This window comes from Seohaeicola sp. 4SK31 (assembly GCF_028802875.1).
GTDB lineage: Bacteria > Pseudomonadota > Alphaproteobacteria > Rhodobacterales > Rhodobacteraceae > Seohaeicola.
Map to the genome: position 1 here is coordinate 1 of NZ_JARAMP010000028.1, position 42,174 is coordinate 42,174.

The window sequence follows — 42,174 nt, forward strand, 5'->3', positions numbered from 1 at the left end:
ACATGACGGCTGCTGCCTGCCACCGCATCAGTTTGCAGGTGCAGGGACAAGGCCCAGCAATCCGGCCCGGATACGGTCAAAGATGGCAACGCCGGTCGGGATCAGGGCATCGGGAAAATCATAGTCGGGATTGTGCAGCGAGGCGCAGCCCTCGCCCGCGCCCAGCAGGAACATGGCCGTTCCGGCATGATGGCCGAACTGGCCAAAGTCTTCAGATGCGCGCATCGGCAGGCCGGCGGTGTCCCGCGCGACCCCCAGATCGTCCAGCGCCTCGGTGATCGCCGCGGTCGCCTCGGGGTGGTTCGTGCAGGCGGCAAAGCGGTCGTGATGGGTGAACGCGACGGACAGGTGATACTGCTCGGCCAACTCTCGGGCCTTGGCCATCACCTCCTGGCGCAGCGCTTCCATATCCTCATCCACAAGGGTGCGCAGGGTCAGCCAAAGCTCCCCCTCGCCCGGTGTGATGCCGAAGGCCGGCTCTCCCATCCGGGCGTGACAGATACTGACCAGACGGAACCCGGGGCCGAGGTCGCCACCCGGACCGGCGGCCAGTGCGGCGGGCATCAGATGGGCCAGGGCCAGCGCGGGCGACAGGCCCTTTTCCGGCATCGAGGCATGGGATGTCTTGCCATGAAACACCACCCGCAGCCCTTCGGACGCACAGCTGGCCGGACCCGGCGCGATGATCACCCGGCCCAATCGGAAGCCCGGCATATTGTGCAACGCAAAGCCCAGATCGGGTTTGATCTGCTGAAACTTCGGGTCTGCCAGAACCGCCGCCGCACCTGATCCGTCCTCCTCGGCGGGTTGGAACATCAGCACGATCCGCCCGCGCAAGGGCGGATGGCGCGCCACCAGACGCGCCAGACCCAGCAGGATCGCCATATGCCCGTCATGGCCGCATAGATGCCCCTTGCCGGGGATGCGGGACCGATGCGCCGCGTCCGAGATTTCCGTGATGGGCAGCGCGTCGAGTTCGCAGCGGAACATCACGGTCGGACCCGGCTCCTGCCCATCCCAGACCGCCGCAACACCATGCCCGCCCAGCCCTGTGATCACCTGTGCCGGATGCAGCGCCCTGAGCGCGGCAACAACCTGCGCCGCCGTCCACTCCTCCTGCCCCGAGACTTCGGGATGCTGGTGCAGGTGCTGGCGGAACTCAGTCAGTTCAACCACGTCGGTGTTGGTCAGCATGATCTCTCCTTTGACCCTCAAGAGCATGGCGGGCCTCGTCAAGGACCGCGGGCAAAAAAGCCTGCCATCAGACCCTGTTTACAGTGACGGCATCGAACGCGGGCACATCGATTCCAAGCCCTGCGTTCATCGACAGGTGATGCGCTTGCTGGTGAATGACATCAGCAAGACGTTTTCCCGTTGGACGCGGCAGAGTAACGGAGGCGGCAAGGGCCGCTTCGACCATTTCCGCGCAACGGCGCATCTGTGGGCGGCTGAAGCCGCGTGCGCCAATGGACTGAAGGAACTGGTTCAGGTCAGAAGATGTCACATCGTCAGCCATTCTGGCAGCACCAATACGGAACGACATCTCATGTGTAACATTCTCCAGCAGCACAGGATCAATATCATAGGCCGGCGCAAGGACGGGGCGATGGCTTGTGTAAAGAAGCGCGTGGTTCTTCGCGTGATTGTCCGAGTTTCCGAGCAGGATATTGCCTATGGTGATCTCGAAGAAGGCGATGCGGGCCTTGCCCGGCACGCGCGTCTGAGCCAGCAGTCTGCCGATGGCCTCTGCTGAGAAGGCGCGCGGAGGAAGGCCACTGCGTTCGTATTTCAGGCGCTCTCCAAGCCCCAGCGCCTGACAGAAATCCTCCTGATGGATGCGCTGCACATGCTCACCATCAAGGCGGCGATCAAAGCGGGCGACAAGAAGACCCTGAAGCGGCCCCTCTCCCAGAACGCAGGTCTGTGAGACGGGATGCGTCTGGATCATGGACATCACCCGCGTCGCGAGATGTTCTTTCTGCACCGATCCCATGTGATCGGCCCGCGGCACCTTGAGGATATGCGTTGTCGGTGCCCCGCTGCCTGGCTTCGGCAGCGCAAGGCGGCCGTCGGCCAACCGGGTCAGTGCAATCTTTCCCTGCACACCCGCCAAGGGCGAGGGATCATTTGTATCAGAGGGAAGTCGCCTGTTGTCGCGCAGCGACGCCATGATGCGCGCAAGCTCTCCCGCAACAGCAAGGGGCTCCATGATGCCTGACAGATCCTCCGGGATGCGCGGCGACCCTTCCAGAGGGTCATAGTCGGTGGACAAAACACCGGGCTGCTTGCCGGGGCCATGGCCTTGGGGCACGCAACTGATCGAACCGGGGCAATCCGTCCCAAGGTGAAAGAGAAGTCCGACAATATCACGCTCCGAGAGACCATGACGCTGCATCACCTGATCGCGCATTTCATTCTCGAACAGAAGGTTTGAGAAAAACCCACGGGTGACGACATCCCCGTATGGCGCGTTACGCACTGGCAGCGATGCTGAAATCGGATGCGGCAGGTCATCCGCCACATATTGAAATGACATTTCACCATCCGAGCCTGACGTAAGCTTGCCAATCGGTTGCGCAACAGCCTCGAGATAGACATCCAGCACCGTCACGGCGTGATCACTCCCTCAGCCGAACTTAGCGTGAGTGTGAGCCCAAGATCGCGGCAGATTTGAAGGACAAGACCCAGATGCGCCGTTTGCTTGCCATGCTCAATCGCGCGGATCGTTGTGCGGGAAATGCCCGTTTGCAGGGATAGTTCCTCCTGCGTGATGCGCAGGGCCTTGCGGGCCTTGCGGATGGCCTGACCAAGGGAGGCCGGATCGTTCACAGTCACGCTGCTCATGACATGTCCTTGAATGGTTGCGATCGCGCGCATTTATAGTCCGTATAGATACCATTGATCAAAATGGCAACGATCGCGTTCATCAGCGCGCTGCGAGTTGATGCTTGCTCAAAATGAACACACCCCGGGCGTGACACATGTCCAGCGTGGCCCCCCCACCGCGACAGGTGCATTGCAGCTACATCGGATGGCGCAGCGTCTTTTTTGCTGAATTTCTTTCCGCCGCTCCAGCGCCAGACTTATTTACCCTCAAGAGGCACGACACAGAGCGACCAAGGGACGGACACAGTCCTTCGGCGCGAGACTACCATGCCATTACTTCAGCCTTTGCCGCCGTGCAGGCGGGCCGGGAGCACCGGCATCACCCCACCTTCTGATCACACAAGGAACATAAACACAGCGGCATCTGCGCCCGGCATTCTGAGAAAATGACCCAGCTGCAAAAACTTTCTTTGGCGCGCCGCAAGACGATCCGATCTCCCCTTTGAGCGCACTGCTCACCCGCACCCTCCGGTGAACGGAGGGCCCTTAACCATCGGCCCTTGAAGCCCATACAAGAAAGCGAACAACATGTTCCAACTACCCTCTCCGGCGCTTGCCGCCATCATCGCAACTCTCAATGAACCCACACCATCCGTCGAGACATTCGTCGTCAGTGATGGCGAGAACGAAGCCGTTCGGCTTGTACTTGGCCAAGGCACAGCTGAGGTCGCCATCGACGTTGACGTGCATTTCTCACCAGAAGGTGGCAGCGATTACTACCTCTCCCCGAGGCTTAGCTTCGACACATTCTGTGAACTGACATCACAAGGCCTGCTGCCAAAGAGCCGGCTTGACGCCATGGACCTTGCCTCACAGCTCGCCTCGGCACTCACCTTGGATCATAGCCAACTGATCGCCAAAACAGCCCGTGAGAGTTTTACCCACCCTCTGATCTGAAACGCCACATGTGGGGCGGGTTCACCTGCCCCATCTCCCCGCGATTATCCCTTGCTGCACCCACAGAGCGCAACCGTCGGCCTGTGGGAACACTGCATCTTTGTTCAATCCCAACAGAAAGGATCTCTGTTCATGTCCAAACCCGTTATTCGCCCCGCACTGGAATTTGAGTGGCCGAAACCCATGAGGCCGCTTATCAACGGCTTGTCCAAAGGGCTACACAGCCTTGCGCATGCTCATCAAGATGACCTGCTCGGCTTTTCTGTCGCTCACGGTGTCGGCCACAGATATATCGGTGGCGCGGTGTCAGAGTATGGCTGTGCTTTCGTTGCAACCGGAGACGGCCGCAGCTGTGATGGCACCATCTTCCGGCTGGCTCCTCAAGCCTCCTACAGTATTGAGGTAATGCAGCAGACTTTTCTCAAGGACGCCTATCCTGCACGCCTTTTCAACAGCGCTCTCGGCAACCCTGGGTGCGAGTTTGAAACGATCCATTTCGCCGATTTCACGGTCGTATTGATCTTTGACAAAGACGGCTTTGAGTGTGAGATCGACCAGATCAGGATCGTTGCCACACCTGCGCGGGACGCGCAACACGCTCATCGTCGTGTCACAGAGATCAAGGCACTCTTCGCATTTCTTGGGGAGTGGCATACTACCCTGAGAAAGTACCGCTTCGACCTCCCTACGCATGATCTGTTCCTACGCGCTGCCTAACTGATCTGTCGCATGATTGGTGCCGGTCCCTCGGCCGGCATCGCCTCAGCTTGAGTGCATTGCACGACAACTCGCCCCAATAACCCCCAACAGTGAGATCGAGGAAATGTACCTATCCTCCCGATTGCCCACCACTGACCTGGGTATGGCTATCTCGAGCCGTCAACACCTTCTGGTGGCTCCGCAGATCGACGTGCTTGCCCGTTCACCAGACGGGGTCATCGGTCTCTGTATGAACTGCGAATACGGATCCTAGATCGCCTTGACACCGCGCGTGCCTGCTTTTTTGAGGCAACACCCAATCTCAGGATCCTCGACCTTCACGTCTGGTCTGAACCGGTCTCTGTGCACTCAATGCGCCTCCAACCGTTTGAGCCAGTCGTAGGAGACGCAAAGGTCCGGTTCCTGATGCTCTGCTGCAATGGAGGCGCTTGAGGTTATCAAAGGACCACGGCGGATTTGCGACGGTCAGATCGAAACCGCCGTGCGGACGTAGATCTATGAACTGCTGTATGATGCTGGTCATACAGAGCCCGTTTAATTGATCAGTACCTTGCTGTGCTCAACATCACACCAATGCACACAGTGACAAGCACTATTGCGACGATCATCGCCCATGAAAAATATTGTTCGGCAGAATGATTTGTCTGCGTCTTGCGTAAATTCATCTCGTGCAGCAGGCGCTGCTGTTCCCGTTCGTTCACTATTCAGCTCTCCAGAAGTGCAGCCGAAGCTGCGGCCGGCTCGGCGTGCAATTACGTCGAGGCGCTCCCCAACTTCGAAGACGCAGCTTTCAGAGTAGGAAATACGCTGCGCATGGCGTATAGTGAAAACGTGGCGAATAATGGGCGCGCCGTTGTCTATCTTGGCACCTTGGGAGAGCCTGCAGTGATCGGTACAAAAGGAGAGGCAGTCCTTGTCTTTCTTGATGGCAGTAGGTGCGAGGGTGAAGCGCGACTTGTTCAGTCTGTCGGTGACCGAAAGTTTTGGACCGGCACATTTCGATGTGGAAGCGCACTGTTCCTTGCAGACTTGAACGAGGGGTTGTTTCTTGAATGCGATCAATCGAAATGGCTTGTGTGCATAATCAAGTCCAGTCTTGATGGCTTTGCCAACATTCAAACGGCTGGAAAGCCGCTGAACTGAAACATTGCCGCTCCGAGCTGTTGCTTGCACATCAAGGCTCATCTCGTGGCTGCTTACGTTTGTTCCATCTTGCCCAGGCCAGCGCCGTAGCGCGCTTAGTCGGTCCCTGTGCACCACAGCTGATACAATAGATTGCGCGAGTTCTTCGTGTCCGGTGGGCGTCAGTAACGAGCCATTTGCGCGGCAGAATGGGCAGGACTCGTTGTTGCTCATACCTTCGCGCCTTTCTTCGTTTCGCGCGCCTGATGCTCCAGCTTCGCCACCAGCAGGATCGTTGGCTTCACTTCCGGCGAAGCACCGTCATATACGAATTGCCCGCCTTGCCGTCATTGCCCGCGCCTCCCCTGATCCCGCACTCTTCCAGATCGACATATTTTCCGACAGAGTGAACTACTGCGGGCGGGATGAGTGTGGCCCATATCTGATCAGCGTCAACGCAGCATGATGGCTGTAAGATATCGCCTATAGCCAACCACCCGAAACTTCCGCGCCAAAGAAAAGTTCCCTGCGGCTGAGCGTCCGGCAGTTCCCTGCCGATATTCGGAGGCGCACGCAGAACTCTGCCTAAAACCATTACCGGGTGCCGCACTCGCAATGGAACAACGCAGGCTTCCGCGCGTCTATACCCTGCACGCCGTGACACCGCAGACGGTGGAAGCAGATGAACTGCTTCGCGGCAAGTGAGGAGAAAAGATATGAAACCGAAGTTTGCGAAAATCACGATGTTGTCTTCCCTGGCTCTGGCGGCTGTCCTGCCCATCGCGGCCTCGGCGATGGAGACCAGCGCCGTCACCGACCTGAACATCCGCAGCGGTCCCGCCAACAACTACACCATTGTGGGTGTGATCCCCGGCGGCGAGCGCGCAACGCTGGATGGATGCGTCGCAGATGGCAGCTGGTGCAAGGTGTCCTACAACGGCGTCTCAGGCTGGTCCTATGCCCCCTATCTGACGGTGAGCGCGGAAGACGAAGCCTACGTCGTCACCGAGCGCCCCTCGACCGTGGAACTGACCACCGTGACCTATGAGGACACTGGCGAGACTCTGAAAGATCAACGCGCAGGCGCAACCGCCGGTGTCGTGATTGGATCGCTCGCGGCCTATGCTGCCGGTGGCCCGGTGGGTGGTGTGATCGCAGGCGGCATCCTCGGCGGCGCGGCCGGTTCTGCCGCGGTCGAGCCAACGATGGAAACCGTCACCTATATCCAGAGCAATCCCGTCGAAACCGTCTATCTTGATGGCGAGGTCGCGGTGGGCGCAGGCGTGCCGCAGAACGTCACCCTTTATGAGATCCCGTCGCAGCCGGAGTATCGCTATGTCAGCATCAATGGCGAGACAGTGCTGGTGAACCCGGAAAACAACGCGATTGTGCGTGTTATCCGCTAAGATCGGCATCTGATCTAACAAGCAAAGGCCCGGCATCTGCCGGGCCCGCGCACCCTGCTATATTGCTGGCCTCGAACAGGATCCGTATTGAGTTTCGGCTCGATCGAGCGCAGCACCCTGCGTGATCCGTCTCTCATATCACAGCCCCGCATCCTCTAGCTGCTCCCTGTCAGGCAGATCGCGCAGGCTTTCGAGATCGAAGGCAACTAGGAACTGCCCGGTCGTGACGAAGGTATAGGGTGCCCCGCGCTGGGGTGACCGTGGCCCGGTCCCTATCAGGTCGCGCGCATGCAAGCGACCTATCAAGTCACGGCTGATCTCCTTGCCGAAGATGTCCTTCAGCCCATCTCGGGTGATCGGCTGGTGGTAAGCAATAGCCGCGAGGACGGCGACGTCGAATTCGCTTAGGTCAAGGAACTGGCCACCCACGTCTGCTGCGGCGCGAATGGCGGGCGCGTAGGCGGTCCGCGTCCGGAACATCCAGCCCCCAGCAACCTGGGCGATCTCGAACGACCTCCCTTCCAGATCGGCAGCGAGGTCCTCGACCAGAAGATCGACCGAGGCCCCCCGCCCCACTATGCGCGCCAGGTCTTCGCGCGGCACAGGGGAAGCAGAGGCAAAGAGGACCGCTTCTATCCGCCGCATCCATTCTCGCCAGCGCAGCTCCGGCGTCAGGTCCGCCAACTCGCGATCAAGTTCCGGCTCGGGCCTGTTCTTTGTCATCCTCAAAGCCCATAAAGCCGGAAGGTCTCGCGGCCGGTCAGCTCACGGATGGTGCCAAGATCAACCAGCCGATCGCAGAGTCGCCGCGCCGCGCGATCCGGCAGGGGGAGTGCCGTCGGCGCCACCACGTCGCGGGTCAAAAACATCTCAACGGCGTTCCCAGCCCCCTTGGCGCGCAGTTTCGGCGTCACGGCCTTCAGATGTGCAGTCCGGCGCGTGAGGTCGGCGGCCTGCCCCACGGCCTCGATCGCCGAAGAGATGAGCGCCCGATGACAGGCGAGGCGCAGATCTTCCCCGCGCTTGCGCAGATCCGCCCGCTTCAGGCCCGCAGCCAGCAGCGGCAGAAGATGATCCCAACCGAGGGCTTGGGCGAGGGCCGCATCAGCTAGGACGAGCCCCGGCACTTCCGCACGCGGCACCTCATTCAGCACAGCCTCGAGCACCCTTGCGGCGCGGCTGACTGGCGCGCCCTGCCCCGCATCGAGCCACATGGCAATCTGGCCCGGCTCAAGGGTCGGCAGAGCTCGGTCCAGAGCCTTGATCGACACCGGTCGCTCCACCGCGCGCCGCCAGGCGAAGTAGGTTTCGCCGGCCGGGCCGGGCAGATCGCCGGGACGCAACAGATGCACCGCGTCGCGCAGGTCCGCTGCGCGCTCCGGTCGACCAGAAAACGCCACACACGCCTCGGCGGCGCGCAGCGCGAGCCGCTCCCGCAACAAGGCGTGGGGGACATCATCACGGCTGAGCACAACATGTAGATGGCTCAGGGCTGCGCCTGACAAAAACGCCACATCTTCAAGGGTTTCAGCACGCGCGGAGGTGACCCAGGCGGGCATCCGGGGTAGCGTGTCACAGTTGTCGATATGGGTGTGCCGGGTGAATGTCATGCTTGAAGCTTACGTCATCACGGCGCTTTCTACCATCCAATATCGCTAAAACCGCCCCGCTTTGCAAGTCTCAGCTATGTCCAATAAGTTTGCATTATCGGACGCAAAAAGATATGCTCAACGACATGTCAGAAAACCACGAGAAATCGCGCTCAGAGGCGGCAAATGGGTCTTCGCTCAACGGGGATAGCGAGAAGAACGCATCGCACAACGAGGCGCTGACACTTCCCTCCCTTGTGGTTAGCTCCGGCACCCTCGACCGACTGGTCGGCACCGCCCGCGACTATGCCCGCGCCGCGGCCTCCGACAACACGCTGAAGGCCTATGCGAAGGACTGGGCCCATTTTGCCCGCTGGTGCCGAAAAAAAGGGACTGAGCCCCTGCCCCCCTCGCCCGAGATGATTGGCCTTTACCTGGCGGATCTGGCCGCCGGCTCACCCTCTTCCCCTGCCCTATCGGTCAGCACGATTGAGCGCCGTCTGGCCGGCCTTGGCTGGACCTACACGCAGCGTGGCTTCACCCTGGATCGCAAGAACCGTCACATTGCCACCGTGCTGGCCGGGATCAAGCGGCGGCATGCGCGCCCACCCGTGCAGAAAGAGGCAATCTTGGCCGAAGACATTCTGGCCATGGTCGCCACCCTGCCCTTCGATCTGCGCGGGCTACGAGATCGGGCGATCCTGCTCTTGGGCTATGCCGGGGGTCTGCGCCGCTCGGAGATCGTCAGTATCGACGTGCACAAGGATGATACGCCGGACAGCCGCGGCTGGATCGACATCATGGAGCAAGGGGCGCTGCTGACGCTGAATGCAAAGACTGGCTGGCGCGAAGTTGAGATTGGGCGCGGCTCCAAGCATCAGTCCTGCCCGGTGCACGCGCTGGAACAATGGCTGCGTTTCGCAAGGATCGATTTTGGCCCGGTCTTCGTAGGCACCTCGCGCGACGCCAAACGCGCGCTGGAGACGCGCCTGAACGACAAGCATGTCGCCCGCTTGATCAAGCGTACCGTTCTCGACGCCGGCATTCGGTCAGAGCTGCCCGAAAAGGACCGGCTGGCATTGTTCTCCGCTCACTCCCTGCGCGCTGGCCTTGCCAGCTCCGCCGAGGTCGACGAGCGCTACGTGCAGAAGCAGCTGGGACACGCCTCAGCCGAGATGACCCGCCGCTACCAGCGACGCCGCGACAGGTTCCGGGTGAACTTGACCAAGGCGGCGGGACTCTGACCCCCTTCCTCATCACGCCGTCTGTCCACTGAGCCTGCCATAGCAGCTTTGCTCGAGATGCAACTCCCCTGCCCCGGCTTTCTCGACCATGCCGCGCAGATATCCGCCCGGCGAGAAAACTTCGCCCGCGCAATGCTTCTCGAAGACAAGTGCAAACGCCGCCTTTGCCACCTGTTTGTCCGAGCACCAGACCTGGTTCGGACGATCCAAGCGCAGGCCTTTCAGCAGGTAGGGATAGGTCTTGTGACCCTTTTCTGGCCTGCTGGTGTTGGACTTTTGGTAGATAGCCATGAGTCCCATAAGACGCATCAGTCAGCGGATGTACTTCCCGTTCACGAGGTGCCCGTCCTCGAGCCAGCCGTCGTCACCGCCCTGGAAGAGGTCGCGCAGCACGCCGCCGCCTATTGCCTCACAGGCATCGACGCCCACAAAGACGGCGCGATGATCCGAGGCCTGATTCGAGGTCTCCGCGAGCATGGGCCGGATGGCGTCGGGCTCTTTGTTCCAGGAATTCATCACCGCATCCCAGACTTGCACCTGACGACCATGGTCGGGACTAACGGTGAAGGCCATGAGCGGTTCGAGCGTCATGCCATCCTTGGCATAGAACTTGAGCAGGGCAGGGGCCACGGAGGCGAGCTTCAGGCACCGCTTGACGATCTGCGGTGTCGCGACGAAGGCCGCCGCAACCGCTTCCTCGCCCTGGCCTTTTGCGTGCAGAGCGACGAACGCGCGGAACTGGTCGAGAGGGTGGCCGCTGCCCATCGCCGGATCGAACGGCAGCATTCCGATCGCCGGACACTGGCAGATCACCAAAACCAGGGTCAGATACCGTCGATCAGAATATCCAGTGCACGCTTCAGCGCATCACGATGCTCTGCAAGAGATCCGACACATTCACGTAGTTCCACGCCGGGCACGGCTGCAAGCTCCTGAACCCGGACGATCCACGTCACCCCGTCAAGGTCAACAGAAGGCGTCAGGCTTGGGAAAGCCGCGTATCGTCGAGAGTCGCGCAAAGGGGCCACGATTCGCGAGGCGTCGATACCGATAAGATCCGTTTGCAGATCGACGACAAGTTGCCCATCGGCAAGCCGGTAAAGATCAAACTGCGCCATCTGAGTGGTGCCCTAAAAACTTCTGAATCGCGCCAAGGGCAAACCGTCCCCCGCGACCTCGTCTGCATAGGTAGCAATCGCCGCCTGATTTTCCGCGCGCCACAGACGGTTGCGCTCGACCTTGGCGGCCGCGATGATCGCAGCTTCGGCAAGGCGAGACATGTTCAGGCCAAGCGCCCGCGCCGTTTCCACGACATCAGAGTCCAGCGTCAGATTCACCTTTACACGTCCCATCGCAACCTCATCTGCCATACGTGCACAAAAGGAGTATATTTCACCCTCATCCTCGCTGCAAGCAGATCCACAGCATTTGACGTGAGGTGAACAGGAAAGCCCCCTTCCCTCTTCACCTCGCGTGTGTCTACGAGAGCGACATCACCGGTTCAGCCTGCCTGAGCAGACCCTGTTCAACTTTCAACGGAAATTTCCGTGACATCCGGATCGACAACCTTGCACGCCGCCAGAACGCGGCTTGCAAGATGAGTTTGCACATAGGCTGCGTGAAACCGACTGGGGGCCTTAAGAACCAACCGTCCCCCTGCCCGGCCTGTGCGGGTCAAGGCACGCAACCATGCACCGTAGAGAGCCGGATCCTCACGGTGCAGCACGGATTGCGCCAGCGCCCACTCCGTGCCCTCGCACAGATTTGGGGCAGGCACATTCACACCGCGCAAAGGCAACGGCACGATCCGGTCATCGGTTTCTGGAAGACCACGCATCCGTTGATCGAAATCCGAGCCGACCTCGCCCCAGACCGTTTGGGTATCTGCCTCGATCTGGCTGAAATCGAGACTGTATTCCGTCACGCGCCCACGCGCGCCTTGGCGTCGCACAACCAGCCATCCCATCGCGCGCAACTGAGACATTTCGCGTTTGACCGTTCGTTCATCCACGAACCACATCCGCGCGATCTCTCGCTGCCCTACGGCCAACTCGTCGCGCTGCCAGTTGTAACGCGCCGTGATCAGCGTCATCAACCGCAAGACCCGCCGTTGCAACGCCTTGTCTTTCGACAAGCCAAAGACCCCCATCGCTGTCAGAAGGTCATACTTGCGCACGGCCGCAGACCGGCCGACGGGTTTGATCGAAACCATCGGGAAACCTCGCTCGTGAACCGGTCGTGCCGGAAACTGCCTCTGCCAGGATCTACGCCCTGGTTGTCATCGCTCTGGCCCAAGAATAGCGGAACCCGTCGCTTTTCGCCAGCTCTATCTGATTTGCGTCCGGTCCGTTGATTCTGTCAAGAAAAGACTTTTTCGGCTCTGTTTTCCTTCAATCCATGGATTGAGAAAAGGTAGATTTGGTAGTGGGGGACATGCTGTGTGTCCCTTAATACGTCGAAAATGTCCCTCATTCTGTGGGGTGGCGGCGGCACCTGTCCCCCTAAGTGATGTGCCCTATGCTCCGTCACGGGCCGTTTCATCGAATCATCGCGATCATTCCAAGCATATTCACAGCGTGGCGCGGCTGGGGCCACGCGGATAGCATGAATTACCAAATCTGATGATATTCGCTTTTGCCTTTTTGGCAAATCCGGCGTAAATCGGAAAGTGACAACAATTAGCGTCCCCGCAGGGACAGGAGCAGCGATGTTTACCCATGCCGACCTTGCGCGCCTGCAAGCCCAATCCCTCAAGATGCAGGGCTTCATTCGGCAGCAGACCTATTCTCCGCAGCGAGAAAAAACCTTGCGCCGATTTTCCAGCTGGGAAGTGGCCGAACTGATCTTCAAGGTCAACCAATCCACCCTGCGCGGCCGTCTGGCCAGTGATCCGGCCCTGCCCCAGGGCTTGGTCGAGGAGGATGGTCGCCAGCGCTGGTACACGCTGGATGAGATCAACGAGATGCGGCGCAAGCTGAAGGTCAACCGCAAGTCGCTGATGCCACGGCGTCCAATGGGCAAGCGGGCCTTCCGGGCGGCGATCGCAAACTTCAAAGGCGGTGCAGGCAAGTCGACCGTGGCGCTGCATTTTGCCCACGCTGCTGCATTGGACGGGTATCGCGTGCTCTGCGTCGATTTCGACCCGCAGGCGACACTGTCGCACTCCATGGGTCTGACCGATGTCACAGAAGAATATACAGTCTGGGGCATCATGGCCCGGGACCTGGCGCGAGAGACAACGCGGATGAATTCGGCGGCGCGCGGCGCGGAAAGCGGCACTACCCTGCCGCAACGCCGCCTGCCCGCTTCCATCACCGAACTTGGTCTGGCGGATCTGCGCTTGACCGACTTCATCAAGCAAACCAACTGGTCCACCATCGACATTGTGCCCAGCTGTGCCAATGCAGCCTTTGTGGAGTTCGCCAGTGCCCAGTATCGGCATATGAACCCGGAATGGTCTTTCTTCGCGGCTGTGTCTCGTTTTCTGGATCAGCTCCCGGCCGATGCCTATGATCTGGTTCTGTTCGATTGCCCGCCTGCAATCGGCTATCAGTCGATGAATGCGGTTTTTGCTGCCGACATGCTCTATATTCCATCCGGTCCGGGCTATTGGGAGTATGACAGCACGACATCTTTCATCGGGCAATTGGCTGAGGCGCTTGAGGATCTGTCGCGCTTCGTCGGACTTGTCCCTGCGGGGACAATGTCCCTGCCCAAGACTTTCTACGACATTCGCTTTCTGTTGACCCGGTTCGAGCCGAACAATGAATTGCACCGTGCCATGCAGCAGGCCTTCGGCAAGGTCTTTGGCGAACGGCTTTGCACCAACACGATCGAGATGACACGCGCCGTTGAACAGTCCGGGCGTTTTCTGTCCTCGATCTACGAGACAGACTATCGCGACATGACACGTGAGACATGGCGCCGCGCGCGCGGTTCGTTTGATACCGCCTATGAAGAGTTCAAGGGGAATGTGCTTGCCGCATGGGATCAGATGGAGGCCGAGTCATGAGCAAGAAAAGACGCGTTTTCGACATCGAGTTTGACGAGGCGGGGCTGGAGCCGGACGTTGGGGAGTCTGTCCCCACGGGGACAGAGGTCGACGCGCGGCGTGGGCCGATGGCCACGGCGATCGGTGAGAATGCCGCTGCACTTGCAGACCGTCAAATTGCCGAGGCGGCGATCCGGGCCGAGAACGATCGATTGGCGCATGCGTTTGTCGCGCTCAAGAAAAGCGGTTTGATTGTGGATCTGGTTCCGCTGGATCAGGTGAAGATGACCAAGCTGACGCGTGATCGTGTGGCCAAGCGGGACCCGGAACTGGACGAGTTGAAATCCTCGATTCAGGCGGTCGGTCTGTCGAACCCGATCCGCGTCGAGGAAGTGGCTGATGGTGAATATGAGCTGGTGCAGGGTTTCCGCCGCCTGTCCGCCTACAAGGAACTCTATGCTGAAACCGGCGATCCGACCTATGCGAATATCCCTGCTGGGCTGATGGCGCGCGGTGCGCGTCTGGCCAAGCTTTACCAACGGATGGTGGATGAAAACCTGATTCGCCGAGATATCTCTTTTGCGGAAATGGCTCAGCTTGCGTGGGCCTATGCGCGGGAGGAAACACAAGAGTCGCTTGATATTGGTGAGGCGGTTGATCGTCTCTATGCCTCGGCTGGAAGGCAGAAGCGAAGCTACATCAAGCATTTTGCCGAACTGATGCGCCTCTTGGGGCAGGATCTGGCCCATGCCGAAGCGATCCCACGGACGCTGGGGTTGCAACTTGTCAAGATGATGGACGAGGACGCGGGTCTCGTCGGGCGTATCCGGGCGGTTCTCGCCAACATGCCTGATCGGGACGCCGAGGCTGAATTGGCGCTGTTGCGCGACGTGACAAAGCCTGCAGAACCGGGCGCTGTGCAGGTCAGTGAGAAGACACCCCCCAAGGCACCTGCCGCCACGACCGCCAAGACGACGATCCGTCTGGCGCGGCCAGAGGGTCTTGCGAAATGCGTCGCGTCGGACGGCCGGGTCGAAGTGCAGTTTGCCCGTGACTTTTCCTCGCTCGACCGTCGCAAGCTTGAACAGGCGCTGCGGGTCTTTCTTGATAGTCTGGACGGTTGACTAGACTCTGATTTGCGTCAGAATCCCCTCTTCACGCAGAATATCCCTGACCAGCCCGCAGATCATCGCGGGCTTTTCTTCATGGGCCAGGTGACCTAATCCGGGCAACAGGAACACACGGGCATTTGGCATCCGGGTCGCGGCCCGTTCCGAAACGTCTGGTGGAACCGCCTTGTCGTTGGTTCCGGCGATCAGAATCGTGCGTGTTGTGATCTCTGGCAGATCCGCCAGCAAGCGATCCAGCTTCCACTGTGACATCATCGTCAAGGTGGCGTCGACATGGCTTTTGTCGCGGATCAATCTGTCATAGTAGCCCATCCCGACTGCGTCCAGTTCAGAGCCTGTTGAGCTGATTAGAGCCTGTATACGCCCCTGCCCCGACACTGATTTCACAAACAGGCCAGCCGTCAGCGGGTTCAGCGCCAGAACCTTTGCCAGAACCGGAAACAGCCAACCCGCCACACCTTTGAAATGACCCAGCGCGGCGTTCAATCCGATCACGACAGGCGCTTGTCCCCGCGGGGACAGCAGGCGCTGTGACAAGCGCAACGCAATGGCAGCCCCCGCAGAATGGCCTACGATTGCGTCAGGCTGCCAACCTTGCGCGGTGCAGAGGCTTGCGATGTCCTCGGCCATCGCCTCCAGCCCGCACCGCTGGCGGGCGCCGCTTTGAGTGAGCCCCTGCCCCGGCAGGTCCAGTGCGACCACGCGACAGCTGTCGGCCAGATCCGGTAGAACGTCACGCCAGCTATGTGTCGCGCCGCCTGCGCCATGGATCAACAGCACCGTCGGGCCGCTTCCGGCCTCTTGCACATGCCACCGGTGCGGCCGCTGCGCCACCATCCGCGAGTATGCCGCATTGGGCCAGTTCTTCAGGTCCCGGGTGTACTCCATGGCCTAGCCACCCAGCGCATTGGAAATTGCGTTGCTCAACCGTTTGGCATCGGCCCGCGGCAGCGGAACATAAGGCGCCCCCATCTGCGCCGCGAGGTCGCGCAACGCCTCTTGCGGCCGGTTCGACATGTCCAGAACGATCCCGGGGATGCCTTGTGCCCTGATCATGCGGGCCAGCGTCGTCGCATCCAGCCCGGCCCGCGTGCGATCAGCCTCGCCATCAAGCGCGATATTCGCACGCCCGTCTGTGAGCATGGCCAGTGTTGGGCTGAGGCCGCGCCCGCGCGCTTGCACGGCCAATTCACCAGCCGCCTTCAGCCCGGCAGCCAGTGGCGTTCCGCCACCCCCCGGCAATCCGGCCAGCCGGCGTTTGGTCTGCACCAACGAGCGGGTAGGGGGCAGCAGGATCTCGGCCGTTGTTCCGCGAAACGCGATCAGTGCGACATGATCCCGGCGGGCATAGGCTTCCGCCAGCAACAGCTCCACTGCGCCCTTGGCCTCGCCCAGACGGGACATGGCCGCAGATCCGGATGCGTCCACGACGAAAATCAACAAACGATCCGATGTTTCTTCATACCGTTTGAGCCTGATGTCAGATGGCCGGATCAGCAGTCCCGTGCGATCTGGCGAGGCGGTGCGCCGCATCGGTTGCCAAGGGGCTGCCGCCCGCAAGGTTGCCACAAGGTCGATCCGGGACGTGCCGTCCAGTCGGCCGGGTCGTGGGGGCAGGGGGCGGCCACGACGGTTGCCCTTGTGGCGCGCCCCGGCACCGCCTGATCCGGTGCCGCCACGCGCTGTCCCCGCGGGGACAAGTTGATCAAGGAGATGCGCCGGTAGCAATGCGCGCACGGCGTCAATCAGCATCTCATCCGGGATACCTGCGCCGGGTTCAGGGCTTTCACCTTCCTGAGGCTGATCCTCCGGGGCAGGGGGGTCTTGCTCGGGCGGGGGGGGCTCCTCCTCGGCTGGCAGCATAGTGGCGCGGGATGGGTAGACAAGGCTGGCCGCCAGCGCCAGGTCCTCGGCCGAGATCCTGTCCCGCAGGTGCAGCGCCGCATTGGCTCTTGCGGCGCGCAGTGCCAGAAGGGGTGCCCGCAGACTGTCGATCCCGAAGCGGGCGGCAAGGCTGACAAGGGCCGTCACCTCTTCTGTCCCCGCGGGGACAAGGCGCAGCATCCCGCGGGCTTTTTCAATGGCTGCTTGATCATGTCCTGCCGGGGCCAGTTCTCCTGCGCCGATCCCGTCCAGATCAACGTGAAAAGCCAGCCGTTCGATCAGGGTAGGGGGCGCATGCTCTCCGTCCTCTGCGCCTTCGTCCAGCAGGATCAGGCAGTGGCCCTTGTCCGCATCCAGAACCTGTCCCAGTTTCGCGGCCAGATCAGGACCTACGCGCTCTGCCATGGCCAGGACAAGTGCGCTTTCTCTATGCATAAGTCCATGATTAAAAACAATTTTGTTGCTGGACAAGGTTGCGGAAAGGTCGATGCCGCCGAACAGTTGCTCGTCCGAGAAGGTGGGGTGCAGTTTGCGAAGGCGCAACGGCAGAACCGGAAGCAAATCGACAAACGCTTGCCGCGCTGGACCAGAACGCGCCCTGACACAAAGTCCTTTCAGTCCGACGGGGTCGACGGCCAGCAGGTGCAAGGCCTGACAGGCTGCACGCCATCTGTCACCGCCCTCGCTCACCCCAGCACTTCCGTGACGGTGCGGGCCACGCGGGTGGCCGATCCCGCCTCATCAAGCGGATCACGCCGCAAGCGATGGCTTAGCGACGAAGGCGCGATGGCCCGCAGGTGATCGCGCGACAGAACCGCATTGCCCTCATAGGCGGCGAGGGCGCGCGCCGTGCGCAGCAGGGTCAATTCTCCGCGCAAGCCGTCCGAGCCCAAGGCTATGCACAATTTGGCACAATCCCGCAGAATAGAGTCTGGTGTAACGATCTTCGGCAATGCCTCGCGCGCCGCTAGGATGCGATTGCGGATCTTGGTATCGGCGCTGCGCCATCGCTTCATGAAAGCGGTGTTGTCCGTCTCAAAGGCATCGCGGCGCCGTATCACTTCGATCCGCTCTTCGATATCCGTGGGGGAGCGCACCTCGACTGACAGGCCGAACCGATCCAGCAACTGCGGGCGCAGTTCGCCTTCCTCGGGGTTGCCGGAACCGACCAGAACGAAACGCGCTGGGTGCCGGATCGACAAACCCTCGCGTTCCACGACATTTTCACCGGATTGGGCGACGTCCAGCAGCAGATCAACGATGTGATCTTCCAGCAGGTTGACCTCATCGATATAGAGATAGCCACGGTTGGCCCGCGCCAGCAGGCCGGGTTCAAAGGCTTTCTCGCCCCTTGTCAGGGCGCGTTCAATGTCCAGCGCGCCGACGACGCGATCTTCCGTCGCGCCCAAGGGCAAGTCGATCACCGGAGTCGGGCGAGACATCACCTTCTTTGACACTATTTCTGCCCAATCGGGGCAATCTTCCACTCTGGCGGAGTTCACGGGACAGCCCTCGACCGCCATGATCGGAGGCAGTAAGGCCGCTAATGCGCGCACGGCAGTGGACTTCCCGGTGCCGCGATCGCCGAACACCAGAACGCCGCCAATCCCGGGGTCGATCGCCGTCAGAATCATCGCCTGTTTCATCGCGGTTTGCCCCACGATGGCCGAGAAAGGGAAGGGAGAGGTCATGCAGGTCTGTCCAGTCTGTTGAGCGGGCTGCCGCCCTGCCAACTTCCCGCGTCGCCAAGGACACGGAAGCGGGCATAGAGTTCCTCACGGAACCAGTTTCCTTCGCGCACGGCCCGGATGGCTTGTGCGTGAGGGCCGTCCTTGCGGGCGAAATCGGCCATGCTGTCGGTGTTGGGCCAGATCGAAAAGGTCACCTGATGCAGCAGCGGCACTTCACCGATGCCGATCTTGAAGGCCACGTTGCGGTCCGATCCGATCATCGCGCTGATATCGGGCACCTTGCGCCAGAACTTCATCGCGATCGAGGGCTTTACCGTTGCGCGGGTCAATGCCGCCAAAGGGCCAGCGCAGGGGGCTTCGGTCACAGTGAAGGGTTCGACGCCAGACCACACCCCGCGCGCCGAGGTGGCGGTCAGGAACACGGTCCAGTCCTCCGCCGCGCGCCGCCGGTAGCGGCCGAAGATATCGGCTTCCGCGGTCTGGCGGCGCGCCGTCTCTTCATCCGGCCAGGTGGCAAGGATGGCATAGACCGCCGTGTTGGGCAGGGGTGTAAAACCTTCGCCCGTGCCAGAGCCGCAAAGTTTCCAGAACCCGATTCCCGGCACGCGCGGCAGGGCAAAACGCCCCGCGCCCATCATCGCCAGGGCCCAAAGGCGGTCCGTGACGCTGGCAAAGCGGAAAAAGCTGAGGCTGACGGTCTGCATGGCCCCTCGTTTGTGGCATGTGTCAATTTAGTCTGACACGATGCACTGCAATTGAAAAGATGCGAAGCTTCAGATTGTAAACTAAACTAGACATGTTACTGTTGACGAATGATGACACGAGTCGATCCCCGTCTAGCCGACGAAGCCGCCCGCGCTCTTGCGCCACATGCCGTTGTGATCGGTGCCGGTCTGGGCGGTCTTGCCTCTGCCATGCGATTGGGGGCGCGCGGATATCGTGTGACCGTGATTGACAAGTTGGACATGCCGGGTGGGCGTGGATCGTCCATCACGCAGGGCGGGTATCGCTTCGATCTTGGCCCGACCATTGTGACGGTGCCCCAGATTTTCAAGGAATTATGGGCTATCTGTGGTCGCGAATTCCACAAGGATGTGGACCTGCGCCCCATGGACCCTTTTTACGAGATCCGCTGGCCCGACGGGTCCGGTTTCACGGCGCGGCAGGACACCAATGCAATGCGCGCCGAGGTGGGGCGGCTCTCGCCCGGTGATCTGCCTGGCTATGACAAGTTCCTGAAAGACAGCGAAGACCGCTACTGGTTCGGGTTCGAGGATCTTGGTCGCCGGTCGATGCACAAATTTTCCGACCTGTTGAAAGTGCTGCCCACCTTCGTGAGGATGCGCGCCGACCGTTCCGTCTATGCCCATGCGGCAAAGCGGTTCAAGGACGAGCGGTTGCGAATGGCCTTCTCTTTCCATCCGCTGTTCATCGGTGGCGACCCGTTCAATGTGACCTCGATGTATATCCTTGTCAGCCATCTGGAAAAGGAGTTCGGGGTTCACTATGCGATGGGCGGTGTGGCGGCGATTGCCGAAGCGATGGCCCGCGTCATCGAAGAACAGCACGGTTTGCTGCGCTACAAGACCGAGGTGGACGAGATCCTGATCGAAAACGGTCGTGCCGTGGGCGTTCGTCTGGCCGGGGGGGAGCGGATCGACGCGGATATCGTCATTTCCAACGCCGATGCAGGGCATACCCATACGCGCCTGTTGCGCAACCACGCGGCAAAACGCTGGACCGACCAGAAGCTGAAGGCATCCCGATGGTCGATGGGCCTGTATGTCTGGTACTTCGGGACCAAGGGCACCAAGGCCAAATGGACAGATGTCGGCCACCACACGATCCTGAACGCGCCGCGCTACAAGGGTCTGGTGAATGATATCTTCATCAAGGGCAAGCTGGCCGATGACATGAGCCTTTATGTCCATCGCCCGAGTGTGACCGATCCCTCCGTCGCGCCCGAAGGCGATGACACGTTTTACGTCCTCAGTCCGGTGCCGCATCTGGGTCATGACAACCCGGTGGATTGGAAGGCGGAAAGCGCCGCTTACCGGGACAAAATGATCAAGGTGCTTGAGGATCAGCTGCTGCCCGGTCTGTCTGCGCATTTGACCGAAGAGTTGATCTTCACGCCCGAGGATTTTCGGGACCGTTACCTCAGCCCCTATGGGTCGGGATTCTCGATCGAGCCGCGTATCCTGCAAAGCGCATGGTTCCGGCCCCATAACGTGAGCGAGACAATTCCGGGCCTGTTCCTTGTGGGCGCAGGCACCCATCCCGGCGCGGGTCTGCCCGGAGTGGTGTCCAGTGCCGAAGTGCTGGATCAACTGGTGCCCGATCCTGAAACGATTCTGGCGGCGCGGAGATGATCGACCCCCGCGATATGGCGCATTGCGAAGAGGCGATCCGCCATGGCTCGCTGTCCTTCCACGCGGCCTCGCGTCTTTTGCCTTCGAAGGTCCGTGATCCTGCGTTGGCGCTCTATGCCTTTTGCCGTCTGGCGGATGACGCCGTCGACCTTCAGCCTGAAAAGGCGCAGGCCGTTCTGTCCCTGCGTGACCGACTGGACCTTGCCTATCAGGGACGTCCGCAAAATGCGCCCGCTGATCGGGCCTTTGCCGCAATGGTCGAGGATTTCCAGATGCCGCGCGCCTTGCCCGAGGCGCTCTTGGAAGGTCTGGCCTGGGATGCGATGGGCCGGCGCTATGCGACTCAATCCGAACTCTACGACTATTGCGCGCGTGTGGCAGCCGCTGTCGGTGCAATGATGTGCGTTCTGATGCGCGTGCGTTGCCCTGATGCGCTGGCGCGGGCCTGCGATCTGGGCGTGGCGATGCAGTTGACCAATATCGCCCGTGATGTGGGCGAGGACGCGATGGAGGGGCGGCTCTACCTGCCGACAGAATGGTTGGCAGAGGCGGGGCTGACACCAGAACAGTTTCTGGACAACCCGCGCCCGACCAAGGCGATCCGTCAGATGGTGCGTCGTCTTCTGGTGCAGGCTGACCGGCTTTATGCAAGGTCCGAGGCCGGTGTTGCCGGTCTTCCGCGCGCCGCGCGACCCGGGATCTTTGCGGCGCGTTTTATCTATGCCGGGATCGGCGCGCAGGTGCAGAAGGCCGGGTATGATTCGCTTACTACCCGGGCCCATACATCGAAGGCCCAGAAGATCGGCTGGCTCGGCCTGTCGATGCTCAGGGCAGGGGGCACGATGGTGATGCCGAAATCGGCGTTGCTATATGCGCAGCCGCTGGACGAGATCCGCTTTCTTGTCGATGCCGCCGCACGTCGTCCAGTCCAGGCGGCCAGCCGTTCTGATGCGCTGATCGGCGCATTGACGCAATTGGAGCATCACAGCCGATCACAACGTGCGGCCTTGATAACGGGGGCGGAAGGGACTAGCTGATCCGCATGGATTGGCTTTTGTTTCTTGTCTTCTTGGGGGCCTGCCTTGGTGCGGGTCTGACCGGCGGTCTGTTTCAGCCCGGCGAATGGTATCGCGCCCTGACCAAGCCAAGCTGGACTCCGCCTGACTGGGTATTTCCCGTAACATGGTTCGTGCTCTACGCCTGCATGGCGGCGGCTGGAGCGCGTGCGGCCGTTCTGCCGGATGCGGAATATGCCATGGCCTTTTGGGCCCTGCAGATCGCGCTGAACGGGCTGTGGACGCCTGTGTTCTTTGGCCTGAAGAAGATCAGACTGGGATTTGTGGTCGTGTCCTGCCTGTGGCTGGCCGTGCTTGGCGCGATGATCGCGCTTTGGCAGGTGGATTGGGTCGCCGGGGCCTTGTTCATTCCCTATCTGGTCTGGGTGACGATTGCCGCATCACTGAACGCTGCGATCTGGCGCCTGAATCCGGACGTGGCGCGCGCCGCCTGATCAATCCGCAAAGGTCCAGTTTGACCGGCGCGGAACCCGGCATGCCAGCATCGGTTTGAGCAAGGGGCTGCGGAACCGCACCAGATCCAGCGCCTCATGAACGCCTACCGTTTCCACGCCGTCCAGCTTGGTCCTGACCGCCGAGCGGGAATAGAACGGCGCATCCAGCATGTTCTTGACCTGCTTGGGCTGGTAGCCCGCATCGGCCCGCGTTTCCCGTGCCACGGCCCAAAGGCTGCGGCGCATCTGCGCCTTTGGGGGCAGGGGGATCATCCGCGCGGCCCCATCTGCGTCGAACTGGATGCCCGCGGCCAACTCGCTCCCATCCAGTCGTGTCGCATCATAAAAACAGGTGCTTCCTGATCCGGTTGGATAGCGACCCCATGTCCAATAGGCGAAATCATCTTCCAGCGCGCACGTTCCGAAATTGGCGTCGAAATAGCCATGTCCGTCCCACTGCCAGCCGGGACTGTTCAATGCGACGCTGATCGTCGATGTCGGCCCGAATGGGCGCCAGATATGTGCTCCATCGGGAGTGAGTGGCAGCTCGACCGCCGTGATCGCCGAGGGTGTCACGCGGATCTGTCCGCGCACGCGGCTGATGACGGGCGGGGCTGAAATCTCGTCGATGTCGATGATGAGCACGTCACCGTCCCATCGCATCATGGACGGGCCGACCTCCAGCCGCGAGGCCGTCTGGCGCAGGGCGGATCGTCCCCGGTCGGTCATCGTGAAACGGCCGCCGGGACCATAGGTGGCCACGTTGATGCAGCAATGATTGGCCGGATCACGCCGCCCGGACCAGCGATACCACGGCGAGAAAACCGACCCGATGAACCCGATCACGGAAACAGCACGCGTGCCATCATCGCTTATGCCGTCGACATACCACCACGCGTAGCCATTTGGCGGGACATCGAGGTTGAAGAAAGGTCGCTCAAGATCGCCGCGACCGCGTGCCGGGCGGAGAGCGTTGCCATCGGCACTCCAGCCCCCGGATGGGTTCCGCCCCCCGCGAGGTAAAGGCCCTTGATCTGCGTCCGCGCCGTGGGGCGCTGGAATGCCGCCATCATCCCGTGCGGGCTCTGCCCGTAGAGTGATCCTGTCGAGGCGGGAAACAGGCGGTTGAACCCTGTCGGAGTCGTCAGTGTCTCTGGTCCAGGAAGCCTGTCGAAGGTCAGGCCGAAACGGGCGAGAGTCTGGAACGTGAGCGTCTGACATGCAGAAAAATCCTCGGGCGTGATCGTTGGGGGCGATTCGGGTTCCATGACCGGCGGAGCGTTCGCGATGATCTCGAATCGTTCGATCGGGGGCAGGGGGGTGCCTTGTCCCCGGTCCTCGGCGCAGATGTAGAGCGTGGGGTCGCGCGGTTGCTTGCCCTGTTCCAGCGCTGCGAATTCCGCACGCGGGTCTGTGCTGAAAAAGACGTTGTGATGGGCCAGATCGGGACCTTTGGGTGCTGCGGCAAAACTCCAGACCTGTGCCGACAGGCTGCGTGCCGTTTGTCGGGTCTGGGTGGCGACTTCGGCAACGGCTCGTCCCAGTGTGCCCGTGGCAAGCGCTCTTGGATCGCCGTTGAACAGGATCGTGCCTGCCGCCAGACGTTCGCACCCTGTCAGGTGCACGGCGCTGACCTGTCCGCCCTGTGTTTCGATCCGCGTGACATCCGCATCATAGCGGAAGGTCACGCCGCGCGCCTGTGCGAGATTGGCAATTGCGACCGCAAGGCGATGCATGCCGCCCTTGACACACCAGACGCCCGCCGCTTCTGCCTGCCAGATCAGGGCCAGGATCGCCGGAGAGCGATAGGGAGAGCCGCCGACATATGTTGCATAACGCCCGAAAAGCTGTGCCAGGCGGCGGTCGGTGAATTGACGGTTCAGCAATTCGGCCAGACTGGACTGTGGTGCCATGGCCGGGATCAGCGACGGGTTTCGCATCACGTGTGACGTGAGCGATGTCAGACTTGGCTCGGCTGCCTGCATCATTGGCATATCGAAAGCGCTGAAAAGCTGCGCGGCGCGTTTGCTGAAGGCGTGAAACTCTCTCTCTGCTTTTGGGCCTGCAAAGGCGCGGATCGCGGCACTGTTTGCATCCTGATTGGCGTGCAGATCAAGGGTGCTGCCATCGGGCCACCAATGACGGGCCAGGATCGCTTGCGGGATCAAGGTGACATGATCCTCGAGCCGTTCTCCGGCCTGCCTGAACAGATCGTCAAACACGTGACGCATGGTCAGCACGGTCGGGCCTGCATCCACAGGCCCCGCCAGGGAAGACAGGGTGCGCATCTTGCCGCCGACTGAGGAATGACGTTCCAGCACAAGGATCTCACGGTCAGTTTCGCGTGCGTAACCAGACAAGCGCAGCGCAGCGGCAAGCCCGGCAATGCCGGCACCGATGATCACGATCCGGGTGGAGGGGTCAGAACTCTGTGGGCACATTTGGATAACCTCGTCTGTGAATTGTTGACTCGCCGAGGCAAACTGTCCAGTATGATTTACACATTGATGTCGGAAAATTCTGACAACTCGGGCGAAAGGGCCACTGGAATGGGTTTGCATTCGCGTATCGACGCCGCAGTTTCCAGAGCCATTGCCATAGGGCAGGGGGGCGTTGCCCCGGCTCAATTGTCGGCGGCCTTGGACTATGCCACGTCTCCGGGCGGTGCCCGGATCAGGCCGACCATCCTGATGTCCGTGGCGATGGCTTGCGGCGACGACAAGCCCGCGCTGTCCGATGCGGCAGCGGCCGCGTTGGAGTTGATCCATTGTGCCAGTCTCGTCCATGACGACCTTCCCTGTTTCGATGATGCCGACATGCGGCGCGGCAAACCTTCGGTCCATCGTGCCTTTTCGCAGCCACTGGCGGTTCTGACTGGCGACAGCCTGATCGTTCTGGCTTTCGAGGTGCTGGCCCGCGAGGCGCATCATCATCCGATGCGCTGTGCGGAACTGGTGCTGACGCTGGCGCGACGCACCGGCATGCCGAATGGAATCTGTGCAGGGCAGGGTTGGGAAAGCGAGCCACAGATTGATCTGTCCGCCTATCATCAATCCAAGACAGGCGCGTTGTTCATTGCCGCCACCCAGATGGGTGCGGTCGCCGCAGGGCAGGAGGCCGAGCCATGGTTCGAGCTGGGTGCCCGGATCGGCGAGGCGTTTCAGGTAGCTGATGACCTGCGGGATACACTCTATGATGCCGAAACACTGGGCAAGCCGGTGGGTCAGGATGGCCTGCATGGGCGCCCCAATGCGGTGTCCGCTCTGGGTGTGGATGGCGCGATACGGCGGCTCAAGGATATTCTGGGTGGGGCCATCGCCTCGATTCCGTCTTGCCCCGGCGAGGCGCAACTGGCCGAGATGGTGCGAAAGCAGGCCGAACGTCTGACCCCCGTCGCTCCGGTCCGCAGCGCAAGGTGAACTCATGACCGATGCGGCCACAGGCCATGGTGCGGCGCGTCCTAAGGGGCCGCGTCTGACAGGGTGGTTCCATCGACTGATTGCGAAACCGTCATTCCAGAGCTGGGCAAGCCGCTTCCCCCTGACCCGTGGTATCGCGCGGCGCGAAGGCGCCGAAATGTTCGATCTGGTCGCGGGATTCGTGCAGTCCCAAGTCCTGATGGCGGTTGTCGAGTTGCGTCTGTTGCACCGCTTGATGGACGCGCCCAGAACGCCGACCGGTCTGGCGCGCGAGGCGGGCATGACTTCGGACCGGATGGAGATCCTGCTACAGGCTGCCGCAGCGCTTGGTCTGGCCCGCCGTCGCAAGGATGGGCGTTTCACGCTGGCGCGCAAGGGCGCAGCCCTTCTGGGCGTGCCGGGGCTTGAGGCCATGATCTTGCATCACCGGGCATTCTATCGTGACATGGAAGATCCCGTTGCCCTGTTGCGGGGCGAAGTGGATACCGAGCTTGCGAATTTCTGGCCCTATGTCTTTGGCGCGCGAGGGGATGTTGATCCAGCGGTGACGCGGACCTATTCCGATCTGATGGCTGACAGCCAGGGGCTGGTGGCGCAGGATACTTTGCGCATGGTCGATCTTTCGGATGTGAAATTCCTTCTCGATCTGGGGGGCGGATCTGGCGCCTTCGCACTTGCCGTCGCGCAGGCCTATCCGGGGCTTGGTCTGATGCTGTTCGATTTGCCTGATGTCGTGCCGGCGGCCAAGACCAGGTTCGAAGCGGCGGGGCTTGGCGCGCGGCTTGAGGTGCATGGCGGCTCTTTCCGAAGCGATTCGCTGCCGTATGGTGCGGATGCGATTTCTCTGATCCGGGTGCTTTATGATCACTCGGATGACACTGTGCGAAGCCTGCTGTCAAAAATATATGACAGTTTACCGCCCGGTGGGCGGCTGATCATTTCCGAACCGATGTCTGGCGGGGCCACTCCCGAGCGTGCGGGAGATGTCTATTTTGCCTTCTACACGATGGCGATGCGGACCGGAAAAACGCGATCTGCCGAGAAAATAGGCAGGCTTTGCTCGGATGCGGGGTTTGGAAAAATTTCGGCACCGCCTGCGCGCCGGCCGTTTGTCACCTCTGTCGTCACATGTGTGAAGCCAGATTGACAAGGATCGCCGAAAACTGTCCATTTATATTGACAGTTAGTTCTGTAACATTAAACTGACAGATAATGACACCACTCGATCCGAGTCTTTCCCGCCCGGATCCCGAAACGACAGGAGGGGATGATGCAGACACACGCAGTCCTTCTGAATGGTCCCCGCGACCTGTCGGTGGAATGTCTGGACCTGACGGATCCTTCCGCAGGCGACCTGGTGGTCGAGATCGCTCATTCGGGCATCTCTACCGGTACCGAGAAACTCTTCTGGTCGGGGCAGATGCCGCCGTTCCCCGGTATGGGGTATCCGCTCGTGCCGGGCTATGAGGCCGCGGGCGAGGTTGTCGAGGCTGGGGTCGATACCGGTTACAGAGTCGGTGATCATGTCTTCGTGCCGGGTGCCAGCTGCTACCGTGATGCGTTCGGTCTGTTCGGCGGCGCTGCGCGGCGCATCGTGACCTCTGCGGACCGTGTTACACGAATCGATGCTGGCCTTGGGGCCGAAGGGGCTTTGCTGGCGCTGGCCGCAACCGCCCGTCATGCCATGGCTGGTCTGGACAAGGCGGTGCCGGATCTGATCGTAGGTCACGGTGTTCTGGGTCGCTTGCTGGCGCGTCTGACGATTGCCGCCGGTGCGCCTGCACCGACGGTGTGGGAGGTGAATGCCGACCGCCGCACTGGTGCCGAAGGATATCAGGTCATCTCGCCCGAGGAAGATACGCGGCGCGACTATGGTGCGGTCTATGATGCCTCTGGTAACGGCGCGCTGCTGAATGAACTGGTCACCCGTATCCGCAAGGGCGGAGAGATCGTTCTTGCCGGTTTCTATACCGATCCGATCAGCTTTGCCTTTCCGCCTGCCTTCATGAAGGAGGCGCGGTTCCGCATCGCCGCCGAATGGGCACGCGACGATCTGATTGCCACCCGCTCTCTTGTTGAAAGCGGTGCGCTGTCGCTGGCGGGGCTGATCACGCATCAAGCCACTGCCTCGGATGCGCCCTCTGCCTATCGGACAGCCTTTGACGACTCGGCCTGTCTGAAAATGATCTTGAACTGGAAGGACGCAGCGTGAAAGACGATGTACCGAATCTGAAGGACTTCGACCGCCGCTTGCGTGATGAAGCGCATGAGGAGCCGACACTGGAGGTGCCGCAGGGCGAGCCCACCAGCAAGACGCAGATCATCGCGATCTATGGCAAGGGCGGGATCGGAAAAAGTTTCACGCTGGCAAACCTGTCCTGCATGATGGCCGAACAGGGCAAGCGCGTCTTGCTTATCGGCTGTGATCCGAAATCCGACACGACCTCGCTTTTGTTCAACGGCAGAGCTTGCCCGACAATCATCGAGACCTCGACCCGCAAGAAACTGGCGGGCGAAGAGGTCGCGATCGGTGATGTCTGCTATAAGCGCAACGGTGTTTTCGCCATGGAGCTGGGCGGTCCCGAAGTGGGGCGCGGTTGCGGTGGGCGCGGAATCATCCACGGGTTTGAACTGCTGGAGAAGTTGGGCTTCCACGACTGGGACTTCGACTATGTCTTGCTGGATTTCCTGGGTGATGTGGTCTGTGGTGGCTTCGGTCTGCCGATTGCCCGCGACATGGCGCAGAAGGTGATTTTGGTCGCGTCCAACGATCTGCAATCGCTCTATGTGGCCAACAATGTCTGTTCGGCGGTGGAGTACTTCCGCAAGCTGGGTGGCAATGTCGGCGTGGCCGGTCTGGTCATCAACAAGGACGATCACTCAGGCGAGGCGCAGGCCTTTGCGAAGGCGGTGAACATCCCCGTACTGGCCGCGATCCCGCAGGATGATGACCTGCGCAAGAAGTCAGCGAATTACCAGATCGTCGGCACAATGGAATCCCAGTGGGGTCCGCTGTTCGCGGAGTTGGCAGAAGCCGTAGGCATCGCCCCGCCGGTCCGGCCCAAGCCGTTGGATCAGGACGGTCTGCTGGGCCTGTTCGATGCCAAGGATACGGGCGGCGACTATCAACTGGTGCCCGCTACCGACATGGACATGCGCGGCAAGAACGCCGAGCCGAAACCCTCTCTGGAAGTGGTGTACGACGATGTTTGACCTCGACCAGCTTTCCACATGGGACGCGCTACTGAAGCGGCTGGCCGTGCCCGCGCAACCGCAAAAACAATCTGAACAGAAGACAGCATGACCGATGAAGTCACATATGACACCGCCGCTCAGGCTGATGTGATCCTCGGGAAGCCTGATCCGATTTCCGAGACTGCGACAGGCACAGCTTTGCCGCAGGACGGGGCAGGTTGCCACGCAGGTGCCGCCACGATGGAGGCTGCTGCGCGTCAGGCCGGGCAGTCCGAGATTCTGGATCGCTACGCAGCGGATTATCCCAAGGGTCCGCATGACCAACCGCAGAGCATGTGCCCCGCGTTCGGCTCATTGCGTGTGGGTCTCAGGATGCGCCGTGTGGCGACGATCCTGTCGGGATCGGCCTGCTGCGTTTACGGTCTGACCTTCGTGTCGCATTTCTACGGCGCGCGGCGGTCTGTGGGTTATGTGCCCTTCAACTCGGAATCCCTCGTCACCGGCAAGCTGTTCGAAGATATCCGCGACGCGGTGCATGAACTGGCCGATCCCGATCAATTTGACGCGGTCGTTGTGACCAACCTTTGTGTGCCCACCGCCAGCGGCGTGCCGCTCCGTCTGCTGCCCGAAGAAATCAACGGCGTGCGGATTGTGGGGATTGATGTGCCGGGTTTCGGCATCCCCACCCATGCCGAGGCCAAGGACGTTCTGGCTGGCGCGATGCTGAATTACGCGCGCAAGGAGATCCAGGCCGGACCTGTGGCTGCTCCTGCTGGCGGTAAATCGGACCGTCCCACCGTGACCCTGTTGGGCGAGATGTTCCCGGCCGATCCGATGATGATCGGTGCAATGCTGGCCCCTATGGGTCTGGCTGTCGGGCCGGTTGTGCCCTGCCGCGAATGGCGCGAGCTTTATGCCGCCCTTGATTGCGGTGCTGTGGCTGCGATCCATCCCTTCTATACCGCTGCGATCCGCGAGTTTCAGGCGGCTGGCCGCCCCGTGGTCGGCTCTGCCCCCGTCGGACATGACGGCACTGCCGCGTGGCTGTCTGCGATTGGTGAGGCGTTCAATCTGCCTGCCGACAAGGTTGCTGCCGCCCAGAACATGTTCCTGCCCGCGATCAAGGCCGCTTTGGCTGGTGCGCCGATCAACGGCACCATCACACTCAGCGGGTATGAGGGGAGCGAGCTGCTTGTCGCCCGTCTGCTGATCGAAAGCGGCGCGAATGTGCCTTATGTCGGTACGGCTTGCCCTAAAACACCGTGGTCTGCCGCTGATGCCGAATGGCTGCGCGCGCGTGGGGTGACAGTGAAGTTCCGCGCGTCATTGGAAGATGATTGCGCCGCGATGGAGGCGATCCGCCCGGATCTGGCGATCGGGACGACCCCGGTCGTGCAGAAGGCCAAGGAACTGGCGATCCCCGGACTTTACTTCACCAACCTGATTTCCGCGCGTCCCCTGATGGGGCCGGCGGGGGCAGGGTCCTTGGCCGAGGTGGTGAATGCCGCCATCGCCGGCAAAGACCGGATGGAGCATATGAAGGAATTCTTCGAGGGCGTCGGCACGGGCGATACCGCCGGGATCTGGGAGGGCAGCCCCAACCTGCGCCCCGATTTCCGCGCCCTGCATCAGAAGAAACTCGACAAGGCGGCACGTGCGGCCAAAGCCGAGGAGATGATCTGATGGGGGGCGTGTTTTGCAAAAACGCGCCCAGTGCGCGAAAGCGGATCGCCAAAGCGATCTGCGTGCGCTCCTCGTTCGAGGAGTGCAAAAGATGCTGATCCAAGACCACGACCGCGCGGGCGGATATTGGGGTGCGGTCTATGCCTTCTGCGCCACCAAAGGGTTGCAGGTGGTGATCGACGGCCCGGTTGGCTGCGAAAACCTGCCTGTCACATCGGTGCTGCATTATACAGATGCGTTGCCGCCGCATGAGTTGCCTATCGTTGTTACTGGCCTGGGCGAGTCCGAAATGGGCTCGGGCACAGAGGATGCGATGAAACGCGCCTGGGGCACGCTTGATCCGGCTCTTCCCGCCGTGGTCGTGACAGGTTCGATTGCCGAGATGATCGGTGGTGGTGTCACACCGCAGGGCACGAATATTCAGCGGTTCCTGCCGCGCACAATTGATGAGGACCAATGGCAGAGCGCGGACCGCGCGATGACGTGGATCTTCACCGAGTTTGGCATGACCAAGGGCCGTATGCCGCCCGAGAAGAAGCGCGAAGAAGGAGCTGCCCCCCGCGTCAATATCCTTGGGCCTATGTATGGTGTGTTCAACATGCCCTCGGACTTGGCCGAGATCCGGCGCCTGGTCGAAGGGATCGGGGCCGAGGTCAATATGGTCATGCCGCTTGGCAGCCATGTCGCCGAGATGCGCAATCTGGTGAATGCGGATGTGAATATCTGCATGTATCGCGAGTTCGGGCGCGGCCTGTGCGAATGTCTGGGCAAGCCCTATCTGCAAGCGCCCATCGGTGTGGACAGCACCACGAAATTCCTGCGCAAGCTGGGCGAGATGCTGGGGCTGGACCCCGAGCCGTTCATCGCGCGCGAGAAGCATTCCACGATCAAGCCGGTCTGGGATCTGTGGCGCAGCGTGACGCAGGATTTTTTTGCCACAGCCAGTTTCGCGGTGGTGGCGAACGAGACTTATGCGCGTGGCATCCGCCATTTCCTTGAGGGCGATCTGGGCTTTCCTTGCGCCTTTGCAGTAGCGCGCGTTGCCGGGACCAAGACGAACAACGTCGAGGTCAAGGCGATGCTGCACCAGAAGCGCCCGCTGATCGTCTTGGGCAGCATCAACGAGAAGATGTATCTGGCGGAGATGAAGGGCGGGCACGGACCCAGCCCCGCTTTCATCCCGGCATCCTTCCCCGGTGCTGCGATCCGGCGTCATACCGGCACGCCAATGATGGGCTATGCCGGTGCGACATATCTGCTTCAGGAAGTGTGCAACGGGCTGTTTGATGCGCTGTTCCACATCCTGCCATTGGCCAGCACCATGGATGCGGCCGAGGCGACCCCCACGACCCTGCGCCGCGACTTCCCCTGGGATGCCGATGCGCAAGCCGCCCTTGATCGTATCGTGTCCCGCCATCCGGTGCTGACACGGATTTCGGCGGCCAAGACCCTGAGAGACGAGGCCGAGCGGGCCGCGTTGGCGCAAGGTGCCGAACGCGTGGTGCTCGAGACCGTTCAGGCACTCAATCCCGACCTTGCGCGCCCTGCGCGGGGTCCAGTGGTGAAAGGAGATCTGTCATGACAGATGCAACGTCCAATACCCCGATGACCCGCAGCCACAAACCGCCGCGGACCGAGTTCATGGTCTATTTTGGCGTGATCTTTCTGGCTACCCTGCCGCTTGCGACCCTGACTTGGGCGCTGGCGCTGATCAAGGGGGGACGCATCCCCGAAAAGGGCCCGATTGCCCGTGCCTGGAGCCAGGCTCGGATCATCACGCCCATGATTTTCTCGGCCTGATCCATGTGGATCGGTCTGCATATCCCGCCCACGCGCGGACCGGCAGACAGCCGAACACGAGATCTGTCCATCCGCAAGGGTGGTCAGAGCCCGGAGGGGCGCTTGCACCCCAAAGGACCCGGCCGCGGGGAGCGCGGCGTCACCATTACATTCCGGAGGAAAGTTAATGGCTGATAAATCCGACCTGTCCTTCACAGGTCTCACAGACGAGCAGGCGCAAGAATTGCACTCGGTCTACATGAGCGGGCTTTGGCTCTTCACAGCTGTCGCAGTTGTGGCTCACCTGGCCGTGTACATTTGGCGCCCCTGGCTCTGAGGAGAGATTGAACAATGGCTAAATTCTACAAGATCTGGCTCATCTTCGATCCGCGCCGCGTGTTTGTTGCACAAGGCGTCTTCCTCTTCCTGCTGGCAGCGATGATTCACCTCGTCCTGCTGAGCACGGAGCACTTCAACTGGTTCGAGCTGGCAGCCCAAAAAGCAGCGATGTGATCCGTTCTCCCCAAATGGGGACGGGTGACAACCAGTAGAGTGACATCAAGATAGCTGCGGGCACGTCAGGCGTGGCCTGCCCGCGGCAAACCGAAATCCATCGACGGCTTGCGGTCTGAACAGACGAGCCGCCAAACGCGGAGACAGAAGATGGCGTTGCTCAGCTTCGAGAGAAAGTATCGCGTCCGTGGTGGGACGCTGATCGGCGGCGATCTGTTCGATTTCTGGGTGGGCCCGTTCTACGTGGGCTTCTTTGGGGTCACGACAGCATTTTTCGCCTTGTTAGGCACCATTCTGATCTTCTGGGGAGCGTCCCAGCAAGGGACATTCAATCCTTGGTTGATCAACATAGCACCGCCCGACCTGGCTTATGGTCTGGGCATGGCTCCCCTCATGGAGGGGGGGCTCTGGCAGATCATCACATTCTGCGCAACCGGCGCCTTCATCAGCTGGGCCCTGCGCGAGGTCGAGATCTGCCGCAAACTCGGGATTGGCTATCATGTGCCCTTCGCCTTCAGTTTTGCCATCCTGGCCTATATGACACTGGTGATCTTCCGCCCGCTACTGATGGGCGCCTGGGGGCATGGTTTTCCCTATGGGATCTTCAGCCACCTCGATTGGGTCAGCAACACGGGCTACGCCTATCTGCACTTCCACTATAACCCGGCACATATGCTGGCCGTGACGTTGTTCTTCACGACGACCTTCGCGCTGGCCCTGCATGGTGCGCTGGTGCTGAGTGCGGCCAACCCCGAGAAGGGCGAGTTAGCGCAGGGGCCCGACAATGAAGATACGTTCTTCCGTGACTTCATCGGTTATTCGGTCGGCACCCTGGGCATCCACCGTGTGGGTTTCCTGCTGGCGATCAACGCGGTCTTCTTTTCGGCGGTCTGCATCATCATCTCCGGCCCGGTCTGGACCAAGGGCTGGCCCGAATGGTGGAACTGGTGGCTTGAGCTGCCGATCTGGCCCTCTCAGGTAGGAATGTAATCATGGCTGAATATCAGAACATATTCACGCAAGTACAGGTTCAGGGCCCGGTCGAATGGGGCATGGACAACGAAAACAACATGATGGAAGAGCGGATCGGCAAGCCTTTCTTCAGCCAGTTGGTTGGCTGGATCGGCAATGCGCAGATCGGTCCGGTCTACCTTGGCTGGACGGGCATGATCAGCCTTGCCACCGGCCTTCTGTGGTTCAACATCGTGGGTCTGAACATGCTGGCGCAGGTCGGCTGGTCGATCCCGGAATTTCTGCGGCAGCTGTTCTGGCTGGCGCTGGAGCCGCCGGGGCCGGAGCATGGCCTGTCGATGCCGCCGCTGAATGACGGGGGCTGGTATATCATCAGCTCGTTCTTCCTGCTGGTGTCGGTCATGACATGGTGGCTGCGCTCTTACTTGTTGGCGCAGCAGCACAAGATGGGCAAGCATGTGGCCTGGGCCTTTGCCTCGGCGATCTGGCTGTTCCTTGTGCTGGGCCTGATCCGTCCTGTCCTGATGGGCAGCTGGTCCGAGGCGGTGCCCTATGGCATCTTCCCGCACCTTGACTGGACCACCGCATTCTCGATCCGCTACGGGAACCTTTACTACAACCCGTTCCACTGTCTCTCGATCGTGTTCCTGTATGGTTCTGTCCTGCTGTTCGCGATGCATGGCGCAACGATCCTTGCCGTGACCCGCTTCGGTGGCGACCGCGAGTTGGAGCAGATCTACGACCGTGGCACGGCTTCAGAGCGGGCAGCCCTGTTCTGGCGCTGGACCATGGGTTTCAACGCCACGATGGAAGGTATCCATCGCTGGGCCTGGTGGTTTGCCGTGCTGACCCCGATTACGGGTGGCATCGGTATCCTTCTGACCGGCACCGTCGTGGATAACTGGTTCATCTGGGCACAAGAGCACAACTTCGCGCCCATGTATGACGGCTCCTATGGCTACGCTGACTACGGGTCTTACGAAGCCTTCATCGGACAGGAGGACTGATATGTTTCCGAAATGGTTTGATGACTGGAATCGCAAGAATCCAAAGGACATCTACGGCCCCGCGATACTTGTCGGGGCCGTGGGAGGCGCGGTTTTCGTGGCGGCATTCCTGGTGACATGGGGGCAACCCCTTGCCACGGACAGCATGCAGACCGGTCCTCGCGGCACCGGCATGTCGGTGCCAGAGTTCAAAGCCGATCTGGCGACGCCCGATCCTTCGATCGAGTTGATCCTGGCGAATGATCCGCTGATCCCGGAACCGGGTGAAGAACTGGCGGGTGACATCTATCAGAACGTGCAGGTTCTGGGCGGTCTGACGGATGCCAATTTCAACCGGCTGATGGCGGCGATGACGGAATGGGTCGCACCTGAGCAGGGCTGTGCCTATTGCCACGGAGATGGTGATCTGGAGACGTATGGCGAGGATAATCTGTATACCAAGATTGTCGCGCGCCGCATGATCGAGATGACCCAGAACATCAACGAGAACTGGGACGGTCACGTCAACGCCAACAAGCAGGTGGGTGTCACCTGCATGACCTGCCATCGGGGTCAGAACGTGCCCAGCAACATCTGGTTCAAGATCACGCCGGTCAACGAGTCCGTTGCCGGTTGGTCAGCCAACCAGAACCGTGCGACAAGTATCAGCCAGTCCACGTCCTTGCCGTCGGATGCGCTGGAAAAGTACCTGCTGGAATATGAAAGCATCAAGGTTCACGATCTGGAAAGCCGCGTGGACAACCAGCCCGGCGATCCGCTGATCCAGCAGACCGAGCGGACCTATTCGCTGATGAACTACTTCTCGAACTCGCTCGGGGTGAACTGCGTGTTCTGTCACAACAGCCGTGCGTTCTATGACCCCGGTCAGGTGACGCCGCAGTGGGGCACTGCCTCGCTTGGGATCGCCATGGTTCAGGAGTTGAACAACGACTACCTTGTGCCGCTGCAGGACCAATACCCTGAGCATCGCCTTGGTCCGATCTATGCCGACGCGCCGAAAGCCGCCTGCAAGACCTGCCATCAGGGCTATCAGCAGCCGCTGCAAGGCACCAACGTGATCGCGGACTGGCCCGAACTGGCCACGACCTCGGGCACGCCGGTCTACGAATAAGGATCGGGCGGACTCCCCTCCGCCCTGTCCTTAGCCATGTTCGGATCGCGTCGTTCGCGCCGCGTGATCCGGACACGGGGCTTCAACACCCCGGTTCCCTTCCTGTTGGCTACAGGACCTGGGCGCCACACCGGGGACACCTGGTGTGGCGCCTTTTCTTTATCGAGCGGGAGGCTCTGATGACACAGTCCCATGACTCTACCGACACTCCTCTTCTGGACCGCGTGGCAGGCCCTGCCGATCTGAAGCGGTTCTCTGATGACGAGTTGGCACGTCTGAGCCATGAGTTGCGATCCGAGGTGATCCGCTCGGTGGCGCAGACGGGCGGGCATCTTGGGTCATCTTTGGGTGTGGTCGAGTTGACTGTGGCCATCCATGCGGTGTTCAACACACCGATGGACAAGCTGGTCTGGGATGTCGGGCATCAGTGCTATCCGCACAAGATTCTGACCGGGCGGCGCCATCGTATGACAAGCCTGCGTCAGAAGGATGGGTTGAGCGGTTTCACCAAGCGCAGCGAGTCCGACTATGATCCTTTTGGCGCGGCACACAGTTCTACCTCGATCTCGGCAGCGCTGGGATTTGCGGTGGGACGCGACATGGGCCAGCCCACAGGTGACGCGATTGCCGTGATCGGCGACGGTTCCATCAGCGCGGGCATGGCCTATGAGGCGATGAACAACGCAGGTCATGAAAAGCGGCGGCTGTTCGTGATCCTGAACGACAACGAGATGTCGATTGCGCCGCCAGTGGGGGCGATGTCGTCCTATCTGTCGCGGCTCTATGCCAATGAACCGCTGGCCGCCCTTCGCCAGATGGCCGAAGGGTTCGAAGCGGCCTTGCCCCCCCCGATGCGCGAAGGCGCGAAACGTGCGCGGCAATTGGTGACCGGGCAATCCGCCAGCGGCACATTGTTCGAGGAACTGGGCTTCACCTATATCGGTCCGATCAACGGGCATGACATGGGCCAGCTTCTGCCGGTGTTGCGGGCCGCGCGGGCACGGGCCACGGGACCAGTGCTGATCCATTGCTGCACGGTCAAGGGAAAGGGCTATGCGCCGGCCGAGGCATCGCGGGACAAGTATCATGGTGTTGCCAAGTTCGACGTGCCCTCGGGCGCGCAGGTGAAGTCAAAGCCGAACGCACCCAGCTATACCTCGGTATTCGGTCAGGCCCTCTCTGACATAGCGGCGCGCGATCCCAAGGTTGTGGCGGTGACGGCGGCGATGCCTGATGGGACGGGCCTGGACATCATGGCGAAGCGCTTTCCCGCGCGGGTCTTTGATGTCGGCATTGCCGAACAACATGGCGTGACCTTTGCCGCCGGTATGGCGGCCAGCGGGTTGCGGCCGTTCTGCGCGATCTATTCGACCTTCCTGCAGCGCGGCTATGATCAGGTGGTGCATGACGTGGCTTTGCAGGGGCTGCCCGTGCGTTTTGCGATTGACCGGGCAGGTTTGGTCGGTGCCGACGGGGCGACCCATGCGGGTGCCTTCGATGTGGCTTATCTGTCCAACTTGCCGGGGTTTACGGTGATGGCTGCCGCAGATGAGGCGGAACTGGTGCATATGGTCGCGACTGCTGCCGTGCATGATGCCGGACCGATTGCCTTCCGATACCCGCGCGGGTCCGGCACGGGTGTTGTGTTACCCGAAGTGGGGCAGGTCTTGCAGATCGGCAAGGGGCGCGTGATCCGTGAAGGCAGCGATATCGCCATCCTCAGCCTTGGCGCACATCTGTCGGAATGCGAGGCGGCGGCGGATTTGCTGGCGGCTGAAGGCGTGTCGGTCACGCTGGCTGATGCCCGTTTTGCCAAGCCGCTTGATCTGGACCTGCTGATGCAGCTGGCCCGCAATCATGGCGCCCTGATCACCGTGGAGCAGGGTGCGCGTGGCGGGTTCGGGGCGATGGTTCTGCACGAACTTGCCGCAGCCGGTGTTTTCGACCGTGGCCTTGCGGTGCGGACCCTGACTCTGCCGGATCGTTTCATTGATCAGGCCAGCCCGGACGAGATGTATCTGGATGCCGGCCTGACGCGGCACGATATCGCGGCAAGCGCCATGCAGGCGCTGGGACGGGAGCGCAAGGTTCTGGGATTTCAGGGGGCGCCGCGCCGGGCGTGACAGGGACGGGGTCAGACCACCAGCACGGGCAGTTTCGACAGCCCCGTGACCTTGTGCGAGACGGACCCCAGCAGAAAAGTCTCGACCGAGCCCAGACCACGGGCGCCGATCACGATCAGATCGGCCTCATGTTCCTTGGCAAAGCTCACGATGGTGCGGGCCGGTTGACCGGCCCGTGTGAAGGCGCGCACGGACGGCAGACCCTCGGCAAGGACAATCTGCTTGGCGTATCCCGCCACTTCCTTGGCATGTTCCTTCATCGCTTCGTCGGGGTTGCTCTGTTTGGCCTTGGGACGCACCATCGACAGTGATGCTTCGATCATCGCGTGATGGCGGTAGACCGTCAGTATCTGCACCTCTGCACCGCAAAGCTTGGCAAGGTCGATACCTTGCCGCAGCGCCGTTTCCGCACCGCGCGAGCCGTCGAAGGGGACCAGGATCCGCTTGAACATCGTGCCACTTCCTTATTTCGCAAAAGCCAGGTCCCGCAGGAATAGCGCGATCTGCGGGAACATGATCAGGGCCGCAGAGACGCTGAGAAGGATCAGGATGAAAGGCGGCGTGCCCCGGATCACTTCCAGATACGGGCGTTTGAACACGGCGATGGCGGTGAAGATATCGCAGCCAAAAGGCGGCGTCGCCGATCCGATGGCAACCTGAAGCGTGATGATCGTGCCCACAAGCACCGGATCAAGGCCCACGGCATCAACCACAGGCGCAAAAATCGGCACCAGCACAAGGATCACGACGATAGGGTCCACAAACATGCACCCGATGAAAAAGGCGATCGAGATCACGATCAGCACGCCGATCTGTCCCATCTCGTCGATGCCGATACCCGACAGGATCGCCTGCGGGATCTGCGCGAAAGAGATGATCCATGAGAAAGCTGCGCCTGCCGCCACGAGGATGAAAACCACCGCCGTGATCAGGCCTGTCGATTTCGCGGTCTCATAGAGGTCGGCAAGGGACATCTCGCGGAACACAACCGTTTCAAGGATGATGGCGTAGAGCACGCAGACCGCCGCCGCTTCGGTCGGTGAAAAAATGCCCCCGTAGATGCCGCCGATGATGATTGCCGGAAAACCCAGTGGCCACAGCGCCGCTTGCAGCGAACGCATCCTTTCACCCCATGTGGCCCGCTCTTCGGTCGGCACGTTGTGCCGCACCGCATAGATCCACGAATAGATCGAGAACAGCACAAGGATCAGCAGACCCGGTCCGATCCCCGCGATGAACAATTCGGCAATCGAGGTGTTGGATACCACGCCATAGATGATCATCCCGATCGAGGGCGGGATCAGAAAGGCGATGTCCGACGCGTTCACGATCAAGGCAAGAATGAAGCTGTCCTTGTATCCGGCCTTGAGCATCCGTGGCCGCAATGGCGAGCCGATGGCGACCACGGTCGCTTGGGTCGAACCGGACACCGCGCCGAACATCGTGCAGGCGGATGCCGTTGCCACGGCAAGGCCGCCGCGCAGATGACCCACGAAGCTCATGACAAGGTCGATCAACCGTCCTGCCGATTGCCCGCGCGTCATGATATCGGCGGCAAAGATGAACATCGGGACCGCGATGAGCGAAGCCGGGCGAATGCCGGCCATCATCTGCTGGATCATCGTCTCCATCTGACCCAGCCCGCCGAACATGACGTAGAAACCCACGCCAGCCCCGGCAATCAGGGGGATCATCATGGGAAAACCCAGCAGAAGCAACACGACCATGATCGACAGCAATGTCCAACCCATGGCTCAGACCTCCTCTTCGCCGTTGTCATACCCCTCGAGCACCCCGGTCGAGAGGTAGATGTCCTTTTCGAGCAGGTTCTTGAGAGCGGTGAGCAGGTACTGTGCGCCCGTCATGAAAAAGCCCACCGGAACCCAGACCAGCGTCCACCAGACAGGGATCTGCAATGCGGGTAGCACGCGACCGCGTCCGGCCTGCGTCTGGATGTAGTGCAGTGCGTACCAGGCCAGTGCCAACATGATCACACCCGAGACAAGGCTGATCACCACCATCATCATCTTGCGCGGACGAGGGGGCAGGGCGTCGAACAAGGCCGACATCCGGATGTGGCGCCCGTGTCGCGCGGCATAGGAGATCCCCGCGAAAGTGATCATGATGATCAGAACGCGGTTGAGTTCCTCGGAGAAGAAGATCGAGTTCTGAAAGACGAAGCGTCCCAGTACATTGGCGATCGTGTTCGCGGCCAATAGAAGAACCCCTGTCGCCAGCAGGATGGCCTCGATCCGCGCAATGGTGTTGTCGATCCATCCCAAAGGGCCGGGCAGGGTGCTGACATAGGGGCCGAGCGGAGCGTCATCGGTTCCCGTTGTATCCGTCTGGCTTTGCAGCTGCGATTGTCGCGTGTCGCTCACGGGCGATCACTCCTGTCTAGGATGTCTGTTCCGGCGTCGGACAGGGCAGGACCCGGACAGGTGACGCCCCGGCCCGTCTGACCGGGACGCCCCTTTATTGTTGGTGCGGATCAGTCCGCAACGTTGGCCAGATCGGCCTTCATCTGCTCAAGAATCTCCTGACCGCTGTCGCCGGTCATGTCGATGAAGGCGGCCTCGACCGATGCCGCTGCTTCCTTGAACGGCGTCCGCTGATCTTCGGTCAGGCGGGTCACCGTCATCTCGGGCTTCGCCTCAAGGATCTTGTCCAGCGACGTTTCCGTCAGACCTTTCTGATACTCGAGGATATGCTCGAAGGCGACGTCGATCGCGTCCTGCACGATCTTCTGTTCCTCCTCGGGCAGTCCGTCGAAGAAGTCCTTGTTCGCCATCACAGCTGTCGTGAAATTGTTGTGGCCGGTAAAGGTGATGTGGTCCGTCACCTCATACATCTTGGTGGATTCCACGAAGAACATCGGATTCTCCTGACCCTGAATGATGTTCGTCTGAAGACCGCCATAGACTTCGCCCCAGGGCAGGGGGGTCGGCGTCGCGCCAAAGGCGCGGTAGCTTTCCACCAGCAGCGGGTTGGTCATCACACGCACCTTCACCTCGTTCAGATCGGCTGGGCTTGTCACCGGCTCTTTGGTGGTGATCACGACCTCGCCTTCGGGGAACATGGTCAGCAGTTCAAGACCCTGTTCCGCATAAAGCTCCGGGAACATCTCGTTGATTGCCTTGGAGGTGCGGAAGAAGTCGAACAGTTCTTGCTCGTCCTGTGGCAAAAGATAAGGCACGAAGAAAACCTGCGCTTCGGGGATCAGTGAGCCTGTGAAGCCGGGGCTCTGGTCCACGAACTGCAGGATGCCTGCCTGCGCCTGTTCCATGATGTCGGCGGATTCACCCAAGGTGCCATAGGGGAAAAGCTGGACCTCGTGATCTGAATTTGCCTCGATCTCTTCCTTGAACTTCTGGGCGAACACGCCTTGCACCTCGTCAAGGGCTTCCTCGAACGCATAGCGCCATGTATCGGCTTGGGCGGTCGTCATGCTGGCCGTGAGGGCCACCAGAGCCGCCGAACCTGTCAGAAAGCGTTTGAGTGTTGTCATGTCATCCTCTCTTTCGCTGTTGGCCCAGCCCACGCATCCCCGTGGTTGAGCGGCGACTGCAGAGTCATTCGGCAATCTAAGTAAAATACCCTGCAAGGCTACGGTAACCCGGAGGGTTTTGTCAAACAACTGCCAGAGAATTAGGCTAAAATCATGTTCTAAAGCGATTATTTCAGATGGTCAGGGGATGTAGTGGCTCAAAATATATTAGATCATCGTAATATATTTTCCGTCGGCAGTAAATCATCACAATTTCAGAAAATAACATAATCAAGATTATGCGTGTAATTAAGACTACAGGGTGGATTCACATCCGAAGTGCAAATTCTGTATCAAAACAGAATGTTGCATGGAGGATGTCGAATGGGACGCTGCTACCCTCACCTGAGTTTGGAAGAGCGCCGGAAGCTTGCCAAGTGGCG

The 42,174-nt window shown here is 60.8% G+C and carries 41 protein-coding genes and 3 pseudogenes; 22 read left to right on the forward strand and 22 right to left on the reverse strand.

Going from position 1 to position 42,174, the window contains the following annotated elements; translation table 11 throughout:
* Positions 1-27: 27 nt before the first annotated feature.
* The 3 genes from PVW27_RS18305 to PVW27_RS18315 all read right to left on the reverse strand — a co-directional run bounded on the left by PVW27_RS18305 (position 28) and on the right by PVW27_RS18315 (position 2,844).
* On the reverse strand, positions 28-1,194 hold the full coding sequence (locus tag PVW27_RS18305; RefSeq protein ID WP_274560212.1) for an amidohydrolase: 1,167 nt from the start codon (positions 1,192-1,194) through the stop codon (positions 28-30).
* A 67-nt stretch (positions 1,195-1,261) separates the two neighbouring features.
* On the reverse strand, positions 1,262-2,611 hold the full coding sequence (locus PVW27_RS18310; RefSeq protein ID WP_274560213.1) for a HipA domain-containing protein: 1,350 nt from the start codon (positions 2,609-2,611) through the stop codon (positions 1,262-1,264).
* Positions 2,608-2,844, reverse strand: coding sequence for a helix-turn-helix transcriptional regulator (locus PVW27_RS18315; RefSeq protein ID WP_274560215.1), 237 nt, complete (start codon positions 2,842-2,844; stop codon positions 2,608-2,610). Before PVW27_RS18315 ends, PVW27_RS18310 begins: the two co-directional genes overlap by 4 nt.
* Before the next feature lie 570 nt (positions 2,845-3,414).
* Here PVW27_RS18315 and PVW27_RS18320 point away from each other — a divergent pair.
* Both PVW27_RS18320 and PVW27_RS18325 read left to right on the forward strand, forming a co-directional pair.
* The gene (locus tag PVW27_RS18320) at positions 3,415-3,783 is read left to right on the forward strand and encodes a hypothetical protein (protein ID WP_274560216.1); all 369 of its coding nucleotides are present in this window, start codon (positions 3,415-3,417) and stop codon (positions 3,781-3,783) included.
* Positions 3,784-3,915: 132 nt separating this feature from the next.
* Positions 3,916-4,500: a hypothetical protein gene (locus tag PVW27_RS18325; RefSeq protein ID WP_274560219.1), complete on the forward strand. Its 585-nt coding sequence runs from the start codon at positions 3,916-3,918 to the stop codon at positions 4,498-4,500.
* A gap of 537 nt (positions 4,501-5,037) precedes the next feature.
* Here the strand turns inward: PVW27_RS18325 and PVW27_RS18330 are convergent.
* A complete protein-coding gene (locus PVW27_RS18330) occupies positions 5,038-5,859 on the reverse strand; it encodes a hypothetical protein (protein ID WP_274560221.1) in 822 nt (273 codons plus the stop codon).
* Between the two features lie 482 nt (positions 5,860-6,341).
* Between PVW27_RS18330 and PVW27_RS18335 the strand changes: the two genes are divergently transcribed.
* Positions 6,342-7,031 carry a DUF1236 domain-containing protein gene (locus PVW27_RS18335; RefSeq protein WP_274560222.1) on the forward strand — a complete coding sequence of 230 codons (690 nt, stop codon included), beginning with the start codon at positions 6,342-6,344 and terminating at the stop codon, positions 7,029-7,031.
* Positions 7,032-7,169: 138 nt separating this feature from the next.
* Here PVW27_RS18335 and scpB read toward each other — a convergent pair whose 3' ends face one another.
* Both scpB and PVW27_RS18345 read right to left on the reverse strand, forming a co-directional pair.
* Positions 7,170-7,754 carry an SMC-Scp complex subunit ScpB gene (scpB, locus tag PVW27_RS18340; protein WP_274560224.1) on the reverse strand — a complete coding sequence of 195 codons (585 nt, stop codon included), beginning with the start codon at positions 7,752-7,754 and terminating at the stop codon, positions 7,170-7,172.
* A gap of 2 nt (positions 7,755-7,756) precedes the next feature.
* Positions 7,757-8,641, reverse strand: coding sequence for a DUF1403 family protein (locus PVW27_RS18345; protein ID WP_274560226.1), 885 nt, complete (start codon positions 8,639-8,641; stop codon positions 7,757-7,759).
* A gap of 113 nt (positions 8,642-8,754) precedes the next feature.
* Here PVW27_RS18345 and PVW27_RS18350 point away from each other — a divergent pair, with 113 nt between their 5' ends.
* Positions 8,755-9,864 carry a tyrosine-type recombinase/integrase gene (locus PVW27_RS18350; RefSeq protein WP_274560228.1) on the forward strand — a complete coding sequence of 370 codons (1,110 nt, stop codon included), beginning with the start codon at positions 8,755-8,757 and terminating at the stop codon, positions 9,862-9,864.
* Between the two features lie 12 nt (positions 9,865-9,876).
* On the opposite strand, the pseudogene repC reads toward PVW27_RS18350, so the two are convergent.
* The 6 genes and pseudogenes from repC to PVW27_RS18380 form a co-directional block, all read right to left on the reverse strand.
* Positions 9,877-10,041 (reverse strand): annotated as a pseudogene (gene repC, locus PVW27_RS18355) (replication initiation protein RepC); the annotation flags it as partial.
* A pseudogene (locus tag PVW27_RS18360) lies at positions 10,042-10,176 on the reverse strand (IS3 family transposase); the annotation flags it as partial. It lies immediately after the preceding pseudogene.
* 18 nt (positions 10,177-10,194) lie between these two features.
* Positions 10,195-10,617: pseudogene (locus tag PVW27_RS18365) on the reverse strand (DNA-binding protein); the annotation flags it as partial.
* A 71-nt stretch (positions 10,618-10,688) separates the two neighbouring features.
* Positions 10,689-10,982 carry a CcdB family protein gene (locus PVW27_RS18370; RefSeq protein ID WP_274560230.1) on the reverse strand — a complete coding sequence of 98 codons (294 nt, stop codon included), beginning with the start codon at positions 10,980-10,982 and terminating at the stop codon, positions 10,689-10,691.
* Positions 10,983-10,994: 12 nt separating this feature from the next.
* Complete coding sequence (locus tag PVW27_RS18375; protein ID WP_274560232.1) at positions 10,995-11,216, reverse strand: type II toxin-antitoxin system CcdA family antitoxin; 222 nt, start codon at positions 11,214-11,216, stop codon at positions 10,995-10,997.
* Between the two features lie 173 nt (positions 11,217-11,389).
* A complete protein-coding gene (locus PVW27_RS18380) occupies positions 11,390-12,076 on the reverse strand; it encodes a hypothetical protein (RefSeq protein WP_274560234.1) in 687 nt (228 codons plus the stop codon).
* A gap of 495 nt (positions 12,077-12,571) precedes the next feature.
* On the opposite strand from PVW27_RS18380, the gene PVW27_RS18385 reads away from it, so the two are divergent.
* Positions 12,572-13,876 (forward strand): AAA family ATPase, encoded by a 1,305-nt coding sequence (locus PVW27_RS18385; RefSeq protein WP_274560235.1) that lies wholly within the window; start codon positions 12,572-12,574, stop codon positions 13,874-13,876.
* Positions 13,873-14,979, forward strand: coding sequence for a ParB/RepB/Spo0J family partition protein (locus PVW27_RS18390; protein WP_274560237.1), 1,107 nt, complete (start codon positions 13,873-13,875; stop codon positions 14,977-14,979). Before PVW27_RS18385 ends, PVW27_RS18390 begins: the two co-directional genes overlap by 4 nt.
* On the opposite strand, the gene bchO is transcribed toward PVW27_RS18390, so the two are convergent.
* From bchO to crtA, 4 genes are read right to left on the reverse strand one after another with little or no spacing between them, the layout of a single operon-like run.
* Positions 14,980-15,873: an alpha/beta fold hydrolase BchO gene (gene bchO, locus PVW27_RS18395; protein WP_274560239.1), complete on the reverse strand. Its 894-nt coding sequence runs from the start codon at positions 15,871-15,873 to the stop codon at positions 14,980-14,982.
* A 3-nt stretch (positions 15,874-15,876) separates the two neighbouring features.
* On the reverse strand, positions 15,877-17,559 hold the full coding sequence (locus PVW27_RS18400) for a magnesium chelatase subunit D (RefSeq protein ID WP_274560241.1): 1,683 nt from the start codon (positions 17,557-17,559) through the stop codon (positions 15,877-15,879).
* The gene (gene bchI, locus PVW27_RS18405) at positions 17,556-18,560 is read right to left on the reverse strand and encodes a magnesium chelatase ATPase subunit I (protein WP_274560243.1); all 1,005 of its coding nucleotides are present in this window, start codon (positions 18,558-18,560) and stop codon (positions 17,556-17,558) included. Before bchI ends, PVW27_RS18400 begins: the two co-directional genes overlap by 4 nt.
* Positions 18,557-19,264 carry a spheroidene monooxygenase gene (gene crtA / locus PVW27_RS18410; RefSeq protein WP_274560245.1) on the reverse strand — a complete coding sequence of 236 codons (708 nt, stop codon included), beginning with the start codon at positions 19,262-19,264 and terminating at the stop codon, positions 18,557-18,559. Before crtA ends, bchI begins: the two co-directional genes overlap by 4 nt.
* Before the next feature lie 108 nt (positions 19,265-19,372).
* Here crtA and PVW27_RS18415 point away from each other — a divergent pair, with 108 nt between their 5' ends.
* From PVW27_RS18415 to tspO, 3 genes are read left to right on the forward strand one after another with little or no spacing between them, the layout of a single operon-like run.
* Positions 19,373-20,932 (forward strand): phytoene desaturase, encoded by a 1,560-nt coding sequence (locus tag PVW27_RS18415; RefSeq protein WP_432762101.1) that lies wholly within the window; start codon positions 19,373-19,375, stop codon positions 20,930-20,932.
* Entirely contained in the window at positions 20,929-21,969 is a 1,041-nt protein-coding gene (crtB, locus tag PVW27_RS18420; protein ID WP_274560248.1) for a 15-cis-phytoene synthase, read from the forward strand. The genes PVW27_RS18415 and crtB overlap by 4 nt, the downstream gene beginning before the upstream one ends.
* A gap of 5 nt (positions 21,970-21,974) precedes the next feature.
* Positions 21,975-22,442 (forward strand): tryptophan-rich sensory protein TspO, encoded by a 468-nt coding sequence (tspO, locus tag PVW27_RS18425; RefSeq protein WP_274560250.1) that lies wholly within the window; start codon positions 21,975-21,977, stop codon positions 22,440-22,442.
* Here the strand turns inward: tspO and crtC are convergent, their stop codons facing one another.
* Entirely contained in the window at positions 22,443-23,318 is an 876-nt protein-coding gene (crtC, locus tag PVW27_RS18430; RefSeq protein ID WP_274560279.1) for a carotenoid 1,2-hydratase, read from the reverse strand.
* Positions 23,315-24,883 (reverse strand): 1-hydroxycarotenoid 3,4-desaturase CrtD, encoded by a 1,569-nt coding sequence (gene crtD, locus PVW27_RS18435; RefSeq protein WP_274560252.1) that lies wholly within the window; start codon positions 24,881-24,883, stop codon positions 23,315-23,317. The genes crtC and crtD overlap by 4 nt, the downstream gene beginning before the upstream one ends.
* Positions 24,884-24,991: 108 nt before the next feature.
* Here crtD and PVW27_RS18440 point away from each other — a divergent pair, with 108 nt between their 5' ends.
* The 13 genes from PVW27_RS18440 (at position 24,992) to dxs (ending at position 38,244) form a co-directional block, all read left to right on the forward strand.
* Positions 24,992-25,861, forward strand: a complete 870-nt coding sequence (locus PVW27_RS18440) for a polyprenyl synthetase family protein (RefSeq protein ID WP_274560254.1) — start codon at positions 24,992-24,994, stop codon at positions 25,859-25,861.
* A 4-nt stretch (positions 25,862-25,865) separates the two neighbouring features.
* Entirely contained in the window at positions 25,866-27,008 is a 1,143-nt protein-coding gene (locus tag PVW27_RS18445; protein ID WP_274560256.1) for a methyltransferase, read from the forward strand.
* Between the two features lie 123 nt (positions 27,009-27,131).
* The gene (gene bchC, locus PVW27_RS18450) at positions 27,132-28,073 is read left to right on the forward strand and encodes a chlorophyll synthesis pathway protein BchC (protein WP_274560257.1); all 942 of its coding nucleotides are present in this window, start codon (positions 27,132-27,134) and stop codon (positions 28,071-28,073) included.
* Positions 28,070-29,074 carry a chlorophyllide a reductase iron protein subunit X gene (locus PVW27_RS18455; protein ID WP_274560259.1) on the forward strand — a complete coding sequence of 335 codons (1,005 nt, stop codon included), beginning with the start codon at positions 28,070-28,072 and terminating at the stop codon, positions 29,072-29,074. Before bchC ends, PVW27_RS18455 begins: the two co-directional genes overlap by 4 nt.
* A gap of 87 nt (positions 29,075-29,161) precedes the next feature.
* Complete coding sequence (bchY, locus tag PVW27_RS18460) at positions 29,162-30,739, forward strand: chlorophyllide a reductase subunit Y (RefSeq protein ID WP_274560261.1); 1,578 nt, start codon at positions 29,162-29,164, stop codon at positions 30,737-30,739.
* 91 nt (positions 30,740-30,830) lie between these two features.
* Positions 30,831-32,321, forward strand: a complete 1,491-nt coding sequence (bchZ, locus tag PVW27_RS18465; protein WP_274560262.1) for a chlorophyllide a reductase subunit Z — start codon at positions 30,831-30,833, stop codon at positions 32,319-32,321.
* Positions 32,318-32,539 (forward strand): cytochrome PufQ, encoded by a 222-nt coding sequence (gene pufQ / locus PVW27_RS18470; RefSeq protein ID WP_274560264.1) that lies wholly within the window; start codon positions 32,318-32,320, stop codon positions 32,537-32,539. The genes bchZ and pufQ overlap by 4 nt, the downstream gene beginning before the upstream one ends.
* Before the next feature lie 166 nt (positions 32,540-32,705).
* Positions 32,706-32,855: a light-harvesting antenna LH1, beta subunit gene (gene pufB / locus PVW27_RS18475; RefSeq protein ID WP_230801777.1), complete on the forward strand. Its 150-nt coding sequence runs from the start codon at positions 32,706-32,708 to the stop codon at positions 32,853-32,855.
* Positions 32,856-32,869: 14 nt separating this feature from the next.
* The gene (gene pufA / locus PVW27_RS18480; RefSeq protein WP_068289567.1) at positions 32,870-33,031 is read left to right on the forward strand and encodes a light-harvesting antenna LH1, alpha subunit; all 162 of its coding nucleotides are present in this window, start codon (positions 32,870-32,872) and stop codon (positions 33,029-33,031) included.
* Between the two features lie 150 nt (positions 33,032-33,181).
* The gene (gene pufL / locus PVW27_RS18485) at positions 33,182-34,021 is read left to right on the forward strand and encodes a photosynthetic reaction center subunit L (protein WP_274560270.1); all 840 of its coding nucleotides are present in this window, start codon (positions 33,182-33,184) and stop codon (positions 34,019-34,021) included.
* A gap of 2 nt (positions 34,022-34,023) precedes the next feature.
* Positions 34,024-35,010 (forward strand): photosynthetic reaction center subunit M, encoded by a 987-nt coding sequence (pufM, locus tag PVW27_RS18490; RefSeq protein WP_274560271.1) that lies wholly within the window; start codon positions 34,024-34,026, stop codon positions 35,008-35,010.
* 1 nt (position 35,011) lies between these two features.
* Positions 35,012-36,121, forward strand: a complete 1,110-nt coding sequence (gene pufC, locus PVW27_RS18495; RefSeq protein ID WP_274560272.1) for a photosynthetic reaction center cytochrome PufC — start codon at positions 35,012-35,014, stop codon at positions 36,119-36,121.
* A 179-nt stretch (positions 36,122-36,300) separates the two neighbouring features.
* Positions 36,301-38,244 carry a 1-deoxy-D-xylulose-5-phosphate synthase gene (gene dxs / locus PVW27_RS18500; RefSeq protein WP_274560273.1) on the forward strand — a complete coding sequence of 648 codons (1,944 nt, stop codon included), beginning with the start codon at positions 36,301-36,303 and terminating at the stop codon, positions 38,242-38,244.
* A gap of 11 nt (positions 38,245-38,255) precedes the next feature.
* On the opposite strand, the gene PVW27_RS18505 is transcribed toward dxs, so the two are convergent.
* The 4 genes from PVW27_RS18505 to PVW27_RS18520 form a co-directional block, all read right to left on the reverse strand.
* On the reverse strand, positions 38,256-38,696 hold the full coding sequence (locus PVW27_RS18505; RefSeq protein ID WP_274560274.1) for a universal stress protein: 441 nt from the start codon (positions 38,694-38,696) through the stop codon (positions 38,256-38,258).
* A 12-nt stretch (positions 38,697-38,708) separates the two neighbouring features.
* Positions 38,709-39,995 carry a TRAP transporter large permease gene (locus PVW27_RS18510; RefSeq protein ID WP_274560275.1) on the reverse strand — a complete coding sequence of 429 codons (1,287 nt, stop codon included), beginning with the start codon at positions 39,993-39,995 and terminating at the stop codon, positions 38,709-38,711.
* A 3-nt stretch (positions 39,996-39,998) separates the two neighbouring features.
* Positions 39,999-40,601: a TRAP transporter small permease gene (locus PVW27_RS18515; protein ID WP_274560281.1), complete on the reverse strand. Its 603-nt coding sequence runs from the start codon at positions 40,599-40,601 to the stop codon at positions 39,999-40,001.
* A gap of 134 nt (positions 40,602-40,735) precedes the next feature.
* Positions 40,736-41,752, reverse strand: coding sequence for a TRAP transporter substrate-binding protein DctP (locus tag PVW27_RS18520; RefSeq protein ID WP_432762100.1), 1,017 nt, complete (start codon positions 41,750-41,752; stop codon positions 40,736-40,738).
* Between the last annotated feature and the right edge of the window lie 422 nt (positions 41,753-42,174).

Bases quoted from the DNA above. Each gene is read 5' to 3' on its own strand.
- PVW27_RS18305 (WP_274560212.1), bottom strand. From the start codon at position 1,194: ATGCTGACCAACACCGACGTGGTTGAACTGACTGAGTTCCGCCAGCAC.
- PVW27_RS18315 (WP_274560215.1), bottom strand. From the start codon at position 2,844: ATGAGCAGCGTGACTGTGAACGATCCGGCCTCCCTTGGTCAGGCCATC.
- PVW27_RS18320 (WP_274560216.1), top strand. From the start codon at position 3,415: ATGTTCCAACTACCCTCTCCGGCGCTTGCCGCCATCATCGCAACTCTC.
- PVW27_RS18325 (WP_274560219.1), top strand. From the start codon at position 3,916: ATGTCCAAACCCGTTATTCGCCCCGCACTGGAATTTGAGTGGCCGAAA.
- PVW27_RS18330 (WP_274560221.1), bottom strand. From the start codon at position 5,859: ATGAGCAACAACGAGTCCTGCCCATTCTGCCGCGCAAATGGCTCGTTA.
- PVW27_RS18335 (WP_274560222.1), top strand. From the start codon at position 6,342: ATGAAACCGAAGTTTGCGAAAATCACGATGTTGTCTTCCCTGGCTCTG.
- scpB (WP_274560224.1), bottom strand. From the start codon at position 7,754: ATGACAAAGAACAGGCCCGAGCCGGAACTTGATCGCGAGTTGGCGGAC.
- PVW27_RS18345 (WP_274560226.1), bottom strand. From the start codon at position 8,641: ATGACATTCACCCGGCACACCCATATCGACAACTGTGACACGCTACCC.
- PVW27_RS18350 (WP_274560228.1), top strand. From the start codon at position 8,755: ATGCTCAACGACATGTCAGAAAACCACGAGAAATCGCGCTCAGAGGCG.
- PVW27_RS18370 (WP_274560230.1), bottom strand. From the start codon at position 10,982: ATGGCGCAGTTTGATCTTTACCGGCTTGCCGATGGGCAACTTGTCGTC.
- PVW27_RS18375 (WP_274560232.1), bottom strand. From the start codon at position 11,216: ATGGGACGTGTAAAGGTGAATCTGACGCTGGACTCTGATGTCGTGGAA.
- PVW27_RS18380 (WP_274560234.1), bottom strand. From the start codon at position 12,076: ATGGTTTCGATCAAACCCGTCGGCCGGTCTGCGGCCGTGCGCAAGTAT.
- PVW27_RS18385 (WP_274560235.1), top strand. From the start codon at position 12,572: ATGTTTACCCATGCCGACCTTGCGCGCCTGCAAGCCCAATCCCTCAAG.
- PVW27_RS18390 (WP_274560237.1), top strand. From the start codon at position 13,873: ATGAGCAAGAAAAGACGCGTTTTCGACATCGAGTTTGACGAGGCGGGG.
- bchO (WP_274560239.1), bottom strand. From the start codon at position 15,873: ATGGAGTACACCCGGGACCTGAAGAACTGGCCCAATGCGGCATACTCG.
- bchI (WP_274560243.1), bottom strand. From the start codon at position 18,560: ATGACCTCTCCCTTCCCTTTCTCGGCCATCGTGGGGCAAACCGCGATG.
- crtA (WP_274560245.1), bottom strand. From the start codon at position 19,264: ATGCAGACCGTCAGCCTCAGCTTTTTCCGCTTTGCCAGCGTCACGGAC.
- PVW27_RS18415 (WP_432762101.1), top strand. From the start codon at position 19,373: ATGATGACACGAGTCGATCCCCGTCTAGCCGACGAAGCCGCCCGCGCT.
- crtB (WP_274560248.1), top strand. From the start codon at position 20,929: ATGATCGACCCCCGCGATATGGCGCATTGCGAAGAGGCGATCCGCCAT.
- tspO (WP_274560250.1), top strand. From the start codon at position 21,975: ATGGATTGGCTTTTGTTTCTTGTCTTCTTGGGGGCCTGCCTTGGTGCG.
- crtD (WP_274560252.1), bottom strand. From the start codon at position 24,883: ATGTGCCCACAGAGTTCTGACCCCTCCACCCGGATCGTGATCATCGGT.
- PVW27_RS18440 (WP_274560254.1), top strand. From the start codon at position 24,992: ATGGGTTTGCATTCGCGTATCGACGCCGCAGTTTCCAGAGCCATTGCC.
- PVW27_RS18445 (WP_274560256.1), top strand. From the start codon at position 25,866: ATGACCGATGCGGCCACAGGCCATGGTGCGGCGCGTCCTAAGGGGCCG.
- bchC (WP_274560257.1), top strand. From the start codon at position 27,132: ATGCAGACACACGCAGTCCTTCTGAATGGTCCCCGCGACCTGTCGGTG.
- bchY (WP_274560261.1), top strand. From the start codon at position 29,162: ATGACCGATGAAGTCACATATGACACCGCCGCTCAGGCTGATGTGATC.
- bchZ (WP_274560262.1), top strand. From the start codon at position 30,831: ATGCTGATCCAAGACCACGACCGCGCGGGCGGATATTGGGGTGCGGTC.
- pufQ (WP_274560264.1), top strand. From the start codon at position 32,318: ATGACAGATGCAACGTCCAATACCCCGATGACCCGCAGCCACAAACCG.
- pufB (WP_230801777.1), top strand. From the start codon at position 32,706: ATGGCTGATAAATCCGACCTGTCCTTCACAGGTCTCACAGACGAGCAG.
- pufA (WP_068289567.1), top strand. From the start codon at position 32,870: ATGGCTAAATTCTACAAGATCTGGCTCATCTTCGATCCGCGCCGCGTG.
- pufL (WP_274560270.1), top strand. From the start codon at position 33,182: ATGGCGTTGCTCAGCTTCGAGAGAAAGTATCGCGTCCGTGGTGGGACG.
- pufM (WP_274560271.1), top strand. From the start codon at position 34,024: ATGGCTGAATATCAGAACATATTCACGCAAGTACAGGTTCAGGGCCCG.
- pufC (WP_274560272.1), top strand. From the start codon at position 35,012: ATGTTTCCGAAATGGTTTGATGACTGGAATCGCAAGAATCCAAAGGAC.
- dxs (WP_274560273.1), top strand. From the start codon at position 36,301: ATGACACAGTCCCATGACTCTACCGACACTCCTCTTCTGGACCGCGTG.
- PVW27_RS18505 (WP_274560274.1), bottom strand. From the start codon at position 38,696: ATGTTCAAGCGGATCCTGGTCCCCTTCGACGGCTCGCGCGGTGCGGAA.
- PVW27_RS18510 (WP_274560275.1), bottom strand. From the start codon at position 39,995: ATGGGTTGGACATTGCTGTCGATCATGGTCGTGTTGCTTCTGCTGGGT.
- PVW27_RS18520 (WP_432762100.1), bottom strand. From the start codon at position 41,752: ATGACAACACTCAAACGCTTTCTGACAGGTTCGGCGGCTCTGGTGGCC.